Here is a 57671-nt window from a genome sequence, read left to right on the forward strand (position 1 = left end):
CCTCCGTTGACGAAGCCCGTCTTGCCGCCCCTGCGCTCCGGGTACCACTTGCCGACCATGTTGACGCAGGTCGCGTACACCATGCCGGCGCCCATACCGCTGAAGACGCTGAAGCCGATGTAGGCGACGATGACGTGCGGTGCGAAGGCCAGCGACAGATAGCCGAGGAAGGTGCCCACGGCGCCGAGCATCATGGCCCAGCGGGCCGGCAGTTTGCCGCTCTCCCTCAGCCTGCCCGCAGGCATGGCCACCGCCGCCTGGAAGAACACCCAGACGGTCATCATCCAGAAGATGTGTCCGCTGTTCCAATGGTGTGCGGTGTGCAGGGTGTCCTCTGCGGACGCGAACGCGTACTCCGCGGACGAGATGCCCATCATGCCCACCCAGGGCAGGATGACCATCCACTTGCGTCCGCGACCCATGATGTCGATGTCGCTCTCGCCAACCCGGTACATCCGGCCGTTGGCGTCCGTCACCTCCCTGTAGGGGACGGAACTCGGCAGATCGGTTGTTGTCATGTCGATCGTTTCCCTTGCGTCGAAAGATCTGGGCAGCGCCCCCTGTCCAAATTTCTTTCGTGTGCGCACGGGGCCCGGGCCCGGCCGGCGCGCACCGCCGGCCGGACCCGCCGGTCGGCTACGTCATCGACCGCCCCCCAACTTCCCCGCCGCGCGGGCCCACTTGTACTTCGCGCCGAGCACCGCGACGGGCTTCTCGGTCGTGTACGGGTACGCGACCACACCCCGGTCGAAGAGGTACTGGCACGCCTCCTCGACCTCGACGTCGCCGGCCAGCGAGGCCACCACGGGCTTCTCGATGCCGCGCTCCCGGAACTCCTGGACGACGCGCGCCGTCACCTCCGCGAACACCATGGGCGGGGTGACGATGGTGTGCCAGTAGCCGAGCACCAGCGAATGGATCCGCGGGTCCTCCAGGCCGAGCCGGATCGTCGCCTCGTACGTCGACGGGGGCTCGCCGCCCGTGATGTCGACGGGGTTGCCCGCGGCGCCGAACGGCGGGATGAACTTCCGGAAGGCCGCGTCCAAGTCGGCCGGAATCTCCATGAGTTCGAGCCCGTTGTCCATCACGGCATCGGACAGCAGCACACCAGAACCGCCGGCCCCCGTGATGATCACGACGTTGTCGCCCTGGGGAGTCGGAAGCACCGGCAGCGCCCGCGCGTACTCCAGCATGTCGTTCAGGCCCGGCGCCCGGATGACACCGGCCTGCTTGAGGATGTCGTCGTACACCGCGTCGTCGCCCGCGAGCGCGCCGGTGTGCGAACCGGCCGCCTTGGCGCCCGCCGCCGTGCGGCCCGCCTTCAGGACGACGACCGGCTTCTTCGGCACGGTCTCGCGCGCGGCCTGCACGAAGGCGCGCCCGTCCTTGAGGTCCTCCAGGTGCATCGCGATGCAGTCGGTGTTGGGGTCCTCGCCGAACCACGTGAGCAGGTCGTCCTCGTCGAGGTCCGACTTGTTGCCGAGCCCGACGATGGCCGAGACACCCGTCTTGGTGGTGCGCGCGAAGCCCAGGATGGCCATGCCGATGCCACCGGACTGACTCGTGAGGGCGACGCCGCCCTTCACGTCGTACGGCGTGCAGAACGTGGCGCACAGGTCCTGCCACGTCGAGTAGTAGCCGTAGATGTTCGGGCCGAGCAGCCGCACCCCGTACTGTTCGGCGATCCGCACGATCTCGTCCTGGAGCTCGTGCTCGCCGGTCTCGGCGAACCCGGAGGGGATGAGCACCGCGTTCGGGATGCCCTTGCGGCCCACCTCCTCCAGGGCCGAGGCCACGAACTTGGCGGGGATCGCGAAGATCGCGACATCCACGTCGCCCGGGACGTCCGTGACACTCTTGTACGCCTTGCGGCCGAGGATGTCGTCGGCCTTCGGGTTCACCGGATGGATCTCGCCGGAGAAGCCGCCGTCGATGAGGTTGCGCATCACCGAGTTGCCGATCTTGCCCTGCTCGTTCGAGGCGCCGATCACGGTGATGGAGGACGGCTGCATCAGCCGCCGCATGGAGGTCAGGATCTCCTCGCGGCTGTAGGTGCGCCGCTGCTTCTGCTCGCCCTCGGCGAGGATCACGCGGATGTCGGCGGCGAGCGCGCCCTTCGGGCTCGCGATCACCGGGTTGAGGTCGACCTCGGCTATCTCCGGGAAATCCGAGACCAGTTGGGACACGCGGCGGATCTGCTCGGCGAGCGCCTCGCGGTCGACGCCCTTGGCGCCGCGCACGCCGCGCAGCACCTCCGCCGCCTTGATCGAGTCGAGCATGTCGAGGGACTCGTCCGCCGACACCGGCGCGAGCCGGAAGGTGACGTCCTTCAGTACCTCGACGAGGACACCGCCGAGTCCGAAGGCGACGACCTTGCCGAAGGTCGGGTCGGTGACGGACCCGACGATGACCTCCTGGGTGTCGGGCCCGGTGGGCAGCAGCTCCTGGACCTGGATACCGGTGATGCGGGCGGCGGCGTCGTAGGCATGCGCGTTGTCGACGATCCGCTGGTACGCGTCCCGTACGGCGGCCTCGCCCTCGACCCCCACGACGACGCCGCCGGCGTCGGTCTTGTGCAGGATGTCGGGCGAGACGATCTTGAGCACCACGGGTCCGCCGAAGCGGGCCGCGGCCGCCACCGCCTGGTCGGCATCGGCCGCGAGCTCCTCGCCGGGGACGGCGATGCCGTACGCGTCGGCGATCACCTTTCCCTCGGGCGCGGTGAGCGCCGTACGTCCCTCGGCCCGTACGGTGTCGAGCAGCGCCCGTACCTTGAGCTCACGTTCCTCGGCCATCAATCAGATCACTCCGTTCGACTTGAGCAGACGCAACTCTTCGTCCCCGAGGCCGAGTTCACCGATGAAGACCTCCGCGTTGTGCTCGCCGAGCAGCGGGGAGGAGGTGACGTCGACGGGGGAGTCGGAGAGCTTGAGAGGGGAACCGACGGTCTTGAAGGAGCCGCGTCCGGAGTGCGGCACCTCGACGACCATGTCGTTGGCGACCAGCGACTCGTCCTCGATGATCTCCTTGGTGGAGAGGATCGGGCCGCAGGGGATGTTGTGGGCGTTGAGCTTGTCGAGGACCTCCCACTTGGGGAGCGTCGAGGACCACTCCTCGATGAGCTGGAACATCTTGTTGAGCTTCGGAAGCCGCGCCTCGGGCGTGGCCCAGTCGGCGTCCTCGGCGAGTTCGGGCCGCCCGATCAGCTCGGTGAGCGGCTTCCAGCCGACCGGTTGGACGATGACGTAGACGTAGTCGTTGGGTCCGCCGGGCGCGCACTTGACGGCCCAGCCGGGCTGCCCGCCGCCCGAGGCATTGCCCGAGCGGGGCACCTCGTCGCCGAAGTCCTCGTTCGGGTACTCGGCCAACGGGCCGTGGGTCAGGCGCTGTTGGTCGCGCAGCTTCACGCGGCACAGGTTCAGCACCGCGTGCTGCATCGCGACGTTGACGCGCTGGCCGCGCCCGGTGTTCTCGCGCTGGAACAGGGCGGCGAGGATGCCGGCGACGGTGTGGATGCCGGTGCCCGAGTCACCGATCTGCGCGCCCGTCGCGAGGGGTGGCCCGTCCTCGAAGCCTGTGGTCGACATGGAGCCGCCCATGGCCTGGGCGACCACTTCGTAGGCCTTGAAGTTGGTGTACGGGCCCTCGCCGAAGCCCTTGATGGAGGCGTAGATGATGCGGGGGTTGATCTCCTGGATGCGGTCCCAGGTGAAGCCCATCCGGTCGACGGCACCGGGGCCGAAGTTCTCCACCAGTACGTCGGAGCGGCGGATCAGTTCGGTCAGCAGCTCCTTGCCGCGCTCCGTCTTGGTGTTCAGGGTGATGCTCCGCTTGTTGCAGTTGAGCATCGTGAAGTACAGGGAGTCGACGTCCGGGATGTCACGCAGCTGCTTGCGTGTGATGTCACCGGTCGGCGCCTCCAGTTTGACGACGTCCGCACCCAGCCACGCCAGCATCTGCGTGGCGGATGGGCCTGACTGGACATGGGTCATGTCCAGGACGCGCACACCCTCGAGTGCCTTGGTCACGAACGACTCACCTCGCTACTGGTCCACGGTCGGTTCCACGGTCGGTCCACCGTCGGCTCGTACATTGCATACAGTCGCCGAATACTGTATGAAAACTGGTATCCCGCATTGAGTGGGTGGTGTCCAGGGGGCGTGCAGCACTTTTCCTTTCCGTAGCCGAAACAGGGGCTGAAGCAGGAACTGAGACAGGAGCCGCAAATGGACCTGTACGAACACCAAGCGAGGGACCTGTTCGCGGAGCACGGCATCCCCGTCCCGCGGGCCGAGGTCACCGAATCCGCCAAGGAGGCCCGCGAGTTCGCGCGCCGCCTCGGTGGCCGCGTCGTCGTCAAGGCGCAGGTCAAGACCGGAGGGCGCGGCAAGGTCGGCGGCGTCAAACTGGCCGCCGACCCGGCCGCCGCCGAACTGACGGCGCGCCAGATCCTCGGCATGGACATCAAGGGCCACACCGTGCGCAAGGTGATGCTGGCCCAACCGGTCGACATCGACAGCGAGTTCTACGTCTCCTACATCCTCGACCGCGCGGCCGGCACCTTCCTCGCCATCGCCTCCGCCGAGGGCGGCATGGAGATCGAGGAGGTCGCCGCCACCCGGCCCGAGGCGGTGGCCCGCATTCCCATCGACCCGGTCGTCGGTGTCACCTCCGCGGTCGCGGCGCGGATCGCCGAGGCGGCGGGCCTTCCGCCGCAGACCGTCGACGTCCTCGTACGGCTGTGGGACGTCCTGACCCGCGAGGACGCGCTGCTCGTGGAGGTGAACCCGCTCGTGCGCACGGCGCAGGGGCAGATCCTCGCGCTCGACGGCAAGGTGACCCTCGACGACAACGCCCGCTTCCGCAACGCCCGTTGGGGAGAACAGGAGGCCACGCACGAGGAGCCACTGGAGGCCAGGGCGGCGGCCAAGGGGCTCAACTATGTGAAGCTCGACGGCGAGGTCGGCATCATCGGCAACGGCGCCGGGCTCGTCATGTCCACCCTGGACGTGGTCGCGGGCTGCGGAGCGAAGCCCGCCAACTTCCTCGACATCGGCGGCGGGGCCTCTGCCCAGATCATGGCGGACGGTCTCGACGTCATCCTCTCCGACCCGGCGGTGAAGTCCGTCTTCGTCAACGTCTTCGGCGGCATCACCGCCTGTGACGCGGTCGCCGACGGCATCGTCCAGGCCCTGGAGCACGTCCAGTTGACGAAGCCGCTCGTCGTCCGGCTCGACGGCAACAACGCCGCGCGCGGCCGGGCCATCCTCGACGAGCGCGCCCACCCGCTGGTCGAACAGGCCACCACCATGGACGGCGCGGCACACCAGGCCGCCGAACTCGCCCTCGCCCCCAACCCCCTTTAAGGAGCCGGGACATGGCCATCTACCTGACCCAGGAGAGCAAGGTCCTCGTCCAGGGCATGACCGGTGCCGAGGGCATGAAGCACACCCGCCGCATGCTCCAGGCGGGCACGAACGTCGTCGGCGGCGTCAACCCCCGCAAGGCGGGGAGCAGCGTCGACCTCGACGGCCGCGAGATCCCCGTCTTCGGCGGCGTCGCCGAGGGCATGGCCGCCACCGGGGCCGACGTCACCGTCGTCTTCGTGCCGCCGGCCTTCGCCAAGGGCGCCGTCATCGAGGCGGCCGACGCGGGCATCCCGCTCGCCGTCGTCATCACGGAGGGCATCCCGGTGCACGACGCCGTCGCCTTCCAGACGTACGCCAAGCAGCAGGGCACCCGCGTCATCGGCCCCAACTGCCCGGGCCTCATCTCGCCCGGCGCCTCGAACGCGGGCATCATCCCCGCCGACATCACCAAGCCGGGCCGGATCGGGCTCGTCTCCAAGTCCGGCACCCTCACCTACCAACTCATGTACGAGCTGCGCGACATCGGCTTCTCGACGTGCGTGGGCATCGGCGGCGACCCCGTCATCGGCACCACGCACATCGACTGCCTCGAAGCGTTCGAGGCCGACCCCGAGACCGAACTCATCGTGCTCATCGGGGAGATCGGCGGAGACGCCGAGGAACGCGCCGCGGCGCACATCCGAGAGCACGTCACCAAGCCGGTCGTCGGCTACATCGCCGGATTCACCGCGCCCGAGGGCAAGACGATGGGCCACGCAGGCGCCATCGTCTCCGGCTCCTCGGGAACGGCCGCGGCCAAGAAGGAGGCGCTCGAAGCGGTCGGCGTCCGCGTCGGCGCCACGCCGACGGAGACGGCCCGGCTCGTCCTGGACCGCCTCGCCGACGGGCAGTGACGCTTCTCATAGGCGGCAACTAGCCATCTCTGTACGTCACTTGGCATACGGGAGGTGCCCGCTGGGCACCTCCCGTCCACAGCACCACCAGTCGTACAGCACCACCAGCCATCAAGTACCCCGCCCCGACTGTGCACCGTGAGCGGAGACCACACACCATGGCAATCACCCTCAAGTCCGGTACGTCCTGGGCCGACGCCTGGCAGCGTTGCCTCACCGTCGCCCCCGAGGCCTTCCGTGACGACCATGTCCTGAACCTGTGGAACGGCGCCTGGCAGGCCGACGGCCGCGCCCTGCCCGCCACCAGCCCCGTCGACGGCAGCCCCATCGCGGGCCCGCCGCGCCTCGACGCCGACACCGCGCACCAGGCCGTGCGCGCCTCCCTCGACCAGCACCGCGCCTGGCGGCACATCCCGCTGCCCGAGCGGCGCGCCCGCGTCGCGGCGACCCTCGACGCGCTCGCCCAGCACCGCGAACTCCTCGCCCTGCTCCTGGTCTGGGAGATCGGCAAGCCGTGGCGGCTCGCGCAGGCCGACGTGGACCGCGCCATCGACGGCGTGCGCTGGTACGTCGAGGGCATCGACGACATCCTCGGCGAGCGCACGCCGCTGCCCGGGCCCGTGTCGAACATCGCGAGCTGGAACTACCCGATGAGCGTCCTCGTGCACGCCATGCTGGTGCAGGCGCTCGCCGGCAACGCGGTCATCGCCAAGACACCCACCGACGGCGGTGTCTCGTGTCTCACCCTGGCCTGCGCGCTCGCCGCCCGCGAGGGCATCCCGGTCACGCTCGTCAGCGGCAGCGGCGGGCAGCTCTCCGAGGCGCTGGTGCGGGCACCGGAGATCGGCTGCGTGTCCTTCGTCGGCGGCCGGGACACCGGCGCGGCGGTCGCCACGGACGTCGCCGACCTCGGCAAGCGGCACATCCTGGAGCAGGAGGGCCTCAACACCTGGGGCATCTGGAACTTCACCGACTGGGACAAGCTGACGGCCTCGATCCCCAAGCTCTTCGACTACGGGAAGCAGCGCTGCACCGCCTACCCGCGGTTCGTCGTGCAGCGCGAGGCCTTCGACGACTTCCTCGCCGCCTACCTGCCCGCCGTACGCACTCTGCGTGTCGGCCACCCGCTGGCGGTCGAGCACCCCGACGACCCGTACCCGGCGCTCGACTTCGGCCCGCTGATCAACGCGGCGAAGGCCAAGGAGCTGCACGACCAGGTCGCGGAGGCCATCGACCGCGGGGCCGTCCCGCTGCACCGCTCCACGGCGGACCCGACGCTGTTCCTGCCCGGCCAGGACACGGGCGCGTACGTCCATCCGGTCACGCTGCTCGGCCCGCCGCCGTCCTCGCCGCTGCACCACGCCGAGCCGTTCGGCCCGGTCGACACCATCGTGCTCGTCGACACCGAGGCGGAGCTCCTCGCGGCGATGAACGCGTCCAACGGTGCCCTCGTCGCCACCCTGTCCACCGACGACGAGGCGACGTACGAGCGTCTCGCGCCGCAGATCCGCGCGTTCAAGGTCGGCCACGGCAAGCCGCGTTCGCGCGGGGACCGGGACGAGCTGTTCGGCGGGTTCGGGGCGTCGTGGCGCGGCGCCTTCGTGGGCGGCGAACTCCTGGTCCGCGCGGTGACCGAAGGCCCGTCGGGGGAGCGGCTCCCGGGCAACTTCCCCGAGTACCAGCTGATGCCCTGACCCGGACGCAGCTGCGGCGGGGTCCCGCGCGGCGCAGGGGGCGCTCCCCGCCGCACGTGAACCCCGCCGCCGTGCCGCGGGGCGAGTTCTCGCCCGCCCCGCGCACACGATGTGTCGACGGGATATTGTGTACAGGCTGGGATTGCCCTCGGCAAGAACTACGACAATCCCCATGCGAGAAGCGTGGGTTGAGACGCCGTGGACGCAGGACGCAGGACGGAAGGGGCCCCGATGTTGCCGACCGCAGGACTGCCGCTGGGTGCCGTGCCCAAACTGGACCGCCCGGGACCGCTGCGGGAGCGGCTCTACGGCGCGCTCCTCGAACTCATCATCACGCGCACGCTGCCGCCTGGCGCCCACCTCGTCGAGACCGATCTCGCGGAGCAGCTCGGGGTGTCGCGGCAGCCCGTACGGGAGGCGTTGCAGCGGCTCAGCACCGAGGGGTGGGTCGATCTGCGGCCGGCCCAGGGCGCGTTCGTGCACGAGCCGACCGAGGACGAGGCGGACCAGCTCCTGACGGTGCGCCAGCTGCTGGAGACCGAGGCGGTCCGGCTCGCCGCCGGGAAGGCCGACGCCGTCGCGGTCGCCGCGCTGGAGGAGCTGTGCGAGGCGGGGGAGCGGGCGGTCGCGGCGGACGACGTGGAGGCGGCGGTCGCACTGAACGCGCAACTGCACGGCGCCGTCATGGAGTTGGCGGCCAATGAGGTGCTCGCGGAGCTGGCCGCGCAGGTCGACCGCCGGGTGCGCTGGTACTACACGCCGGTGGCGCGGCAGCGCGGTCACCAGTCCTGGGCGGAGCACCGTGAGCTGATCGCGGCGCTCGCGGACGGGGACGAGGTCCGGGCGGCGGACGTCATGCGCGCGCACACCGAGCACACCCGCACCTCGTACCACCAGCGGGCGCGGTAGCGGCCCAACTGACTTGAGCCACCCGTCGGTTCACGCTGCCCTCGATGATTGCATACAGTCGACGAATACTGTATGAAGAGTGCTACCTGTGCGACTTCTAACTCCCAACGCGCAAGCGAGAGGTGGGGTGTCGATCATGACCAAGGCTCTTGAGGGCGTGCGTGTCCTCGACATGACGCACGTTCAGTCGGGCCCGTCGGCGACGCAGTTGCTGGCGTGGCTGGGTGCGGACGTCGTCAAACTGGAGGCGCCGACCGGTGACATCACACGCAAGCAGCTGCGTGACGTCCCGGACGTCGACTCCCTGTACTTCACGATGCTCAACTCCAACAAGCGGAGCATCACCCTCAACACCAAGAGCGAGCGCGGCAAGGAGATCCTCACGGAGCTGATCCGCCGCTCGGACGTCATGGTGGAGAACTTCGGCCCGGGCGCGGTGGACCGGATGGGCTTCACGTGGGACCGCATCCAGGAGATCAACCCCCGCATCATCTACGCCTCCATCAAGGGCTTCGGCGAGGGTCCGTACACCAACTTCAAGGCCTACGAGGTCGTCGCCCAGGCCATGGGCGGCTCGATGGCCACGACGGGATTCGAGGACGGTCCTCCGACGGCCACGGGCGCGCAGATCGGTGACTCCGGGACCGGCATCCACACCGTCGCCGGCATCCTCGCCGCCCTGTTCCAGCGCGAGAACACCGGGCGCGGCCAGCGCGTCAACGTCGCGATGCAGCACGCGGTGCTGAACCTGTGCCGCGTGAAGCTGCGCGACCAACAGCGCCTGACCCACGGCCCGTTGGCCGAGTACCCGAACGAGGACTTCGGCGACGAGGTGCCCCGCTCGGGCAATGCCTCGGGCGGCGGGCAGCCCGGCTGGGCCGTCAAGTGCGCGCCCGGCGGACCCAACGACTACGTGTACGTCATCGTCCAGCCGGTCGGCTGGAAGCCGATGGCCGAGCTGATCGGCAGGCCGGAGATGGCGGACGACCCGGAGTGGTCGACGCCGGAGGCGCGGCTTCCGAAGCTCAACAAGATGTTCCAGCTCATCGAGGAGTGGTCCTCGACGCTCCCCAAGTGGGAGGTCCTCGACAAGCTCAACGCCCACAACATCCCCTGCGGCCCGATCCTCTCCACCAAGGAGATCATCGAGGACGAGTCGCTGGTCGCCAACGACATGGTCGTCGAGGTCGAGCACCCCGGGCGCGGCTCGTACACGACGGTCGGTAACCCGCTCAAGCTCTCCGACTCGCCGACCACCATCTCCGGCTCCCCGCTCCTGGGCGAGCACAACACCGCCATCTACGCCGATGAACTCGGCCTGGATCCGGCAGAGTTGGCGCAGCTCGCCGAGCAGGGTGTCATCTGAGATGGACGACACTGTGGTCGATCGCCTCGTCGAGGCGAACGGGCGGTACGCCGCCGCGTTCAGTGATCCCGGCATGGATGCCCGCCCCGTCCTGGAGGTGGCCGTCGTCGCCTGCATGGACGCCAGGATCGATCTGCACGCGGCGCTCGGCCTGGGGCTCGGCGACTGCCACACCGTCCGCAACGCGGGCGGTGTGGTCACCGACGACACCATCCGCTCGCTGGCCATCAGTCAGCGGGCGCTGGGCACCCGCAGTGTGGTGCTGATCCACCACACCGGCTGCGGGCTCGAGTCGCTGACCGAGGAGTTCCGGCAGGATCTGGAGCGCGAGGTCGGTCAGCGGCCGACGTGGGCGGTGGAGGGCTTCACCGACGTCGACCAGGACGTGCGGCAGTCCCTGCGCAAGGTGCGCACGTCGCCGTTCCTGCCGCACACCGACGACGTGCGCGGCTTTGTCTTCGACGTGCGGACGGGGCTGTTGCGGGAGATCACCGCGTAACCCCGCCCCGCCTGTTCGGCCCGGACTGCCGTGGCCGGCCCGGTGCCTCAGCCGCCCGGACCGGCCGCGGCCTCGATCTGCGCGCAGTAGAAATCCGTGGTGTTCTGCGTGTGCCGGCGCATCAGTGCCTCGGCGCGGTCGGGGTCGCCCGCGGCGATCGCCTTGATGATCAGCGCGTGCTCGTTCCAGGCGTCGTTGCCGCGGGGCTTGGCGATGGGTGTGTAGTACCAGCGCACCCGCTGGTCGACCTGGGGGATCAGTTCGCCGAGCACCGCGTTGCGCGACAGCGTGGTGATGTGTGAGTGCAGTGCCGCGTTCGCCTCGACGATGCCCCGCGCGTCCTGGGCCGCGAGCGCTTCGAGCCCCACCTGCTGCAACTGCCACAGCCGGGCGACATCGTCCTCCGTCGCGTGCTGGGCCGCCCCGTGCGCCGAGTACGTCTCCAACACCGCCCGTACGCCGAGGAGTTGAGCGCATTCCTCAGTCGTGGGGGAGTGCACGAACGCGCCCTGGGCGGGGCGCAGATCGACCCAACCGGAGGTCTGGAGCCGCTGGAGAGCCTCGCGCACCGGCTGTCGACTGACCCCCAGGTGCTCGGCGAGGTCGGCCTCGACGAGGTGCTGGCCGGGCCGCAGCGTGCCATTGATGATCATTTCGACCAGGGTGTCGTGGACGGCCTGCCGCAGCGGGACGGGTCGGCTGATCGGGCCGCGGGTGGCCACGGCTGGTAGCTCGGGCATGACTGAGCCCTCCCTTGTTCGTCCGCTGACGCGACGCCAGAGGCGCTGGGATACTGACTTTAGTATGCAATAGACAGTTTGTAGCTCGCCTTGCTCGTGCGGGAGTTGAAGTTCCGTCACAACTTTGCCGCGCACACCTCTGGCCCTCCGGGAGCGTGGCGGAATACTGTATGCAATTACGCGCCGCATCGCGGCCGCTCACATATCGCTGACGAGGGGGTCGCCCCGTGTCGTACCGCACCGCACTCACCCACGTCCTGACCGGCGCCGTCGCATCCGGTGGCGAACCGGCCCGCACGCAAGGCAGATTCCCCCGCTCCGGTGTCACCGCGCTCGGTCGCGCCGGCCTCCTCGGCCTCACCAGCGACCCCGAACTCGGCGGCGGCGGACGGGGGTTGGCCGAGGCCGTCGATGTCGTGGCGCGCGTCGCGCTGGTCTGCCCGGCCGCCGCGGCCGTGCTGCGCTCGCACTACGCGGCGGTCGCCGTCGTCGAGGCGCACGGCAGCGCCTGGGTGCGCGCCGAGATCGCCGCCGGGCGCCAGCTGTGCTCGCTCGCCCTGGAGGAGGACGGGCCGGAGTCCCCGGCGCGCCGCACCGGCGACGTCGTCACCCTGCGCGGCCGCAAGCGCCATGTGGTCGCCGCGGGTGAGGCCGACAGCTACCTCTGGTCGAGCGGGGCGGCCGAGGGCGGACCGGGAGGGCGCAGTCTGTGGCTGGTCCCGGCCCACGCCCCCGATCTGTACGTGCCGGCCCGCGCGACGGGCCCCGGGCCGAGCGGCAGCGCGACCTCGACGGTCTGCGCCGACCCCGTGCGCGTACCGGCCTCGGCTCTTCTCGGGCAGGACGGGGACGGCGAGCGGCTGGTGCGGGACATCGCACTGCCGTGGCTGACCGAACTGGGCGCCGTGACGGACCAGGAGCCCGTGCTCGTGGCCTCGTGAACACCCGTCCGGTGTACGGAAGTCGGCCGATCGACTCCGCTTGATTTCGTCCCGCTTCTTTACACCGGGCTTCTGTATACAGAAGTCTGTATGGGGTAGTGCTGGGGTCTCCCGCACCCGCGCCGGAGACCCGCATGACGGAAGGCGGAGTGATCATGACGACCAGCGGGACGGACGTGTCGGTCGAGAGCGTGGTCAGGAGGGCGGCAGCCGCGCACCGCGGTGAACGCGGCGCACTGTTGCCCGTACTCCACGCCGTGCAGGCCGAGTTGGGGTGCGTACCGCAGGAGGCGATCCCCGTCCTCGCCGACGAGTTCAACCTCTCCCGGGCCGATGTGCACGGAGTGGTGACCTTCTACCACGACTTCCGCCGCGAGCCCGCGGGCCGCTCCACCGTCCGCATCTGTCGCGCCGAGGCCTGCCAGGCCCTGGGCGCCGAGAAGCTGTTGACCCATGTGAAGGAGTCGGGCCTGACGCTCGGTGACACGAGCGCCGACGGCCGGGTCACCGTCGAGCAGGTCTTCTGCCTCGGCAACTGCGCGCTCGGCCCCTCCGTGGAGGCCGACGGGCGACTGTACGGGCGCGTGACCCCGGCTCGGCTCGGCGCGATCCTCAACGGGGTGGTGTGAGAGGTGACGTCCGACAACATGAGCTGCGACAACATGACCACCATGTACGTTCCCGGTGACGCGGCGGCCCGCTCCGTCGGCGCCGACGAGGTGGCGCGGGGATTCCAACTCGCGTCGATCGAGGGCGGGTTCGGCATCGACGTGGTCCGCAATGGCTCGCGCGGCCTGCTCTGGCTCGAACCCCTCGTCGAGGTCGTGACGCCCGATGGCCGCATCGGCTACGGTCCGGTCACCCCCGACGACGTACCGGAACTGCTCGCCGCCGGAATCCTCGACGGCGGCGACCACCCCCTGCGCCTCGGCCCGGTCGACCAACTCCCGTGGCTGCAACGGCAGACGCGCGTCACCTTCGCCCGCGTCGGCGTCACCGACCCGCTCTCGCCCGAGGACTACGAGGCCCACGGCGGCCTGCAAGGACTCCGTGCGGCCCTGGAGATGACACCCGCCGACGTCGTCACCGAGGTCACCGACTCGGGGCTGCGCGGCCGCGGCGGCGCCGGATTCCCGGCAGGCATCAAGTGGAAGACGGTCCTCGACTGCGAGACCGGCCCCGGCGACACCAAGTTCATCTGCTGCAACGCCGACGAGGGCGACAGCGGCACCTTCGCCGACCGCATGGTCATGGAGGGCGACCCGTTCCTCCTCATCGAGGGCATGACGATCGCCGCCCACGCCGTCGGCGCGAGCGAGGGCTACATATACATCCGCTCCGAGTACCCCGACGCCATCGCCACGATGAGCGCCGCCATCGACATCGCCCGCGGGCGCGGCTGGCTCGGCGCCGGCATCCTCGGCTCGCCGCTCGACTTCGACCTGCACATCCGCGTCGGCGCCGGCGCGTACATCTGCGGCGAGGAGACCTCCATGCTGGAGAGCCTGGAGGGCAAGCGCGGCATGGTCCGCGCGAAACCGCCGATCCCCGCGATCGAGGGCCTGTTCGGCAAGCCGACCGTGGTGAACAACGTCCTCACGCTCACCACCGTCCCCGTCGTCCTCGCCCACGGCGCCAAGGCCTACCAGGACCTCGGCGTCGGCCGCTCCCGCGGCACCCAGGTCTTCCAGCTCGGCGGCAACATCAAGCGCGGCGGCATCGTCGAGACCGCCTTCGGCATCACCCTGCGCGAGCTGATCGAGGAGTACGGCGGCGGCACCCTCAGCGGCCGCCCCGCGCGCGCCGTGCAGGTGGGCGGGCCGCTCGGCGCGTATCTGCCCGAGGCGCAGTTCGACCTGCCGATGGACTACGAGGCGCTCGCCGAGGCCGGGGCGATGCTCGGGCACGGCGGCGTCGTCGTCTTCGACGACACCGTCGACATGGCGGCGCAGGCCCGCTTCGCGATGGAGTTCTGCGCCGAGGAGTCCTGCGGCAAGTGCACACCGTGCAGGGTCGGTTCGGTGCGCGGCGTCGAGGTCATCGACCGCATCGTCGCCGGTGAGGAGCGCGACGAGAATCTCGCGCTGCTCGAGGACCTGTGCGAGCTGATGACCGATGGTTCACTGTGTGCCATGGGCGGGCTCACGCCGATGCCCGTACGCAGCGCGCTCGCGCACTTCGCCGACGACTTCGTCGACCGCGGCGACCGTCGGCTCCTGAACATCCACCCCGTACAGCCGGGAAGCACTCGAACGGAGGGCCAGGCATGACACTCATGAAGGAACCCGACTTCGGCACTCCACAGCGCCCCGGAGCGGCCACGGTCTCGGTGGAGATCGACGGCCAACAGGTGACGGTCCCGGAGGGCACGTCCGTGATGCGGGCGGCCGCCGAGGCCGGCATCGACGTACCGAAGCTCTGCGCCACGGACAGCCTGGAGGCGTTCGGATCGTGCCGGCTGTGCGTCGTCGAGATCGACGGCCGGCGCGGCACCCCCGCCTCCTGCACGACACCGTGCACGGACGGCATGTCGGTGAAGACGCAGACACCGAAGGTCGAGAAGCTCCGCCAGGGCGTCATGGAGCTCTACATCTCCGACCACCCCCTCGACTGCCTCACCTGCCCCGCCAACGGCGACTGCGAACTCCAGGACATGGCGGGCGTCGTGGGCCTGCGCCAGGTCCGCTACGGCTACGAGGGCGCCAACCACCTCGACGCCGAGAAGGACACCTCCAACCCGTACTTCGACTTCGACCCGTCCAAGTGCATCGCCTGCTCGCGCTGCGTGCGCGCCTGCGACGAGGTGCAGGGCACGTTCGCGCTCACCATCGAGGGGCGCGGCTTCGAGTCCAAGGTGTCGGCGGGCGCGGGGGAGTCGTTCCTGGACTCCGAGTGCGTGTCCTGCGGCTCCTGCGTCCAGGCCTGCCCGACCTCCACGCTCCAGGAGAAGTCGGTGGTCGACCTCGGCATGCCGACCCGCTCCGTGATCACCACGTGCGCGTACTGCGGCGTCGGCTGCTCCTTCAAGGCGGAACTGCGCGGCGACGAACTCGTCCGCATGGTCCCCTACAAGGACGGCGGCGCCAACGAGGGCCACTCCTGCGTCAAGGGCCGCTTCGCCTTCGGCTACGCCACCCACCCCGACCGCAAGCTCAAGCCCATGGTCCGCGACCGCATCACCGACCCGTGGCGCGAGGTCGAGTGGGACGAGGCGATCGGCACCGTCGCCCGCCGCTTCCAGGAGATCCAGGGCCGCTACGGGGCGGGCTCCATCGGCGCCATCTCCTCCTCGCGCTGCACCAACGAAGAGGTGTACGTCGTCCAGAAGATGGTCCGCGCCGCCTTCCACAACAACAACGTCGACACCTGCGCCCGCGTCTGCCACTCGCCCACCGGCTACGGCCTCAAGCAGACCTTCGGCGAATCCGCCGGCACCCAGGACTTCCGCTCGGTCGCCGAGGCCGACGTCATCATGGTCATCGGCGCCAACCCCACCGACGCCCACCCGGTGTTCGGCTCCCGCATGAAGCAGCGGCTGCGCGAGGGCGCCAAGCTGATCGTCGTCGACCCGCGCCGCATCGACCTGGTGCGCTCCCCGCACATCGAGGCCCAGCACCACCTGAGCCTGCGGCCCAGCACCAACGTCGCCGTCGTCAACGCCATGGCGCACGTCGTCGTCACCGAGGACCTCGTCGACAAGGGCTTCATCGAGCTGCGCTGCGAGGGCTTCGAGGAGTGGGCCGAGTTCGTGGCCCGCCCCGAGAACAGCCCCGAGGCCACCGAGGAGATCACCGGCGTACCGGCGTCCGAACTGCGCGCGGCGGCCCGCCTGTACGCGACCGCGGGCAACGGAGCGATCTACTACGGCCTCGGTGTCACCGAGCACAGCCAGGGCTCGACGATGGTGATGGGCATGGCCAACCTGGCGATGGCCTGCGGGAACATCGGCCGCGACGGCGTCGGTGTCAACCCGCTGCGCGGGCAGAACAACGTCCAGGGCTCCTGCGACATGGGCTCCTTCCCGCACGAGCTGCCCGGCTACCGGCACATCTCCGACGACGCCGTGCGGGGTGTCTTCGAGAACCTGTGGGGCTCCGCGCTGCTGCCCGAGCCGGGCCTGCGCATCCCGAACATGTTCGACGCGGCCATCGAAGGTGACTTCCGGGGCCTGTTCGTGCACGGCGAGGACATCGCCCAGTCGGACCCGAACCTCCAGCACGTCACCGCCGCCCTCGAAGCGATGGAACTGGTCGTGGTCCAGGACCTGTTCCTCAACGAGACGGCGAAGTTCGCCCATGTCTTCCTGCCCGGCGCCTCCTTCCTGGAGAAGGACGGCACGTTCACCAATGCCGAGCGGCGCGTCAACCGAGTGCGGTCGGTGATGCCGCCCAAGGCGGGCAAGCACGAGTGGCAGATCGTGTGCGAGATCGCCACCGCCATGGGCTACACCATGGAGTACGAGAACCCGTCGCAGATCATGGACGAGATCGCCTCGGTCACCCCGACCTTCGCCGGTGTCTCCTTCGACCTCATCGACAAGCTCGGCTCCATCCAGTGGCCGTGCAACGAGGAGGCCCCCGAGGGCACCCCGACCATGCACGTCGACGAGTTCGTGCGGGGCAAGGGCCGGTTCGTGGTCACCTCGTACGTCCCGACCAACGAACGCAGCACCCGCCGCTTCCCGCTGGTCCTCACCACGGGCCGGATCCTCAGCCAGTACAACGTCGGCGCGCAGACCCGCCGCACCGGCAACGTCGCCTGGCACTCCGAGGACATCCTGGAGGTCCACCCGCACGACGCGGAGGAGCGCGGCATCAGCGAGGGCGACCTCGTCACACTCTCCAGCCGCGTCGGTGCGACGACGCTGCACGCGCAGATCTCCGACCGGATGCCACCGGGCGTCGTCTACACCACCTTCCACCACCCGGTCACGGGCGCGAACGTGGTGACGACCGAGAATTCCGACTGGGCGACCAACTGCCCGGAGTACAAGGTCACGGCCGTCCAGGTCGGCCTCGCGCCGAAGGCCGCCGCGCAGCGGGAGCGCACCGAGGACCTCGTCACGGTGGTGGACTGACATGGCGCACACCGTCCCGGCCGAGCGCCGGATGGCGAACGACATCGCCGCGAACCAGGGCCATCTGCCGGGTGCGGCGGCGGCCGAGGCGATCGCCGGACACCTCACGAAGTTCTGGGACCCGAGGATGCGGGAGCGGCTCTACGCGCTCGTGGACGACGGAGCGGACGGCCTCGACCCGCTCGTGGTGGCGGCCGTGAAACTCATGCGCTGACCCCGGGCCCCTCGGCCACCTTCCCAGCGGCCGCCGCGCGACAGGGCACGCGCGGCGGCCGCGCCCGCTTCCACCCCCAGTGAATCCTCATGTCGTCCGTTCCGTGTGCTGTGCGGCGCGCGGGCGGCGACATGTGCGTACCTCCACACCCTCGACTCCAGGAGGCACCACATGAAGATCGCAGTTGTCGGCGCCGGAGCCATCGGCGCGTATGTGGGCGCGGCCCTGCACCGCGGCGGCGCGGACGTGCACCTCGTCGCCCGCAGGGACCATCTGCGCGCCATCCAGGCCGAAGGCGTCCGCGTGCTCAGCCCGCGCGGCGACTTCACCGCCCACCCGCACGCCACCGACGACCCGAACGAGATCGGCCCCGTGGACTATGTGTTCCTCGGCCTCAAGGCCCACTCGTACCCGTCCTGCGGCTCGCTCGTCGCCCCGCTGCTCGGCGAGCACACGGCTCTCGTCGCCGGCCAGAACGGCATCCCCTGGTGGTACTTCCACCGCCTCACGGGCCCCTACGAGGGCCGGCGCATCGAGGCCGTCGACCCGGGCGGCGCGACGAGCAAGGTGCTGCCGCCGGAGCGCGCGATCGGCTGCGTGGTCTACCCGGCCACGGTCATCGAATCCCCGGGCGTGATCCGCCACTTGGAAGGCACCCGCTTCTCCATCGGCGAACCGGACGGCAGTGTCTCGCGCCGCTGCACGGAGCTGAGCGAGGCCATGGTCGCGGGCGGCCTCAAGTGCCCCGTCGAGCAGAACCTGCGCGACGACATCTGGATCAAGCTCATGGGCAACGCGGCCTTCAACCCGATCAGCGCGCTGACCCGGGCCACCATGACCGACATGTGCAGGCACCCGCTGACGCGGGCGATGGTGGGCCGTGTCATGGAGGAGATCCTCGACATCGCAGCCCGCGTCGGCTCGACGCCCGAGATCTCCATCGAGAAGCGGCTGCGCGGCGCCGAGGGCGTCGGGGCCCACAAGACGTCCATGCTCCAGGACCTGGAGGCGGGCAAACAACTGGAGCTGGACGCCATCGTCACGGCCGTCGTCGAGATGGCCGACATCACCGGCGCCGAGGCCCCCACCCTGCGGGCGATCCACGCGGCGACCGACCTATTGGCACGCACCGTGCTGCCGTAGCACGCTACGGATGAAGATCACGTGGCAGAGGAGACGTACATGCTGTTCCGGCAGTTGGAGTACTTCGTGGCGGTGGCGCGCGAGCGGCACTTCGCGCGGGCCGCCGAGTCCTGCTACGTCTCCCAGCCCGCGCTCTCGGCGGCGATAGCCAAGCTGGAGCGGGAGCTCAACGTCACGCTGATCAACCGCGGCCACAACTACCAGGGCCTCACCCCGGAGGGCGAGCGCCTGGTGGTGTGGGCGAAACGGATCCTCGCGGAACAGGACGCCTTCAAGGCCGAGGTCGCGGCGGTCCAGTCGGGCATCACGGGAACGCTCCGCCTGGGCACGGATCCCACGGCATCCACGACACTGGCCCTCCCGGTGGGCGCCTTCTGCTCGGCGCATCCCCTGGCGAAGGTCCAGGTCCGCTCCCGCCTGTCCACGAAAGAGCTCCACCGCCAGCTCCGCGACTTCGAACTCGACGTGGCCATCGCCCACTTCGACCCGGACGACCAGGAGGGCCTGCAAGTCGTCCCGCTCTACCAGGAGCGCTACATGCTCCTGGTCTCGGACGACCAGTTCAAGTCCCGCACGGGCAGCCTCACTTGGTCGGACGCGGCACAACTCCCGCTCGCCCTCCTCACCCCCGACATGCGCATCCGCCAGATCATCGACAAGGTCTTCGTCAACAAGGGCCTGGAGGTCACGCCCCAGGTCGAGACCGACTCCATCGCCTCCTTGTACGCACATGTGGGCGACGGCGAATGGGCCAGCGTCGTGCCCCACACCTGGCTGCGCGCGATGCCGGTGGACGGCCGGACGCGAGCGCTGCCGCTGGTCGACCCGGAGGCCGGCGCCCAGGTCTCGGTGGCGATCCACGCGGGCACACCGGGTTCGGTGGCTGCGAGAGCGTTCGTGAGCGCGGCGACGGCGTTGAACCTGGACGCGGTGTTCGACCAGAGGGTTCCGGTGGGCATGTCAAACCCCGCCGGTGGGTGAGCCAATCAAGCCCCTGCGGCGCTTGAGCAGCGGGGCCCGGGGCAGAGCCCCGATCTTTTCAAGCCCCGCCGGCGCTTGCGGCGCGGGGCCCGGGGCAGCGCCCCGCGACGTCAACCCACCTCACCCGGCACCTCACCCGTACCGTTCACGCACGGCCACCCGATCCAACCCACCCTGTGCGGTCCGCGGCAACGCGGACACGAACACGACCCGATCCGGCACCGCGACCGCGGCCAACCGCCCCCGGCAGTACCGCAAAATCTCCGAGGGCTCCACGCACTCGTCCCCCCGCACCACCACCGCCGCGCCGACCTCCTCCCCGCCCACCGCGAACACCGCCGCCTCCGCGACGGCCGGACACCCGGCGAGCACGTCCTCCACGTACTCCGGCGAGATCGAAAGCCCCCGCCGCACGATGAGGCTCTCGGTCCGCCCGGCGAGCGACAGATACCCGTCCTCGTCCAGCGACCCCAGGTCCCCCGTCCGCAACCACCCCTCGCCCGCCACGGTCGGCCCCGCCACCCACACCTCACCCCGCACCCCGGCCGGACACACCCGCCCACCCCGGTCGACGACCCGCAGCCGCACCCCCGTCGCCCGCCCCACCGTCCCGTGCTTGAGCGGCCCGCGCTCCGGCAGCGGCTCGCTGGCGATCTGGTGCGCCGCCTCGGTCATCCCGTACGCGGACAGCAGCGGCGCCCCGAACATCCGCTCAAGTGCCCGCTGCGTCGCGGCATTGAGCGGCGCACCACAACTACGGACGAAGCGCAGCGGCGGCGGCACGGGGATGTCGGCCGCCTCGGACCGGTCGAGCAACTCCTCGTGGACCCTCGGCACCGCCGTGAACCAACTGGCCCCCGCCGCCCGCAGATCCGTCCAGAACGTCTCCGCCGCGAACCGCCCGCCCGCGGGCAGCAGCACCCGGCCCCCGCTGGCGAGCGTGGACAGCAGCGAGGCGAAAAGACCGTGCCCGTGGAAGAACGGCATGACCGCGACGGTCGCGTCCTCGGGTCCCAACGCGTAGGTGGAGCAGACGGTGTGGACGGCCGCCGCCACGTTCGCGTGCGTGAGTGGCACCGTCCGGGCCCGCCCCGTCGCGCCCGCGGTGAACAGCACGAGCGCGCCGTCCCGCCGCACGGCCCGGCCGTCCGTGACGGTGATCCGGTCGCCTGTGCAGACGGCCCGCGCGCCCAAGTCGTCGATACGAGAACGGAGTTCGGCCTCCGGCAGCGCCGGATCCAGGGGAGCGACGACGACCCCCGCGCGGGCCGCGCCGAGCAACGCCCCCACGAATTCAACGGAGTTGCCCTCGACGAGCGCGAGTACGTCACCGTCCCGCAGTCCCGCCGCCACGCACCGCTGCGCCGCCCGGTCCACGAGCGCGTCCAACTCCTCGTACGACAGGGGTACCCGCCCGTCGCCGACGAGCAGCGCGGGAGCACGGGGTCGCGCACGCACCTGCCGATCCAGGAGATCGACGAGGCCCGTGACGGTCGGCGCCGACGTGGCCATGCCTTCCACCTCCCTCCTCAGCGAGCGTGCGGTGAGCCGCCCCGCACGTCCAATACGCACTCCCGAACAGCCGATAGCAGCCGCTTATGAAGCTCGAAGAGCCAGCTCACAGCCGCGATTTGGGGCGCGCTTGACTCTCGATAGACGCCGTTTATCGCCTGGAAGCCGATGGGTCTTGGACGGGGCGCCGCCCCCTGTCGAAGGTGAGAACAGGAGCCGCACCGGCCGTACGTGCACGAGCCGCACCGGCAGGACCGTCCAAGGAGGAACTCGGATCATGACCGCTGACTCGACCGCTGACCAAACCGCCGAGACCGCGGCAGGAGCCGACGCGCCGGCCGAGCTCACCGACGGCTACCACCTCGTCGTCGACGCCCTGAAGAAGAACGACGTCGACACGATCTACGGCCTCGTGGGCATCCCCGTGACGGACCTCGCCCGCCTCGCGCAGGCCGAGGGCATCCGCTACATCGGCTTCCGCCACGAGTCGAACGCCGGCCACGCCGCCGCCATCGCCGGATACCTCACCAAGAAGCCCGGCATCTGTCTGACGGTCTCGGCCCCCGGCTTCCTCAACGGCCTGGTCGCCCTCGCCAACGCCACCACCAACTGCTTCCCGATGGTGCAGATCTCCGGCTCCAGCGAGCGCCACCTCGTCGACCTCAAGCAGGGCGACTACGAGGAGATGGACCAGCTCGCCGCCGCCCAGCCCTTCGTGAAGGCCGCCTACCGCGTCAGCCGCGTCGAGGACATCGGCCGCGGCATCGCCCGCGCCCTGCGCACCGCGATCTCCGGCCGCCCCGGCGGCGTCTACCTCGACATCCCGGCCGCCGTCCTCGGCTCGGTCATGGACAAGGAGGAGGGCGACCGCACGCTCTCCCGCCTCGTCGACGCGGCGCCGCGCCAGCTGCCCGCCCCCGAGGCGGTGGACCGCGCGGTCGACCTCCTGGAGAACGCCGAGCGCCCGCTGATCGTCCTCGGCAAGGGCGCCGCGTACGCACAGGCGGACGACAAGATCCGCGACCTCGTCGAGTCGACGGGCATCCCCTACGTACCGATGTCGATGGCGAAGGGCCTGCTGCGCGACGACCACCCGCAGTCCGCCGCGACCGCCCGCTCCCTCGCCCTCAAGAAGGCCGACGTCGTCATGCTGGTCGGCGCTCGCCTGAACTGGCTGCTCAACCACGGCGAGCGCGGCTGGAACCCGGACGCGAAGTTCATCCAGGTCGACATCGAGGCCAAGGAGATGGACTCCAACCAGCCGATCGCGGCCCCGCTCGTCGGCGACATCGAGTCGGTCCTCGACCAGCTCGCCGACCGCACCAAGCCCGGCCAGATCGCCGCGCCGACCGCCTGGCGCGACGAGCTCGCGGCCCGCTCGGAGCAGAACGTCGCCAAGATGGCCAAGCGCCTGGAGGCCGACCCGCACCCCATGCAGTTCATGGGGGCCCTCAAGGCCGTCCGCGACGTCGTCCACCAGCACCCGCAGACGTACATCGTCAACGAGGGCGCCAACACCCTCGACATCGCCCGCAACGTCATCGACATGCACCACCCGCGCCGCCGCCTCGACTCCGGGACCTGGGGCGTCATGGGCATCGGGATGGGCTACGCGATCGCGGCCGCGGTCGAGAGCGGCGGCGAGCCCGTCGTCGCCATCGAGGGCGACAGCGCGTTCGGCTTCAGCGGCATGGAACTGGAGACGATCTGCCGCTACAACCTCCCGGTGATCACCGTGATCATGAATAACGGCGGCGTCTACAAGGGCGACGAGACCATCACCGACGCCCCCGCCCCCACCACGCTCATGAGCGCGGCCCGCCACGACCAGATGATCGAGTCCTTCGGCGGCAAGGGCTACCGCGCCACGACCCCCGCCGAGGTCACGGCCGCACTGAGCGAGGCCATCGCCGCCGGCGGCCCGGCGCTCATCGACTGCGTCATCGACCCGTCGGCCGGCACGGAGAGCGGCCACATCGCCCACCTGAACCCCAAGGGCATCGGCATCAAGAAGTAACCCTCCGTGTCCGGGAGCGCACCGATACGCAGGTGAAAGGCACTCCGAAACCTTGGTATTGTTGAGGTGTCGCCGCGGGGAACGCCCCGCGTTCAGCGGCGCACACCTTGTCCGGGTGGCGGAATGGCAGACGCGCTAGCTTGAGGTGCTAGTGCCCTTTATCGGGCGTGGGGGTTCAAGTCCCCCCTCGGACACTCACAGAGTGCCGGTCGAGATTCTTCTCGACCGGCACTTTTTTGTGTTTGCGCTGGTCGGGCGCGGGCAGGTGCGACCTCGAGTCATATGCGTGGCCCCTTCAACCTTTCACAGGTCAAAGAGAATAGAGGTCGGTGTGTCCTCCAGACTGGTGGCCGAACACCTGTACATGGTGTTCGGCGGGCGACAACAAGAGGCTGTGGACAGGCTCCGCGGCGGCGCGGACCGCGAGGAACTGCGCGCCGAGGGGACCACGGCCGCCGTGATCGACGCGTCGTTCACCGTCGAGCCCGGTCAGATCTTCGTCGTCATGGGTCTGTCGGGATCCGGTAAGTCCACGCTCCTGCGCATGCTGAACGGGCTGCTCGAGCCGACGTCGGGACATGTGGAGTTCGAGGGCGAGGACCTGACGGCGCTCGCTCCGCGTGAGCTGCGCGAGGTCCGGGCCCGCAAGATCAGCATGGTGTTCCAGCACTTCGCGCTGTTCCCGCACCGCTCGGTGATGGAGAACGCGGGCTACGGCCTGGAGGTGCAGGGCGTGCCGCGCGCCGAGCGCGAGGAGCGGGCGGTCGAGGCGCTGCGCCTGGCCGGTCTGGAGGGGTGGGAGAAGTCCTTCCCCGACGAGCTGTCCGGCGGTATGCAGCAGCGTGTGGGCCTGGCCCGGGCGCTGGCCACCGACGCCGACCTGCTGCTGATGGACGAGTCCTTCAGCGCGCTCGACCCGCTGATCCGGCGCGACATGCAGGACCAGCTCCTGGAACTCCAGAAGACGCTGAAGAAGACGATCGTCTTCATCACGCACGACCTCAACGAGGCCATGCGTCTGGGCGACAACATCGCCGTCATGCGTGACGGCCGGATCGTCCAGATCGGTTCGGCCGAGGACATTCTCGTCACGCCGGCCAACGACTACGTGGCCTCCTTCACGCAGGACGTCGACCGCTCCCGCGTGCTGAGCGCGAGCGCGATCATGGCCGACGCGGAAGACGGCTACGACATGGCCGATGCCCCGGCGAAGGTCCACCAGGACACACCGATCGCCGAGCTGTTCCTGCCGTGTTCGACCAGTGAGATACCCGTCGCCGTCGTGGACGACGAGGGCGGGCTCGTCGGCGTGGTGCCGCGCGAGCGGCTGCTCGCCGTGCTCGGCGAGCCGACGAAGACCGTGGAGGGCGACGGAGCCGCCTCCGGCCGCACCGAGGACGACACGGCGAAGAAGGTGAAGGCCGGTGCCTAGGATTCCCTTCGGTGACTGGGTCAATGACGTCGTCCAGTGGATGCTCGTCCACCTGGACTGGCTGTTCGGCTTCTTCGAGAGCATCTTCAACGGCGTCTACAACGGGCTGACCGACCTCCTCCAGGCGCCCGAGCCGCTCGTGCTGGCGGGCATCTTCGCCGTGATCGCCTTCTGGCTGCGCGGCACGTTCGGGGCCGTCCTCGCCTTCGTCGGGCTCTGGTTCATCCAGAACCTGGAGCTGTGGGACAAGGCGATGGAGACCCTGTCGCTCGTCCTCGTGTCGACACTCATCGCGCTCATCATCGGCGTGCCGCTGGGCATCTGGGCGGCCCGCTCCGACCGGGTCAGCAATCTGTTCCGTCCGGTCCTGGACCTGATGCAGACGCTGCCGGCGATGGTCTACCTGATCCCCGCGATCCTCTTCTTCGGCTCGGGCGCCCCGGCCGGTATCGTCGCGACGCTGATCTTCGCGGTGCCGCCGGGCGTGCGCATGACCGAACTGGGCATCCGGCAGGTCGACAAGGAGCTGGTCGAGGCCGCCGACGCGTTCGGCACGACACCGCGCAGCACCCTGTTCCGTGTGCAGTTTCCGCTCGCCCTCCCGACGATCATGGCCGGTGTCAACCAGGTCATCATGCTGGGCCTGTCGATGGCCGCCATCGCGGGCATGGTCGGCACCGGCGGACTCGGTGGCGCCGTCAACGAAGCCATCGGCCAGCTCAACGTCGGTCTCGGTGCCGAGTCCGGCATTTCGATTGTGATCCTCGCGATCTACCTGGACCGCATGACCAGCTCGCTCGGCCAGCAGGTCTCCCCGCTCGGCCGCCGCGCGCTGGCCAAGCTGCGGGCCACGCACGGTCTGAAGATCTGGTCGTACCGCCCCCGCCCGGCCGTCGCCGTGGTCGGAGTCGTCGTCCTCGCGCTCGTCGCCGGCGGCATGGGCATGTTCGGCCAGAACAACGCCGCGACCTCGCCGGCCGCCGCGTCCACCGACGTCGGCCAGGGCAAGAAGATCACCCTCGGCTACGTGCCGTGGGACGACGCCGTCGCCTCCGGATTCCTGTGGAAGGAGGTCCTGGAGCAGCGTGGCTTCCAGGTGGAGATGAAGCAGCTCGACGCCGGGCCGCTCTACACCTCGCTGGCCGAGGGCTCGGTCGACTTCCAGACCGACTCGTGGCTGCCGGTGACGCACGCCCCGTACTGGAAGAAGTACGGCAAGAACCTGGAGGACCTGGGCTCCTGGTACGGCCCGACCTCCCTCGAACTCGCTGTCCCGTCCTACATGAAGGACCTCAAGTCCATGGAGGACTTGAAGGGCAAGGGCGAAACGTTCGGCGGCAAGATCACCGGCATCGAGGCCAGCGCCGGCGAGATGCAGATGCTGAAGAGCAAGGTCCTCAAGGAGTACGGCCTCGACAAGGAGTACAAGGTCGTCGACAGCTCGACGCCGGCGATGCTGGCCGAGCTCAAGCGCGCGTACGCCAAGAAGAAGCCGATCCTCGTCCCGCTCTGGTCGCCGCACTGGGCGTACAACGACTACAAGCTCACCAAGCTCAAGGACCCGAAGGGCACCTGGGGCAAGGGCGACGGCATCCACTCCATCGGGCGCAAGGGCTTCGGCAAGGACTTCCCCGAGGTCGACAAGTGGCTCAAGTCGTTCAAGCTGACCGACAAGCAGCTCACCAGCCTCGAGGCCGAGATCAACAAGTCGGGCAAGGGCAAGCAGCAGGACGCGGTCAAGGCGTGGCTGAAGCACCAGGACCCCGGCTTCGTCGACAAGCTGGCCCCGGTCAAGAAGCAGTCGACCCCGGCCGAGGCCAAGCGCCCGGTGAACGTCGCCTGGTTCCCCTGGGACGAGGACATCGCGGTCACCTTCCTGTGGAAGCACGTCCTGGAGAACCGCGGCTACAAGTTCAACCTGAAGCAGATGGACGTCGGCCCGGTCTACACCGGCCTGTCCACGGGTGACCTCGACGTCAACTTCGACGCCTGGCTGCCGTATACGCAGAAGAGCTACTGGGACAAGTACAAGAACAAGGTCTCGACGCTGGGCTCCTGGTACGGGCCCACGTCGCTGGAGATCGCCGTCCCGTCGTACGTGAAGGGCATCAAGTCGGTCGAGGACCTCAAGGGCCGGGCCAAGGAGTTCAACGGCAAGATCGTCGGCATCGAGGGCGGCACCGGCACGATGGACATCCTCACGAAGGATGTCGTGCCGGGCTACGGCCTCGACAAGGAGTACAAGGTCGTCAACGGTTCGACGCCGGCGATGCTGGCCGAGCTGAAGCGCGCGTACGCCAAGAAGGAGCCGATCGCGGTGCTCCTGTGGACCCCGCACTGGGCCTACAGCAAGTACGACCTGACGAAGCTGAAGGACCCCAAGGGCCTCTTCGGCAAGGGCGACACGATCCGCACGGTCACCAGCAAGGCGTTCACCAAGCAGTACCCGCAGCTCACGAAGTGGTTCAAGAAGTTCAAGATGACCGAGGACGAACTCGGCACTCTGGAGATCGAGATCAACAAGCACGGCCAGGACCACCAGGAGGAGGCCGTCGCGGCGTGGCTGAAGAAGCACCCGGAGGTGGAGCGGCGGATGACGGCGCCGTAGGGATGCGCTTCGTATAGGTGCTGGTGAAAGCCACTCCGAACCCTTGATAAGGTTCTGTTCGTCGCCACGGGGCAAGGCCCCGGAAGCGGCGAACACCTTGTCCGGGTGGCGGAATGGCAGACGCGCTAGCTTGAGGTGCTAGTGCCCTTTATCGGGCGTGGGGGTTCAAGTCCCCCCTCGGACACTCATTCACCTCATGGAGTGCCGGTCGAGATCCTTCTCGGCCGGCACTTTTTGCTGTTCCGGGCTGCCCCCGGCCTGTTTGTGGCGTGCACAGATGTGTGTGCTTGCATGATCATTGCGCCACGCACGGGGGAGGGGACACCGCATGATGCACCCGGAACAGGGGGGGCCAGTGGGCCCCAGATGGCCGCGGGAGACGCCGGCCGGGCCGAACTGGCGGCGGAGACAAGGGACTTCTACGCGGAGCGCGGGGACCGGGACGCGCTGCTCGCCGCTTTCCGTGAGGCGGCGGTCATCGTCCCGGTGGCCGGGCCGCGCTCGTTGTGGAACGGCTCGGCGCGCGGCACGCGGTGGCTGTACGCCTTCACTTCGCAGGGCGAGCTGCAACGGTTCGTGCACGCCAAGGGCGCGCGGGACGACGCGGATCTCGCCGCGCAGCACGGCCGGATCAGCTTCGTGACCGTGCTCGGCTTCCGGCTCCTGGACGACGTCCTGCCCGAGCTCGTACGCGAGGTGAGGGTGCCGGCGGGCGTCGCGGTGGACGTCGCCGGCGCGTATCCGATGCTGCTGCTGCCGCCCACGTCCGGCATCGTCCCGGATGCCATCGCCGTCGACATCGTGGCGCAGGGGGCGATGGCGTGAGCGGCAACGGCTGCGGGGGCGACCCGGAGCTGCGTCTCGGCCACAGGAAGAACCTCCATGTCTCTTCGGTCGTGGAAAAGAACGGGCAGCACCACATCTACGGGGAGATTTTGAAGTGAACGGGAACCCGGACCGAGAAGAGGAACACAGGGTGGCCGGCGGCCCACTGCCCGAGGACCTGCATCCCACCATCGTGTACAGCCCGCCGGACTTCGAGACGTTGTGCTCCGGCCCCGTGAAGTACGTACTCCTGGACAACCCATTGGGTGCCATCGGCTGTCTGTGGGCCTCGGACGCGGAAGGGACGCCTACTCCCGCGGCCTCTCTCCCACCGAATTCCTCGCGCACGCCCAAGAAGCCGGTCTCGGCGCCTGGCCGTACCCGGGACGCGTCATTCCCGGCAGCGAAGGAGGGGCCGAGAGCAAGGACGTTCTGCGGCGGCAGCTCGCCACGCCGGGCGGCGTGCCCGTGAACCGACGCACTCTCTTCTCGGGGCCAGTGGCTCGGCGACCTCGCACCCCAGGGCGCGGCCTACGTCGACGGGGGCTGGCAGGAGTGCATCAGCGTACTCGAACGCCTGGCCGCAGCCGCCGCGCCCGGTGGCGTCGACCCGGAGACCGATCCGTGCCTGGCCACGGGCGCGGCGCGGATCGCCGAAGAGGCCCTGGTCACCGGCCTGTTGTGCTTCCTGCTCTTCCCCGACGACCCGGTCGCGGCGGTGCGCCGCGCCGCGTGCACCTCCGGCGATTCCGACTCCATCGCCGCGCTCACCGGCGCGTTCGCGGGCGCCCACCACGGGATCGCGGGCTGGCCCCCGGAGTGGATCTCCCAGGTGGAGCACAGCAAGGAGCTGCTCGCGCTGGGCGGGGTGTGGGACGAAGGGGCCTGAATCTGACCGGGTTCCCCGGACGGACTCAGGCCTTGTCGTCCAGGTCGACCGGGACCTCCAAGCCCGCCGCCTCGTCCCAGAACTCCGGGTCCGCCTTCTGGAGGCGGGTCGCCGCGTGTTTCATGTGGCGGCGGGCCGCCGTACGCGCCGCCTTCGGGTCGCCGGACTCGATCGCGGTCAGGATCGCCTGGTGCTCGTGGCGGACCGCTTCGAAGAAGTCGTCGCGGCGGGCCTCGTTGGCGCGGGTGACGCGGATGCCGCCGCGGGAGACCTCGCCGAGGTAGCGGACCGTGGAGACCAGGACCGGGTTGCCCGTCGACTCGGCGATGGAGCGGTGGAAGGCGAGGTCCTCGTCCGTGCCGTCGCCGCCCGCCGCGACCGCCGTGTCGATCGCGGCAAGCGCCGCGCGCATCCGCACGATGTCGGCGGGCTGCGCGCGGCTCGCCGCGAGATGGGCGGCCTCGGACTCCATCGCGCGGCGGACCTCGACGATCTGGAGCACCTTCGCCAGCGTGCCCGGCGACTCGGCGTCGCCCTCCAGGTCAAGGGGACGGGTGCGGCGGGGCAGCACGAAGACGCCCCTGCCCTGGCGGGGTTCCACCAGGCCCGCGTTGCGCAGCCGCGAGACCGCCTCGCGGATCACCGTGCGGCTCACGCCGAGCTGCTTGACGAGCTCCACCTCGGTCGGCAGTTTGTCGCCCTCGGTCAGCCGCCCCGACTCGATCTCCTCGGTGAGCATCGCCGCGACGCGATCGGCGAGCCGCACGGGCCCGTCCACCTTGTTGAACATGACGTCAGTCTATCGACGTGGCCGCGGGGACCTCGGCGGTGACCGCGGCCGGGTGGTCGGCGACGTACTGGCGGATCACCGAGGCGAAGTCCGGGTCGGCGGACAGGCCGAGCGCCGCCGCGCGGGCGTTGTCGAAGGACGCAGGCCACGAGCCGACGATCGCCTCCACCGACGCGTCAGGGGCGACCGTCACCAGGTCGGCCACCGCGTCGCCCGCCACCTCGCGCAGGGTGGCCAGCATGTCGGCGACCGTGACCGTCAGGGCCGGGAGATTCACCGGGATGTTGCCCGTCAACTGGCCCTCGGCCGTGCCGCGTTCGGCCTGTGCCACCCGCAGGATGCCCTCCACCGTGCGGCGCGGCGAGGCCAGCGCCACCCGCGTGTCCGGGCTCACCGGGCACGTCGCCGGGAGGCCGGAGAGGGGTTCGCGGACCACGCCGGACAGGAAGCCCGAGGCGGCGGCGTTCGGCTTGCCGGGGCGCACCGACACGGTCATCAGGCGCGTGACGCGGCCGTCCAGGTACCCGCGGCGCGTGTACTCGGCGACCAGCTGCTCGCAGATCCGCTTCTGCACGCCGTAGCTGGACTGCGGGGCGGGGAGTGTCGATTCGTCCACCACGGGCGGCAGCGGGAGTGCCGCGTCCGAGCCGTAGACCGCCACGCTGCTGGCGAGGACGAGGCGTACGGTCGGGCCGCGCGACTCCGACTGGGCGCGGGCCGCCTCCAGGAGGGCGCGGGTCGTGTCCAGGTTCGCCGTCATACCGAGGTCGAAGTCCGCCTCGCACTCCGCCGACACCGCGGCCGCGAGGTGGATGACGACGTCCACCGGCTCGGCGAACAGGTCCCCGAGGTGGTCCGTGAGGTCGCCCCGGACCACGTCCACCAGGGCGTCCGCCGTGAGCGGCGACTCGTCGGGGACGAACTTGTCCGCCAGTGTGAGGCGGTCGATGGGCGCGCCGTCGAACGTGCGCCGCTCCAGCAGGGCCTCGGCGACCTGACGGCCCAGGAAGCCGAAGCCGCCCGTGATGACGATCCTCATGCGTACTGCTCTCCTTGCATGTTCTTCAGCCAGCCGAGACCCTCGCTCGTGCCGGCCCTGGGGTGGTACTCGCAGCCGATCCAGCCGTCGAAGCCCAACTCGTCCACCACCGAAAGAAGGTGACAGAGGTTCAGCTCGCCCGCGTCGGGCTCGTGGCGGTCGGGGACGCCCGCGATCTGCAGATGGCCCACGCGGCCCGTCGGCAGATCGCGGCGGAGGGTGGCGGTGAGGTCGCCCTCGACGATCTGGCAGTGGTACAGGTCGAGTTGGACCTTCAGGTTGGGCGCGCCCACCTCGCGTACGACGGCGTGGGCGTCCGCCTGGTGGTTCAGGAAGTAGCCCGGCATGTCGCGGGTGTTGATGGGCTCGATCAGGATGTCGATCCCCGCGGGCGCCGCCTGTTCGGCCGCGTACGCCAGATTGCTCAGGTACGTGTCCCGGCACGCGGACCGCGACACGCCCTCGGGCACCAGGCCCGCCATCATGTGCACGCGCGGGCTGCCGAGCGCGGCCGCGTACTCCAGGGCCCGGTCGACGCCCTCGCGGACCTCGGCCTCGCGGCCCGGCAGCGCCGCGATGCCGCGCTCGCCGCCGTCCCAGTCGCCGGGCGGGGCGTTGAACAGGACCTGGCGCAGGCCGTGTTCGTCGAGGCGGTCGCTGAGCTCCCCGGTCCCGTACGCGTACGGGAAGAGGTACTCCACGGCCTCGAAGCCGTCCGCCGAGGCCGCGGCGAAGCGGTCCAGGAAGTCGTGCTCGGGATACAGCATGGACAGGTTCGCCGCGAACCTCGGCATGGTGACTCCAATCGGGAGAGATCGAGAGTGATCGAGAGAGGCGGGTACGTCAGCGGTTGACGACGTCCTTCTTCGTCGTCAGGACCGCCGCCGCGCCGATGACGAGCGCGAGGGCCAGAACGTACATCGGGATCGCCGTCGAACCGGTCGCGTCCTTCAGCGCGCCGATCATGTACGGGCTGACGAAGCCGGCGAGGTTGCCGACCGAGTTGATCGCCGCGAGGCCCGCCGCGGCCGCCGTGCCGCCGAGGAAGGCGGTCGGCAGCGACCAGAACAGCGGTGCGCAGGTCAACACGCCGGCCGCCGCGATCGACAGGGCGACCAGGGCCAGCGCGGTCGAGTCGGTGAAGCTCGCCGCCATCGAGAAGCCGACGGCGCCCATCAGCGACGGGATCACCAGGTGCCAGCGGCGCTCGCGGCGCTTGTCGGCGGAGAAGCCGAAGAGGTTCATGGCGATCAGCGCGGCCAGGTACGGGACGGCGCTCAGGACACCGATCGCGAGGCCCCCCTTGACGCCGGTGGACTCGACGAACGTCGGCATCCAGAACGTCAGCGCGTACTGGCCCATCACGAAGCAGAAGTAGATGAGGCACATCAGCCACACCTTGCCGTTGCGGAACGCGTCGAGGGCACGGCCGTGCACGGTGTGGTGGGTGGCGTCGGCGGCGAGGGCGCTCTCGATGACGGTCTTCTCGTCGTCGCTCAGCCACTTGGCGTCGCGCACGCTGTTGTCGAGCCAGAACAGGCAGACGACACCGATGACGAGGGCGGGGATCGCCTCCACGACGAACAGCCACTGCCAGCCGCTCCAGCCTGCGGCGTCGTCGAAGACGTCCATGATCCAGCCGGAGAGCGGGTTGCCGAAGATGCCCGCGACGGGGATCGCCGACATGAACATCGCGATGACACGGGCGCGGCGCTGGGAGGGGAACCAGTACGTGCAGTAGAGGATCACGCCGGGGTAGAAGCCGGCCTCGGCGGCGCCGAGCAGGAAGCGGAGCACGTAGAACGTGGCCTCGCTGTTGACGAAGGCGAACGCCGCGGACACCAGGCCCCAGCTGATCATGATGCGGGCGATCCAGGTGCGGGCGCCCACCTTCTGCATCAGCAGGTTCGAGGGGACCTCGAAGAAGAAGTAGCCGATGAAGAAGAGGCCGGCGCCGAGCCCGTAGGCCGCCTCGCTGAAGCCGAGGTCCGAGGACATCTGCAGCTTGGCGAAGCCCACGTTCACGCGGTCCAGGTAGGAGACCACGTAGCAGAGGATCAGGAAGGGGACGATGCGACGGATCACCTTGCGGAACACGGCGTTCTCACGTGCGAGTTCGGGGGTGTCGGCCGTGGGGACGGTCGTGGACATGAGGGGCACTTCCTTGTGCGGCTCAGGTGGGGGAACGAGCGGGAGGGGGGAACTACCAGGCCGCGCCGAACGTGGCTCTCAGTTCGGCGATGGCGTCTTCGGGGAGGGGGGTGGGTTCGCGGTCGGTCGTCAGCCACAGACGGGCCGTCTCCTCGAGCTCCTCGAGGACGGCGAGCGCGGAGGCGGCGTTCGGGCCCCAGACCACGGGGCCGAGGCGGTCGAGCAGCACCGCGCGGATCGAAGCCCCTTGTGCAGCACGGGAGTTGATGCGCTCGGTCACCAGATCGGCGACGCGCGGGTCGCCGGGCCGGTGGTACGGGATGTGCGGGACGTGTCCCACCTTCATCACGTAGTACGGGGTGATGGGCGGCAGCACGTCGTCCTGGTGCCACACACCGGCGAGGGTGAGTGCGACCAGGTGGGTGGAGTGGGTGTGGATCACGAAGCGGGCCGTGGGGTCGGCCTCGTAGATCCGGCGGTGGAGGGTGAGTGTCTTGCTGGCGCGGTCGCCCGCGACCTGCACACCACCGGCGTCGACGAGCGCGAGCCGCTCGGGCTCCAGGAAGCCGAGGGCCGCGTCCGTCGGGGTGATGAGGTGGCCGAGGCCGTCGTCGAGCTTCGCGCTGATGTTGCCGGCGCCGGCGTGGACGTAACCGCGGTCGAAGAGGCTGGTGCCGACGCGGACGATCTCCGAACGCGCCGCGTCCACGGGGGACTTGAGGTCGAGTGTCACTGGTGCTCCCCGTGGCCGAGCTTGTCGAACGACGTGGTGAAGAAGTCGGGGCCACCGAAGTTGCCCGACTTGAGGGTGATGTGCAGGGTGTCACCGTCGGCGAGCGGCGCCGCGCACCACGGCACGCCCGGATCGATCTGCGGACCGATCCGCAGTCCGGTCAGTCCGAGGGCCTGCACGACGGCGCCGGAGGTCTCGCCGCCGGCGACTACGAGTCGCCGCACTCCGCGCTCGACGAGGCCCTGGGCGACCCGCGCGAGCGTCCGCTCGACCAGCTCCCCGGCCTCGGCGGCCCCGAGCTGCCCCTGCACGTCGCGTACGGCGTCGGGGGACTCCGTCGAGTAGATGAGCACCGGTCCTTCGGACGACAGATGGGCGTCGGCGAAGGCGAGCGCCTCGGCGGCCACGTCCTCGCCCGCCGCGATCCGCATCGGGTCCACGCTGAAGCCGGGGCGGCCGGTGGCGAGGAACTCCCGCACCTGGCCGTTGGTGGCGGCGGACACCGAACCGGCGACGACCGCCGAGTGGCCGGTGGCGGCGGGGAGTTCGGCGGCCTCGGGGGACGGGGTGATGCCCCAGTTCGCGGGCAGCCCGATGGCGAGGCCCGAACCGGCGGTGACCAGCGGCAGGCCGGCGACCGCGGCGCCCAGGCGCACGAGGTCGTCGTTGGATACGGCGTCGACGACCGCGGCGCCGACGCCGTCCTTGCGCAGCTCCTCGATCCGCGCCGCGATGGCCTCGGCTCCGGCCGCGACGGCCTTGTGGTCGATGAGCCCGACGGGCCGCCCGGTCTGCGCGCCGAGCACCGACACCAGGTTGGAGTCCGTCATCGGGGTCAGCGGGTGGTGCCGCATGCCGCTCTCGCCGAGCAGCACGTCACCGACGAAGAGGTGTCCCTTGAAGACAGTGCGGCCGTTGTCGGGGAACGCGGGGGTCGCCACGGTGAAGTCGGTGCCGAGCGCGTCCATCAGGGCCTCGGTGACCGGGCCGATGTTGCCGGCCGGCGTCGAGTCGAACGTCGAGCAGTACTTGAAGTAGATCTGCTCGGCGCCCGCGGCACGCAGCCACTCCAGGGCGCGCAGCGAGGAGTCGACGGCCTCGGCGGCCGGGACGGTCCGCGACTTGAGCGCGATGACGACCGCGTCGGCGTCCTGTGGTGTCTCGGTGTCCGGAGCCGGTACGTCGATCAGCTGGACCACGCGCATGCCCGCGCGCACCAGGTTGTTGGCCAGGTCGGTGGCGCCGGTGAAGTCGTCGGCGATGCATCCGAGGCGGACGGGCATGTCAGTTCTCCTTCTGGGGCGCGGGCGCCGGCGCGGGCTGCGGTGCGGGCCGGGGCGCGGGCTTCGGTTCGGGCAGTTCAATGCCCGGGAAGATCTTGATGACCGCGCTGTCGTCCTCGCCGCCGAGACCGGACGCGGAGGCCTGGAGGAACATCTGGTGGGCGGTCGCGGACAGCGGCAGCGGGAACTTCTCGGGCCGGGCCGAGTCCAGCACGAGCCCGAGGTCCTTGACGAAGATGTCGACGGCGGAGAGCGGTGTGTAGTCCCCCTCCAGCACATGGGCCATGCGGTTCTCGAACATCCACGAGTTGCCCGCGCTGTGGGTGATCACCTCGTACAGCGACTCGGCCGGCACACCCGCCTTGATGCCGAGGGCCATGGCCTCCGCGGCGGCCGCGATGTGCACGCCCGCGAGCAACTGGTTCACGATCTTGACCTTGGAGCCGAGCCCCGCGGTGTCGCCGAGCCGGTAGACCGTGGCGCTCATCGCGTCGAGCACGGGCTCGGCGAGCGCGTACGCCTCCGGGGCGCCGGAGGTCATCATCGTCAGCTCGCCGGTGGCGGCGCGGGCGGCGCCGCCGGAGATCGGCGCGTCCAGGCAGCGCACGCCCAACTCATTGAGCCTGCCCTCCAGTTGGGCGGCGAAGGTGGGGTCGACGGTGGAGCACATGACGTAGACGGAGCCGGGGCGCAGCCGGTGGGCCGCGCCGCCGTCCCCGAAGAGGACCGACTCGACCTGCGCCGAGTTGACCACGACGCCGACGAGGACGTCGACGTCGGCCGCCAGGTCGCCGGCCGTGTCGTGCGCGGCGCCGCCCTCGCGGGCGAAGTCGGCGGCCACGTCGGCGCGCAGATCGTGGACCGCCACGTGGAACCCGGCCGCGCGCAGGCTGCGCGCCATGCCGAGCCCCATGGCCCCGAGGCCGACGACACCCACGCGGGGCCGGTCCTGTCGATCCTGGTCGTGCATGTGTGTCCGTCCCTGTCTCTCGCCGTGGGCCGTGGGGCCGCGGGTCGAGGCCCGTGGGGCCGTCGAGCGCAGGTCATATGATGACCTGACGTCGCCGGTGAGTACAGGGTGATGCCGGTCACACGTGGGTGGCGGCGTCCCGCCGGGAGTAATGGCTGCGGCTTCGCCGGAAGTTGAGTCACAAGCGATGCGCGGGACCTTGTTACCCAGACCCGTCGCGCTCCGCCTCACCGCCGGGATCGGCGCGCTCGTCCTCGCGGGGGCGGCCGCGATGACGCTGTCGACGTCCGAGGCGTCGGCCGCCGTGACCGGCACCGCCACCGGCTACGCCACGCAGAACGGCGGAACCACCGGAGGCGCGGGCGGAGCGACCGTACGGGCCACCACCGAGACGCAGATCCACGCGGCCCTGTGCAACCGCGCGAGCGACAGCGCCCCGATCACCATCGAGGTCGAGGGCACGATCAACCACGGCAACACCGCCAAGGTGTCCGGCGACAGCTGCAGCACGGCCGCCGGTGTCATCGAGCTCAAGCAGATCAGCAACGTCACGATCGTCGGCGTCGGAAACGGCGCGGTCTTCGACCAACTCGGCATCCACATCCGCGAGTCCAGCAACATCGTCATCCAGAACGTGACGGTCCAGAACGTCAAGAAGTCCGGCTCGCCCACCTCCAACGGCGGCGACGCCATCGGCATGGAGAGCGACGTCCGCAACGTCTGGGTGGACCATGTGAACCTGCTCGCCTCGGGCGGCGAGTCGGAGGGCTACGACGGCCTCTTCGACATGAAGGACAACACCCAGTACGTCACCCTCTCGTACAGCACGCTGCGCAACTCGGGGCGTGGCGGCCTGATCGGCTCCAGCGAGACGGAGCTGTCCAACGGCTACATCACGTTCCACCACAACCTGTACGAGAACATCGACTCCCGCGCACCCCTGCTGCGCGGCGGCACGGCGCACATGTACAACAACTACTACGTGAGCCTGAACGAGTCGGGCATCAACTCCCGCGCCGGGGCGAAGGCCAAGGTCGACAACAACTACTTCAAGGACTCGAAGGACGTCCTCGGCACCTTCTACACGACCGCCGCCGGATCCTGGCAGGTCAGCGGCAACACCTTCGACAACGTGAGTGACGTGGTCCGGCGCCGCGAGCGACTACAAGCCGGCCGGGCCGAACCCGACGTCGAACACCACGGTCTCGATCCCGTACTCCTACAAGCTCGACGCGTCGTCCTGCGTGCCGGGTGTCGTGGGCGAGACGGCGGGACCCACCGACCCCACGCTCACGCAGCCCTCCGGCACGAACCTGAGCATCGGCGCGGGCGCCGACGGCTCCAGCAGGGCGGACGGCACCAGCTACGGCAACGTACGCGACGGCAGCATGACCACCTACTGGTCGCCGAGCGGCACGACCGGCTCGGTCTCGGTCAAGTGGGGTATGGCCACCGCGGTCTCCAAGGCGAACATCCGGGAGACGGCGGGAGCCGCCGGCCGCATCAAGGCCTGGCGGCTCCTCAACGGTGACACGGGCGCGGTGCTGGCCTCCGGCACTGGCGCGGGTGTCACCTCGTTCCCCAGGACCTCGCTGAAGAAGCTCACGCTGGAGATCGCCAGCGCGAGCGCGACGCCGCAGGTCGCGGAATTCGAGACGTACGCCCAGTGGACGGAAGACCCGCGCCCGCCGGTTTCCGGACCGGCGGGCGCGGGTCCGGCCGCACATGCCCCGGTCAGCCGTGGAACGTGATGTACCCGTTGCGGTCCCGGTCGTTCGTCGACGCCTTGTAGGAGTGGACGTCCGAGCGGGGGCCTGAGGGCTTGTACAGGTAGATGGTGTCCTTGTCGTTGTTCCACATGAAGTTGCAGTTGTCGCGGTAGACGACGTTGTTCGCGTCGGAGTCCGTGCCGTTGCCGCCGCGCAGCTTCACGTAGTCACCGGGCTGCAGGGAGTGGCTCGCGGTGAACTTGAAGCGGTTCCCCGCGGCGTCCTTGACGAGGTACCCCTTGAGGTTGACCGTCGCGGTGCGCGAGTAGTTCTTGATGGTCAGGTACTCGTTCTTGGTGTTGCCGCCCGAGCAGCGGTTGTCGTCCGTGCCGGGGGCGTTGTACTGGACGCCCCTGATCTTCAGGGCCGAGGAGTACTCGGCGGCCTGCGCGGGCGACACGGTCGCGGCGAGCGCGGCGACGGCGGCGGCTGCGGGCAGGGCGTAGCGGTAGCGCATGAGGTTCCCCCCTCATTCGTTCCAGTGGAGCCCCGCGACCATATGCCATGTGCGTGGGCGGTGGCGGCAATGTGAAGGAAACGTGTACAGGATGGCTCAGGGTGTGCTGATCGAGGCCCCCGGCCCCAGCGGTATGTCGAAGCCGTAGAAGATGCCCAGCACCGCGAGCCAGGCCACGAGGAACGGGACCACGAACACCGACAACCGCGAGAGCAGGGAGCCGAGTTGGGCCTCCGGGCGAGGACCACGAGGCCCGCGCGGAGCATGCCCCGGCGTTGGAGGGCGGTGACCTCCGTGGTGACCTCCCCGTCCGACTCGGTACCGTCCCCGGTCGGCTGCGGCAGCCGCGGCTCCAGGACCCGCGAGATGAGGAAGCCGCCGATGAGGGCGAGGACGACGCTCGCCGACGCCGTGTAGAAGTAGTTGATCAAGATGTGCGTCGGGGCGTCCCCGCCCTGCGGGAGGACCTGCGCGGCCTGATGGGTGATGCCCGTGTAGAGGGCGTCGAGCGCGCCGATCGTGAAGCCCGCCGCGTACCCCGCGCACACGCAGGCGAAGCCGCCGATCAGGCCCGCGACCGGGTTGCGGCCCGCGTTCTTGAACACCAGCGCGGCCAGCGGCGGGATCACCAGGATCGCCACGTCGCTCATCAGGTGGGCCTGCGCCGCCACGAAGGCCACCAGGTACGGGAGCAGCCAGACCGGCGCGCGGGAGATCGAGGCGCGGACCATCGTCTCCAGCAGGCCGGTGCGTTCGGCCACGCCGACCGCTGCCATCATCAGGAGCACCGTGCCGAGCGACGGGAAGCCCGTGAAGTTGGGGATGAAGTTCTCCAGGAGCCAGACCACGCCGTCCCCGGTGAACACCCCCTTGACCGCCACCGTCTTGTCCTCGCCGGGAATCGTCACCGTCGCGCCGGCCGCCGCGAGCGCGGTGGACGCGGCGCCGACGAGGACGAACAGACCGAGGAAGAGCAGGACCGGGTGGGGGAGCTTGTTGCCCACCCGCTCGATGCCGGACATGGCCCTGTCGATGAACCCCGCTCTGGTGGGCCCCTTCTCGGGGGCCGGGGCCTGTGTCGTCATGTCCCGAGTCCGTTCTTGCGGAGTGTGCCGCCCTGCGCGACGAGGACGACGTTCGCCGGGTCGGCGAGCAGTTCGATGTCGGCGAGCGGGTCGCCCTCGCACAGCACCAGGTCGGCCCGCTTGCCCGGCTCCAGCGTGCCGATCTCGGCGTCCAGGCCGAGGAGTTCGGCGGCGGAGCGGGTGCCCGTGGTGATTGCCCGCAGTGGTGTCATGCCGAGGGCCACGAGGTGGGTGAGCTCGCGCAGGTTGCGTCCGTGCGGGACCATCGCCGCGTCCGTGCCCATGGCGATCCGCACGCCCTCGGAGATCGCCGCGGAGATGTTCTCCTTGGTGATCGACGACCAGCGGACCTTCTTCTCGTAGTGGTACGGCTCCATGGTGGCCTTGTCGATGCCGTCGAAGACCGTGGAGAGTGTCGGGACGACGAACGTGCCGCGCTCGCCCGCGAGTTCACGGGCCTGCGCCGACATGCCGTAGCCGTGCTCGACGCTGGTGACACCGCCGCGGATGGCGTTGAGGATGCCCGCGGTGCCCTGCGCGTGCGCGGCGACCGGGCGGCCGCCGTGCCGGGCCAGCTCCTCGACGACCGTACGGATCTCGTCCTCGGTGAGGCCCTCGTCGTCGGGGTGGTCGTACGGGCTCGACATGCCGCCCGTGGCGCACACCTTGATGACATCGGCGCCCGCGCGCAGCAGCTTGCGCACGGCGAGCCGCACCTCGTCCGGGGTGTCGGCGATCTCGCCCATCCCGGCGCTCGGATCGAAGCCGCACTCGGTCGCGAAGTCGGCGTGGCCGCCGGTGTGGCTGAGGATGCGCACGGCGGTGTGGATGCGCGGTCCCGTGGTCAGGCCCTGTGCGACCGCCGTGCGGTAGCCGGCCGGCAGCCCGCCGAGGTCGCGCACGGTCGTGACACCGGCATCGAGGGTGGCACGCAGCCGCTCGGCGGTGCGGAAGGTCTCGACGGTGGTGTCCTGCTCGTAGCGGCGCACCATCTGGCGCGCGGACTCGACACCGAGGTGGACGTGGGTGTCGATGAAGCCGGGCAGGAGCGTGCGGCCGCCCGCGTCGATGGTGCGGACGCCGGGCAGGGCGTCCGGCGCCGTCGCCGCAGGGCCCGCGTACGTGATGAGGCCCTCGGTGTCGACGACGAGCGTGGCGCTCTCGACGGGGGCCGCGCCGGTGCCGTCGATGAGGCGGGCGTTGGTGATGCGAAGCGAGGAAGGCTGTTGGGAACTCATGAGCGAACACTGTCGGATTCGGCGATGACGAACACGTAAAATCGCAGGAACCCGACCCGCCCCGACGATCTGTGCAGGATTTGGGCCACTGTGAGAACGCAGCTTTCGGAACCGTCTGCGGAGAAACCGTCTGCGGAGGAATCCACCGCAGAGGAACCCGCCGTTGCGGAGCGCACCGTGGTGGAGCGCACCAGGATCGACGAGCTCGATCTCGCCCTCGTGCACGCCCTTCAGATCAACACCCGCGCCCCGTGGACACTCATCGGCGAGGCCCTCGGCATCGACCCCGTCACCGCCGCCAGGCGCTGGGAGCGGCTCGCGCGCAGCGGCGCCGCCTGGGTCGACGGCTATCTCGCGCTCGACCGCGACGAGGGCTCGGTGTACGCGCAGGTCGAGATCGACACCGGCGGGCATCTGCCGGAGGACGTGCTGACCTCGCTCGCCGCGGACTCCCGGATGCTCAGCCTCAAGCAGACGTCCGGCGGGCGCGATCTGCTGGCCATCGTGGGTGCCTCGTCGTTCGACGACCTCGCCCGGTACACCGGGGAGCGGATCTCCCGGCTGCCCGGTGTGCGCGGCACCAGGATCCATGTCATCACGGCCGTGCCCTTCGAGGGCGCGCAGTGGCGGCTGCGGAGCCTCACACCGAGCCAGCGCGCCCTGCTCCGCCCCGACGACGCGGCCGCCGAGAGCCCCGCACCCGACGAGCCGATACGGCCCATAGACCGGCGCATCGCGCACGCGCTCGGCACCGACGGGCGGATGCCGCTGTCGGGCCTCGCCCGCGCCACCGGTGCGAGTACCGCCACGGTCCGCCGCAGGCTGCGCGTGCTGGCCGCGGGCGGACGGCTCTCGCTGCGGTGCACCCTGGCCCGGCCGCTGACGGAATTCCCCGTCTCCGCCGTCTACTTCGGGTCCGTGCCCGCCGAGAACCTGGACCCTGCCGTACAGGCCCTGCGCACCCTGCCGGGCCTGCGCATGTGCAGCATCACGGCGGGCACCCACAACCTCATCCTGGACATCTGGCTGCGCACGCTGGCCGAGGTGCACACCACGGAGGCCCTCCTCAACCGGCGCCTCGCCGACCTCGGCCTGCGCATCACGGAGCGCGCGGTGGTGCTGCGCACGCTGAAGCACGCCGGCCGACTGCTCGACCGGCGCGGCCACAGCGTGGGCGCCGTCCCTCTCAGGTCGACCGGAGACTGAGTTCCCGCTCCTCCGCGTCGGCGTCGAAGCCCACCGGCTCCCACCGCTTCACGAGGAGCGCGATCAGGCCGAGGACCGGCGCGCCGAGAATCACCCAGTACACGCCGGTGCCGAGGCCGGTGCTGAGGATCGGGAAGAAGAACAGCGTGAGCGTCGAACCGAGGCGCAGCACCGCCTGGTTGAAGCCGATGGAGACACCGCGCATCGAGGTCGGGAAGCCCAGCGAGGCGTAGCTCATGATGTGCGCGCCGGGGCCGAAGCCCTGCGCGAACATGAACGCCCCGAGCATCAGGATGCCCGCCGTCACGAGGGCCGTGCCCGAGGGCTGTCCGATGAGCGCGAGCACCGTGATCGCCACGAGCTGGATCGCGAAGCCGAGCGACATCATCGGCCAGGCGCCCTTCGTCGACGCCCAGTGGATGCCGAGCAGTCCACCGGTCAGCGCGAAGACGAGGTTCAGGGTGAAGGACGACGCGATGGTGGTCAGCGGGCCCTGCGTCATGAGCGTGGCGATGATGATCGGCAGACCGAACGCGACCGCGTTGTAGCCGAAGGTCTCCGCGAGGCCGACCGCCACCGACTGGATGGTGCGCGTGCGGTACGGGCCCTTGAACAGGCGGGCGTAGGAGGCGAGCCCGGGGCGCTGCGGGCGCTCCGTCTTCCCCTCGACGTCATCGGGGACGTACGCATCGACACCGTAGGACTGCCGCAGGATGCCCGCCGCGCCCTCCAGGTCGCCCTGGTCGGCTGCCCAGGTCGGGGACTCGTTCATGTAGCGGCGGCGCAGCAGCAGGACCACGAGTGCGGGGATTGCGCCGAAGCCGACGGTGAAGCGCCACAGCCAGCCCAGGTGTGCGTCGGGCAGTAGGAAGTACAGCGCCATGATGACGAGGTAGCAGCCGCTGGTGGCCGCGTACCAGGCGGGCGACCAGGCGGCCGTGCGCGAGCCCTTGCTGCCCTTGCCGCGCAGCCGGGAGAACTCGGCGAGGAACGCGATGGCGACCGGGATGTCCATGCCGACGCCGATGCCCATCACGAAACGGGCGCCGATCAGCGTCCAGGCGTCCTGCGCGACCGCGCACACCAGCGCCGTCACCACGAAGAACAGCATGTTGGCCATGAAGACCCGGTAGCGGCCTATTCGGTCCACGAGCCAGCCGCCGAGGAGCGCGCCGATCAGCGAGCCGACGCTGATCGACGCGGTGACGACACCGGCCATCGTGGAGCTGAGACCGAACTGCTTCGTGATGTCGGGGAGCCCGTACGCGAGCGAGCTGAGGTCGTACGCGTCGAGGAAGATGCCGCCGAGCGCGATGATCACGATCATCCGGGCGTGCTTGCCGCGCGCCGTGCCGGAGTTGACCAGATCGGAGACGTCGGCCGCGGACCGGATCGCGACGGGTCCCGTCCCGGCGGTCGGGGGTGTGGTGGTGCTCACGGGGGCCTTCCGGTGTGCTTCCGATGGTGCGGGTGGTACGGGTGGAGCGTTGCGCGGAATCGTATGCAACCACCGGAAGGCCCTCGTCCACTTGTCCGGATGCTGGTCAGTGCTCGTGTTCCCCGGTGTCCGGCTTGGCCCCCGGCGTCCACTTCTGGGTGGACTTCCCATTGAGGTCCCACACCACCTTGCCGGCGCGGACGGTCAGCTGGGTGGTGAGCTTGCGGCTGCCGTCGATCCGGTAGCCGAAGCTGTCGACGTAGCCGAACCTGCCCTTGTCGAGGGAGAACATCGCCAGGTCGGCCGGGGCGCCGACCGAGAGGTTGCCCAGGTCGGCGCGGCCGACGGCCTTCGCGGGCTTCCAGGTGGAGGCCTCGACCACGTCCTTGAGCGGCATGCCGAGCGTGAGGAACTTGCCCATGATGTTCGGCATGTCCTTCATGCCGGCGTTCATGCTGGTGATGTGCAGATCGGTGGAGATGGTGTCGGGTGCGAAGCCCTCCTTCATCGCCTCGACGGCCACGTTCCAGCTGAAGCTGCCGCCGCCGTGCCCGACGTCGAACAGCACACCCCGCTCCCGGCCCTTGTGCAGGCCGGAGTTGAGCTTGCCGCTGTCGAGCAGTTCGTTGCGCAGGCCCGAGTACACATGGGAGTAGATGTCACCGGGGCGCAGTTTCTCGCCGAGGAGTTGCTCGATCGGCCGCTCGGGGTGGTTGGCGCCGAAGTCGACCATCACCGGGAGGTCGGCCTTGGTGCCCGCCTCGACCGCGTTGTCGACGGCGGCCCAGTCCTTGCCCTCGTAGTGTGCGGTCTTGATGCCGACGACGGTGTCCGGGTGCTGGGCCGCCTTCTCCGCCGCGGGCCCCGGCTTCATGTCACTGACGTCCTGCTCGACCTTGGCGCCGCCCATGCCCTTGCCGACGATGTTGAGGAAGGCGAGGACGCGGGTCTGGGAGCGGTCGATGATGTTCTTCTTGAACAGGTCGAAGTTGGCCGCGCCCGAGGAGCCCGCGTCGACGGCGGTGGTGACACCGGTGCGGAAGGTGAAGCCGTCGGGTGCCACCCCGTTCTTGCCGTTCGCGTAGTCGTCCTCGGGTCCCGGGAACAGATGGGCGTGCAGATCGACCAGGCCGGGGGTGAGGTACGTACCCGCCGCGTCGACCTTCTGTTTCGCGGCGGAGGCGTCGATGTCCTTCGCCACCTTCGCGATCTTCCCGTCCTTGACCGCGACGTCGCGGACCGCGTCCACATGGTTCTTCGGGTCGATGACATGGCCGCGCTCGATGACCAGGTCGTAGGCCTCGGCCTGCGCCTTCGCGGCCGCCGTCGACGGTGCCAGGGCGCCTGCCGTCGCCGCGCCGAGCGTCAGCGTCAGGGCGGCCGGAAGCACCAGCCAGTGGGCCCGCTGTCTTATGTGCATGAGGACTCCCTCGTCGTTCGGACCGGTGGGACGACTCAGATGACGGCGATGCAGTCGATCTCGACCAGCGAGTCGCCCGGGATGCCGGCCGCCGCCGCGATCGTGGTGCGCACACCGGGTTCGGGGCCCCAGCGGCCGAGGAAGACCTCGTTCATCCCGTCGTAGTCGTCGAGGGTGTTCAGATAGACGTTGATCTTGAGGACCTTCGCCATCGAGGAGCCCACGGACTCCAGATGGCGCTCCACCTCGTTCAGCACATGGTCGGTGTGCGCGCGGATGTCACCCTCGAAGTGGGCGCCGATCCCGGAGATGAAGACCATCGAGCCGTACGTGACGATGGGGCTGAACAGCGGGTTCTCCGGCGGCTTCCCGCCGTCGGGGTAGTGCACCTCCTTGCGCGGCTTGTCGGGCTTGCCGTGCCGGGCGTCGGCGGCCGAGGCCGGGCCCGCGCCCGCCACGGCCGGTACGGCGGCGATGGCCGCCACGGCGGGGGCCTTGCGGATGAAGTCCCGTCGGTTCGAGGTCACGCGTCCTCCGATGAAGGTGATGGTGGGAGTGCTGGAGAAGGGGGGGGGGCTCAGGACGTGCGGGTCGCGTTCCAGGTGCCCTTGAGGTACTCGCCCAGATCGACGCGGCCGCTCATCTCGTCGCCGGAGAGCTTGCCGGTGAAGGCGTACGAGAGGGAGTCGCCGTGCTCCTCCCCGTACGAGCTGCGCACGGTCACCTCGTCGGCGCTCACCGAGCCCGTGGCGGCGCGTGAGACGAAGTCGCCGCGGTGGGTGCCCGTGAGCTTCGCGCCGTCCTGCTTCAGCGTCAGCTTGTGCGCGCTGGAGGCGCCGGCCGCGTAGGTGATCTCCAGGGACCAGGTGCCGCTCGCGTCGACGGAGGGCGGCTTCGGCTTCGCGGGGGCCGGCGGCGGGTCCTTCAGCTGCTTGACGATGTGGTCGGCGATGGTCTTCTCGTCGCCGGCCTCCAGCATGTACGGGGTGACGGCGAGGCCCGAGAGCGCTGGGTCCTTGCCGCTCGCCGGGTTGATGGCGATGCGCGGCTCGCCCGCCCACAGGGCGTCCACGATCGTCTGGCCGACGACACCGCGCTTCTCCGCGTCCCAGAACAGGTTCAGCGTCGGCGTGCGGTTGGACAGGCCCTCCGGCTGGACGAGTTCGGAGGTGACACCCGGGACCGCGGCGGAGACCCGCTTGGCGATGGTGCGCAGCCACGAGGTCCACTTCGCGTACTCGGCCTTGTGGTCGCGGCGCACCCACATCTCGACGGCCGCGAGCATGCCCATGGCCTCCTCCTTGCCGACCTTGAAGCCGCGGGCGTAGCCGTGGTGCGGCGCGCTGTGCACCCACGCCGCGCGCACCAGGTCCTCGCGGCCGAGCAGGATGCCCGCCGACTGCGGCCCGCGCAGCGCCTTGCCGCCGCTGTACGCGACGAGGTCGGCGCCGCGCTTCAGGTGCACGTTGGGGATGGTGAGGACCTCGGCGGCGGCGTCGACCAGGACGGGCACGTCCTTGGCGTGGGCGAGGTCGGCGATGGTCCTCAGGTCCAGTTCGCTCTCGTCGACGCGGGGCATCGCGAACACGTAGACGAGCGCGGTCTGCGGGCCGAGCGCCGCCTTCATCTCCTCGCGCGTCGCCACCTCGACGACCTTCAGGCCCACGGCGCTGATGGCGGCCTCGTACACGTTCCGGGAGTGCTTGGGGATGATCGCCTCGGTCTTCTTGAAGCCGCTCAGGTCGGGGATCTGGATGTGCAGGTCGGGGTTGCCGCCCGCCGTGCAGGCCGCCGACGCGTGGGTCAGGGCCGCCGAGCAGCCGGAGCTGACCATGCCGAACCCGGCGCCGGTCAGCTCGCCGAGCCGTCTGCCGACGCCGTCGGCCAACTCGTCCAGCTGCACGTACTGTCGCGACGCCGCGTCGATGGCCTCGCGCACCTCCGGCAGGATCAGCGAACCGCTCAGGACGGTGTAGGTGCCGCGGCCGTTGATGAGGGGCCGGACGCCGATCCGCTCGTAGCCGCCCTTCTTCGCGGCGGCGTTGGTCGTGCCGGTGGACCTGTCGGCCGCCGACGCCTCTCCCGCGAGCAGCGGGCCGAGCGTGAGCGCCCCGCCGACCGCTGCGCTGCGCCCGAGCATCGTGCGACGTGTGACTGGGTCAGTACGCATCCGAACCCTCGACTTCCGCCTCGTTGACCGGTGTTGGACACACGCTAGGAACGCCGTCGACCGGCGTTAAGCGCGCCGTGCTGATGCGGGTATTCGCAAGTTGGATGAACCGTTCCGGGTGTCCTCGGTGAGGTCCCGGGTGCCCGGTGGCACCTGTGACGCCTCGATCTCGCGCAGCAGCGTGCGCGCGGGCGGTGTCAGGGTCCGGGTGGTGGACCAGTGCACCGCGACCCGGCGCCCGCACGGCACGTCGAGCCTGCGCGCCACGACACCCGAGGTGTCCGCGGTGGCGACGGCGAGGAGGTTGGTGACACCGATGCCGAGGCCGCTGCGGACCAGCGAGATGAGGGTCTGCGGCTGGTTGGTGGCCTGGACGGCGTTGGGCTCCAGGCCGCGCTCGCTGAACGCGCGGTACGTCTCGAAGCCCATCGCCTCGGGGGAGCCGAGCCGGCCGATGGTGATCAGGGGGTGCGCGGCCACCGCCGCCAGCGGCAGCGGCTCCGGCAGTTCGGCCAGCAAGTGGTCGGGCGGGTGGACCGCGATCAGGCCCTCCCACCACAGCGGCCGCGACTCCACCGAGGGGCCCGGCGGAGGTGCCATCGGGCGCAGGCAGACGTCCACCTCGCCGCTCGCGAGCGCCGCGTCGAGCTCCAGGGTGGAGCGCTCGACCAGGACCACCTTGATGGCGGGCCGGGTGCGCGCCATGCGTTCCAGGAGCTGCGGCACGAACGCCACGCTCGCGCTCGGGTAGCTGCCGAGCGTCACCACGCCCCGCGCGGCGCCGCGGTACCCGGCCATCGCGGCCTCGGCCCCGGCGAGCCGGCGCAGGATGGCGCGCGCGTGCTCGGCGAGGACCGCGCCCGCGTCGGTGGGTGTCACCGGGCGCCGGTCGCGGTCGAACAGCGGCACCCCCGCCTCCCGTTCGAGGGCGGCGACATGCATGCTCACGCGCGGCTGGGAGCGGTGGGTCAGTTCGGCCGCCGCGCTGAAGCTGCCGGTGTCCACGACGCCGAGGAAGGAGACGAGCCATTCGAGACGCAGATCGGAACGGAGCATGCCTCTCGTCTACCGTCGCCAGAGCGCCGCGGACCAGAAGGGACCGGCTTTCAGAGGAGGGCCGATACGGTTTCCGAATAGCGTGCGAAACCGTGAACCCGCTTGCGCGGCACGCCGGTTCAGCGCGGCGCCCCCGACGGTGCCTCGATGTGCTCGATCCAGTACTCGCGGGTCAGCGCGTCGACCCCGGCCGGGGCCACCCCGCGCAGATGCACCATGTCGCCGTCGGTGCCGGCGATCCGCCCGTGCTTCTGCAGTTGCAGGATGTGGTACCGCTCCGGCTTGAACCCGAGTTCGACGTCGACGGCGAACCGCCCCCGGGGATCGCGGAGTTCCCCCACCCCGGGCCCGACCTTCCCGGTGGCCTGCACGCTCAGCCACACCTGGTAGACGATCACGAGGAGCACCACCACCGCGATCTTCCGCAGCGTGGGACTCTTCGCGGTCCTACGAAGCAGCGACGACGTCGGCGGCACCGTCCTCATCCCCTTCCCCTGACAGCAGCGCGTTGACCCGGTCCACGGCGGCCCGGAACTCCGGCAGCGTCACGGCGGTGTCCCAGCGCCGGGGCCGGGGCAGTGCCACGTCGACGATCTCCCGCACCCGGCTGGGGCGGCGGGTGAGCACCACGACGCGGTCGGAGAGGAACACCGCCTCGTCGACGTCGTGGGTGACGAAGAAGACGGTCGGGCGGCGGCTCTCGAAGATGCCGGTGAGGTCCTCTTGCAGCTTGCGCCGGGTCTGCGCGTCGATGGAGGCGAACGGCTCGTCCATGAGCATCACCGCCGGTTCGTTGGCGAGCACGCGGGCCACGCCGAGCCGCTGCTGCATGCCGCCGGACAGCTCGTGCGGATAGCGGTGCTCGAAGCCCGCGAGGCCGACCAGGTCGAGGAACTCCCGTGCCCGGTCGGCGCGTTCGGCCTTCGGCACCCCGCGCATGCGTGGGCCGAAGGCGACGTTGCCGAGCACCGTCTTCCACGGGAAGAGGGCATGGCTCTGGAACACCACACCCCGGTCGGGTCCTGGGCCGTGCACGGGCGCGCCGTCCACGGAGACCGTGCCGCCGCTCGCCTCGACGAACCCGGCGACGATGTTCAGGACGGTGGTCTTGCCGCAGCCGCTCGGCCCGAGGACCGACACGAACTCGCCCTCCTGGACACCGAAGGAGACCTCGTCGATGGCTGTGACCTCCTCGCCGCCGTAGTCGTCGGCGTAGGCCTTGCGCAGTTTGCTGATCTCCAGAGCGGTCATCCGTCGTTCTCCCACCAGCTCGTTCGTCGGTCGCCGGTCACCCGTCGGCCTCCAACCTGCGGACCATTCCCCAGCGTTCGACGGTCGCCCGCTCGAACGGGGCCAGGATCAGCGCGTCCAGCGCGTGCCAGAGCGCGCCGAGGACGACCATGCCGAGGAAGACCTGGCTGATGTCGCCGACCGGGCGCGCGTCGAACATCATGTAGCCGATCCCGCTCGTGCCGACGATGATCTCGGCGGCCACCAGGGCCCGCCAGCCGTAGCCGAGCCCGGTGCGGATGCCGCCCGCCACCGACGGCAGCGACCCCGGCACGACCACCTCGACGAACACCCGCCACCGCCCGGCTCCGAGGCTGCGCGCCGCCCGCACCAGTTCGCGCGGCACCTGCTCGACGCCCGCGACGACGCTGAGCATCAGCGGGAAGACGATGGTGTAGACGATCACGAAGGTGACGGCGGTCAGGCTGAAGCCGAACCAGACGATGACGATCGGCAGCCACGCGATGTCCGCGATGGCCTGGAAGAACAGCAGGATCGGCCAGAAGAACCGGCGCAGTCGGCCGATCATCGCCACCGCGAAGCCCAGCGGCAGCCCGATGAGCAGACCGAACCCGACGCCGTACGCGAGGCGGGTCAGGGAGTCGGAGAGATAGCCCGGCAGGATGCCCTTCTCCAGGAGACCGCCGAGCGTAGCGAGGACGGTTCCGGGGCCCGCGAAGAACGAGCGGGGGAACACCTCGAACTCGGCCAGCAGCCACCACAGGGCGACGACCGGCACGAACGGGCCGAGCGTGCGGACGGTGCCGCTGCGCAGCAGGCGCCGCCACACGGGCGCGGGCGCCGTGGACAGTGCGGCCATCAGCGGTTCACCCCCGTCATGCCCCAGCGCTCCACCGTGCGCCGCTCCAGGGGTGCGAGCAGGAGCCGGTCCATCAGCAGCCACAGCACCCCGATGATCACCATCGAGGCGATGATGACGTCCGTGCGGAAATACTTCTGCGCCTGGAACAGCGCGTAGCCGAGGCCCGCGCTGCCCGCGATGATCTCGGCGGCCACGAGCCCGCGCCAGCCGTAACCCAGGCCCACGCGAAGCCCGGTGACGATGCTCGGCAGGGCGCCCGGCAGCAGGATCTCCCAGAGCATCCGGACCCGCCCCGTGCCCAACGAGCGTGCCGCTCGCAGCAGTTGGACCGGGATCTGGCGCACGCCCAGCATCGCGTTGTACGTCAGCGCGAAGAACATCGCGTTCCACACGATGAAGACGACCGCGCGGTCCCCGTAGCCGAACCACAGCGTCGCCACCGGGATCCACGCGATGCCCGCGAGGGCCACCGAGAACCGCAGCAGCGGTGCGAAGAACGCGGACAGTGCCCGGCTGGAGCCGAGCGCGATGCCGAAGGGCAGCGCGGTCACCAGCGCGAGCACGATCCCGATCCCCATCCGCCGCAGGCTCGCGCCCAGATGGCGGGCCAGGTCACCGCTCGCCGCCATGTCACCGAGCGCCCTGAGCACATCGGTCACCTGCGGGAACACCCGCAGCGGCGTCCCCGTGACGGCCACGGTCACCGCCCAGGCGACCACGAGTACGGCGAGCGGCCCGACGAACCACAGCGCGGCGACGGCGCGCGAACGGCGGCGCCGCGCGCGGGGCTTCGCCGGGCGGCCCGGGGCCGCGGTCGCCGGGCCCCGGAGCGCCTCCTTCGTCGTCGGCGGGGTCACGACGGGCAGGCCTTCGAGGCGCTCGCCCGGTCGAAGCGGTAACCGCCGCCGACGGCCGCCGCCTTCGGCACGGCGGGCAGATCCCGGAACAGCTTCGGGTTGGCCGCCATCACCTTCAGGATCGGCTTGGGGTCGAAGTACCGGTCGACGTCGAAGCCCGCCTTGACGGCGCCCTGCTTGGCGAGCAGCCGGGCCTGGGTGTCGAGGGCGAGGTAGTTGCAGGCGGAGAAGCGCGGGTCGAGCTGCTTCACGTTGTGCCGCATCGCCTCCACGGCCACCGCCTTCTTCGTGCCGGGCAGCCACCGCGTCGCGGAGTCGGCCGCGTCCTTCGGGTTTTCGCGCATCCACTGGTCGGTGCGCGCCCGCGCCGTCAGGAACCGCTCGACGACCTCCGGGTGCTTCTTCGCGTACGAGGGGGTGGTGACGATGTAGCCGATGAACGGGATGTGGCCGCCGCCGCGCAGCACCTCCTTGGCGCCGTCGACCTGGTCGACGATGGTGATGGGGAACGGGTCCCAGACGATCGCGGCGTCGATGCCGCCAGTCTTGAGGGCGACCGCCATGTCCGGCGGCTCCGTGTTCACGATCTTGATGTCACCGGTCTTCAGACCGGCCTCGCGCAACAGGCCGAGCAGATAGAGGTGGTTGATGGAGCCCTCGGAGACGCCGATCTTCTTGCCGCGCAGGGACGTCAGGTCCTTGCCGTCCACGCCGGAGCCGGCGGCCGCGACCACGGCCATCGTCTCGTCGATGCTCTTCCGGCTCGACGAGCCGGTGTAGTTGCCGACGAGCGACAGGTCGATGCCCTTCTGTGCGGCGGCGATGGCGGGCGTGCCGACCTGGACGAAGTCGACCTCGCCCGCTTGCAGGGCGTTGAGCGCGTCGACGCCGGTCGGGTACGGCTGGGCCAGCTTCACGTTGAGGTTCTGCTCGTCGAAGTACCCGGCCTCCACTCCGGACGGCAGCCCTATCTGGTCGACGGCGGACACATATCCGGCTCTGACGCGGGTCGGCGCCGCCGCGCCCGCGCCGGACGCACCCTCTACGGCGTCGTCCACGGTGGAACCGTCGGAACACCCCGCGAGCAGCAGGATTCCCGAGCATGCCGCCACGGCGACGTGGCGTTTGGCGCGAACCATTGGCTTCTCAACTCCTCATCGGACCGGTGTACTTGCTGACGGTGGCGGCCGGTCGGCGCCGAGGTGCCGCAGCGCGGCGTCGACGTCCTCGCGGCGCGGGATCGGGGTGACGGCGCCGGGCCCCGTCGTGGTGAGGGCCGCAGCGACCGCCGCGTACCGGGCGGCCTCCTCGGGAGCGGCCCCGGCCAGGAGACGCGCCGCGAAGGCGCCGTCGAAGGCGTCACCGGCGCCGGTGGTGTCGACCGGGTCGACCCGGTGCGGCGGGATGCGGGTGACCGTCCCGTCGTGCGCGAGAAGAGCCCCGCGGTCGCCCATCTTCAGGACCACGATCGAGGGGCCGCGCCGCACGAACGCCGCGAGGACGTCGTCCGGCGTGTGCAGCCCGGTGAGCAGCCGCCCCTCGGCGAGGTTCGGCAGCGCGATGTCGCACAGCTCGATGCTGCGCCAGGCCACCGCGCGGGCCCGTTCGGCGGGCCACAGCGCGGGCCGGATGTTGGGGTCGTAGCTCACCAACGTCTCGTTGTCCCGCGCCAGTCGCATCGCGTGGAAGGCCGCGTCGCAGGCGGAGGTCGAGATCGCCTGGGTGATGCCGCTCAGGTGGAGCAGGCGGGCCCGCGCGATCGCCTCGGCCGGCAGGTCGGCGGGGGCGAGGCGGCTGGCGGGGGACCGTGCCCGGTAGTACGTGAAGGAACTCTCGGCCGGGGTGCGGGCGACGAAGTAGATCCCGGTCCGCCCGTCCGGCTCGCGGATCACGTGCTCGGTCGCGATGCCCTCCCGCTCCCACAGGCGCAGGAAGGCGGCGCCGAAGTCGTCCTCGCCGATGCGGGTCACGTACCCGGTGCGCGCCCCCGAACGAGCGGCGGCCACCAGGAAGTTGGAGGTGTCGCCGCCGTGCCCGACGGTGAAGGAGGAGCCCGCGCCGACTGGGCCGGGCGCGTCCGTGGACGTGTTGAACTCGAGGAGCGGCTCACCGGCCGCGAGGATGTCCACGCCGCCCTCAGATCCGGTGGTACTTCTCGAGCCCGCCCCGCAGCGAGCCCGATTCCAGGATCAGGACGGTCTGCTCGCGCTCCCGTCGCTCGATCTCCTGTGCGGCGTCGAGGACTTGGGGCACGAGGCCGGCGGGCACGCACACCACGCCGTCGCTGTCCGCCACGATCAGGTCGCCGGGGCACACCCGCGTACCGCCCATCTCCACCGGCTCGTTGAGGCTGACCGTGCGATAGCGGCCGACGGTGGTGGCCGGAACGCCACCGTGGGCGTAGACGGGGAAGCGCGGGTAGTCGCGGCGGATCTCCTCGATGTCGCGCACACCCGCGTCGAGGACCGCGCCCGCGACACCGTTGGCGACGGCGCCCGCGCTCATCAGGCCGCCCCACACCGCGACGTCGGCGCCGCCCGCCGCGATGCAGACGACGCTGCCGGGCGCCGACTCGTCGATGGCCCGCAGCGCGTGCTCCGGCGGGGCCGGCTCGGGCGAAGGCACCTCCAGGACGGTGACGGCCGGGCCGACGAGTTTGCCGGGCAGGACCTGGCGGATGGTGCCGGAGAGATAGCCGCGCGCTCCGCACTGCTCGACCGCGTCGGCGACGGACGCCGTGGCGATCGGGCGGAACGCCTCGATGGTCTCGGGGGAGAAGGAGTTGGCCATGCGGGATGTGCTCCTGTCCAGGTCGGCGATTCGACTGGGGCAACCGTAGGAGCGCACTGATGGGCCGTCAGTGGTCGGTCGCGAATGCGGCTATTCGACTAGCGGATGGCGCGGAGGCGGCCGGGGTGATCCTCCACGGCCAGGTGGGCCCCGGCAGCCGGTCGAGGCACTCCCGTACGGCCGCGACCGCGGGCGACTCCTCGCCGGTGCGCCACCAGGTGGCCACCGCCCGCTCGCACCCGGCGTCGCGGATCGGCACGAGGGCCACGCCCTCGGTGTCCGCGGTGGTCATGGCGAGCGCGTTGGTGACACCGACTCCGAGCCCGTGCCGGACCAGGGAGATCAACGTCTGCGGCTGGTTGGTGCGTTCGCGGATCACCGGCTGGAGGCCGAGGTTGGCGAAGGCGAGACCGGTCTCGTACTGGCGGCTGTGCCCGTCGTCGCTCTCCCCGATGCTGATCACCGGCTGGGCCACCGTCTGTGCGAGCGCCACCTCGGGCACGCCGGCCAGCGGGTGGTCGGCGCGGAACACCGCGACGAGCGGTTCGCGCCACAGCACCCGGCTGGCCACCTTGTCGGAGCTGACGAGCGGGTGCAGCGGTCTGACGGCCAGATCGACGTCCCCGTGGACGAGTTGTTCGCCAAGCTCCAGGCTCGGCCCCTCGTGCAGGACGAGCCGCACCCGCGGATGCGCCGCGCGCAGGGCGCGCACCGCCCGCGGGTACAGATGGGCGGCGGCGCTGGGATAGCAGCCGAGCCGGACCGTCCCGCACACCGTCCCCTCGGTGCTCTGCGCCATCAGGTTGAGCCGCCGCAGGATCTCCTCGGCGTGCGGGAGCAGCCCCCGCCCCTCCGGGGTGAGCGTCGCGGGCTGTACGGATCGGTCCACGAGCCGCCGCCCCACGAGCCGTTCCAGCGCGGCGATGTGGCTGCTCACCCGCGGCTGGGAGCGGTAGAGGGTCTTCGCGGCGGCGGAGAAGCTGCCGTGCCGGGCGACCGCCACGAAGCTGACGATCCAGTCGATGCGGTAGTGGTGCACGCTTGCGAGGTCCATGACGCCTCCAGTCGCCGAGATCGACCGGAACGCTACCCTCGGTGAGCCGCCAGCAGAATGGTGCGTGATCACCCCATCCGCCACCCTTCTCGGGCATCAGCGGATGAACTGGTCCACGTACTCCGCTCCGAGTCCCACCTTGGCGTAGTGCTCCCGGCACATCTCGATCTTCGTGAAGGTGTCCTCGTAGCCGATCTGGACGCCGTCCTCGTCGACGTAGGCCATCGCGCCCGTGATGTTGAAGAACGTGATCATCTCGGCGCAGTCCCCGGGCACGGCCAGCGTGTGGATCTCGCCGGGCGGCTCGTACACGAAGTGGCCCGCCTCGGCGACCCATTCGTGCTCGTAGTAGTGCCACTTGCCCTTGATGACGTAGCCGAAGACGACGCCCGGATGCCGGTGCCGGGACACGATGCCGGCGGCGGTCACCTTCAGCAGGTTGCACCATTGTCCGGTCACCGTGTTGAACATCAGCGGCCGGAACCACACGTTCGGCGCCTGCGGCACCCACGCCCGCTCGTCCTCGGGCAGCGCCGCCACGGCGATCTCCGGGGGTACGACGGAGGAGGCGGGGATGACCGGGCCTCGACTCTGTGACATGGCGTCATGTTCCTTTCTGTACGTGGTGGTTCGAGTTCCTACGTGGCGAGGTAGCCGCCGTCCACCGCGAGCACGGCGCCCGTGATGAATCCGGCGTCCGGGCCCGCGAGGAACGCGACGGCGCCCGCGATCTCCGCGGGCGTGCCCCAGCGCCCCATCGGGGTGCGGTCGATGATGCGGCGGGAGTTCTCCGGGTCCTCCTGAAGCGCCCGGGTGAGCGGGGTGCGGATCCAGCCGGGCGCCACCGCGTTGACCCGGATGCCCTGGTCCGCCCAGGCGACGGCGAGGGACTTCGTCAGCTGCATCACCCCGCCCTTGCTGGAGCTGTACGCGGGCACCTTGGGGCCGCCGAAGTAGCTCAGCATGGAGGCGACGTTGACGATGCAGCCGCCGGTGTCGGCGAGCGCCTTGCGGGCCGCGACGCAACTGCGCATCGTCCCGGTGAGGTTGACGCCGACGACATCGGCGAAGACCTCCGGTTCGTACTCCCGGCCGCGGGCGATCACCCCGGCCGCGTTGACCAGCACGTCGAGCCCGCCGAGCCCGTCGAGGAACGCGGCCAGCGCGTCCGGCCGTGTGACATCTAGCTCCACGGCCCGTACGCACGGCGGCAGTTCGCCCGCGCACCGGTCCGCGTCGAGGCCCGCGACGACGACCCCGTCCCCGTCGGCGGCGAAGCGCCGCGCGATCGCGGCGCCGATGCCGCTGGTCCCACCGGTGACCACCACGGTCCGCCCACCGGGCCCCGCCACCTCGTCCTGGTGCACATCCGCCCCCTTCTGTGTCCGGCTCGGAAGCGACCGCGAGCGCGATCGGCTCCGAGTCGACCACGAGGGCTGTTCAGGCGTCAGTTCTCATACGTGGGGGGAATGGGGGCCATTCGGATGCGGGCCTCCTCCCGGTTCGGGGGTGTCACCACTCCCCGGTACGGGGGTGTCACCACTCCGCGAACGATCCGTCCCCGTGCCGCCACACCGGGTTGTGCCAGCTCGCCGCCGAGCCGTCCGCCGCGCGGACCGCCTTCTCGTCGATGCGGACGCCGAGGCCCGGCAGCGTGGGGCGGGTGAAGTGGCCCTCGTGGAAGCGGAAGACCTCGGGGTCCGCGACGTAGTCGAGGAGTTCGGAGCCGTTGTTGTAGTGGATGCCGATGGACTGCTCCTGGATGAGGAAGTTCGGTGTGCAGAAGGCCAGCTGGAGGCCGGCCGCCAGGGCGACCGGGCCGAGCGGGCAGTGCGGGGCGACCAGCGCGTCGAAGGTCTCGGCGAGCGAGGCGATGCGCCGCGACTCCGAGATGCCGCCCGCGTGCGAGAGGTCCGGTTGCACGACCGCCACCCCGGACTGGAGGGCGGGCAGCATCTCCGTACGGGAGTACAGCCGCTCGCCCGTCGCGACCGGCGTCGTCGTGGACTCCACCACCCGGCCGATGCGGTGCGTGTACTCGGGCAGCACCGGCTCCTCGACGAACATCGGGCCGTACGGCGTGATGGCCTCCGCGGCGCGGACCGCGCCCGCCACCGTGCAGCGGCCGTGGAGGTCGACCGCGAAGTCCCCCTCGGGGCCCAGGACTTCGCGGGCCACCGCGGCGCGGGCCGCCATGGCGTCGAGTTCGGCGACTGTTGGGAGGCGGTTCGCGCGGCCCGAACCGTTCATCTTGACCGCCGTGAAGCCGGCCGCCGCCTGCTCGGCGATCTGGTCGCGCAGCTCGGCCGGCTCGTAGCCGCCCACCCAGCAGTAGGCGCGCACCCGCTCGCGTACCGGACCGCCCAGGAGCTGATGCACCGGTGCGTCGTACGCCTGGCCCGCGATGTCCCACAGCGCCTGGTCGAGGCCCGCGACGGCGCTGGAGAGGACCGGGCCGCCCCGGTAGAACGAGCCCTTGGTCATCAGCTGCCAGTGGTCCTCGACCCGCAGCGGGTCCGCGCCGACGAGGAACTGCTCGGCGAGTTCGTGGACGGCCGTGCGGACGGTGTCGGCGCGGCCCTCCACCACGGGCTCGCCCCAGCCGACGAGACCGTCGTCCGTCTCGATCCGGCACAGCAGCCAGCGCGGCGGGACGGCGAAGGTCTCGACTCGGGTGATCTTCAAGCCAGTTGCTCCCTTGCTCTGTGGCGCCGGACTACTCCTTGACGCTTCCCTCGGTCAGACCCGTGCGCCAGAAGCGCTGGAGGACGAGCATCGCGACGGCCAGCGGGATGACGGAGACGAAGGCGCCGCCGATGGTGTACTGCGTCAGCTCCGGCACCCGGTCGGCGGCCTGCTGCCAGGTGACCAGGCCGAGCGTGATGGGGTACTTCCGGTCGTCGGAGAGCATCACCAACGGCAGGAAGTAGTTGTTCCAGATGT

Annotated in this window: 50 protein-coding genes, 2 tRNA genes and 2 pseudogenes (2 of these 54 cut by a window edge); 22 read left to right on the forward strand and 32 right to left on the reverse strand. The window is 70.3% G+C overall.

Going from position 1 to position 57671, the window contains the following annotated elements; translation table 11 throughout:
- From ACIA8D_RS16615 to frc (ACIA8D_RS16625), 3 genes are all read right to left on the reverse strand, one after another.
- Positions 1-518, reverse strand: the 5' end (the start) of a protein-coding gene (locus ACIA8D_RS16615; RefSeq protein WP_399232674.1) for an OFA family MFS transporter. The gene continues 868 nt to the left of window position 1, outside the view; only the first 518 of its 1386 coding nucleotides appear in the window; it begins with the start codon at positions 516-518; its stop codon lies beyond the left edge, outside the window.
- Between the two features lie 123 nt (positions 519-641).
- Positions 642-2795 (reverse strand): acetate--CoA ligase family protein, encoded by a 2154-nt coding sequence (locus tag ACIA8D_RS16620; RefSeq protein ID WP_399232676.1) that lies wholly within the window; start codon positions 2793-2795, stop codon positions 642-644.
- Between the two features lie 3 nt (positions 2796-2798).
- Positions 2799-4028, reverse strand: coding sequence for a formyl-CoA transferase (gene frc / locus ACIA8D_RS16625; protein WP_399232678.1), 1230 nt, complete (start codon positions 4026-4028; stop codon positions 2799-2801).
- A gap of 180 nt (positions 4029-4208) precedes the next feature.
- Between frc (ACIA8D_RS16625) and sucC the strand changes: the two genes are divergently transcribed.
- The 6 genes from sucC to ACIA8D_RS16655 all read left to right on the forward strand — a co-directional run bounded on the left by sucC (position 4209) and on the right by ACIA8D_RS16655 (position 10730).
- The gene (gene sucC, locus ACIA8D_RS16630; RefSeq protein WP_399232902.1) at positions 4209-5366 is read left to right on the forward strand and encodes an ADP-forming succinate--CoA ligase subunit beta; all 1158 of its coding nucleotides are present in this window, start codon (positions 4209-4211) and stop codon (positions 5364-5366) included.
- An 11-nt stretch (positions 5367-5377) separates the two neighbouring features.
- A complete protein-coding gene (gene sucD, locus ACIA8D_RS16635; RefSeq protein ID WP_399232680.1) occupies positions 5378-6262 on the forward strand; it encodes a succinate--CoA ligase subunit alpha in 885 nt (294 codons plus the stop codon).
- 158 nt (positions 6263-6420) lie between these two features.
- The gene (locus tag ACIA8D_RS16640) at positions 6421-7956 is read left to right on the forward strand and encodes an aldehyde dehydrogenase family protein (RefSeq protein ID WP_399232682.1); all 1536 of its coding nucleotides are present in this window, start codon (positions 6421-6423) and stop codon (positions 7954-7956) included.
- Positions 7957-8187: 231 nt separating this feature from the next.
- The gene (locus ACIA8D_RS16645; protein WP_399232684.1) at positions 8188-8865 is read left to right on the forward strand and encodes a GntR family transcriptional regulator; all 678 of its coding nucleotides are present in this window, start codon (positions 8188-8190) and stop codon (positions 8863-8865) included.
- 136 nt (positions 8866-9001) lie between these two features.
- Positions 9002-10231 carry a formyl-CoA transferase gene (frc, locus tag ACIA8D_RS16650; protein WP_399232687.1) on the forward strand — a complete coding sequence of 410 codons (1230 nt, stop codon included), beginning with the start codon at positions 9002-9004 and terminating at the stop codon, positions 10229-10231.
- Position 10232: 1 nt separating this feature from the next.
- The gene (locus tag ACIA8D_RS16655) at positions 10233-10730 is read left to right on the forward strand and encodes a beta-class carbonic anhydrase (RefSeq protein WP_399232688.1); all 498 of its coding nucleotides are present in this window, start codon (positions 10233-10235) and stop codon (positions 10728-10730) included.
- Between the two features lie 47 nt (positions 10731-10777).
- On the opposite strand, the gene ACIA8D_RS16660 is transcribed toward ACIA8D_RS16655, so the two are convergent.
- A complete protein-coding gene (locus ACIA8D_RS16660; RefSeq protein ID WP_399232690.1) occupies positions 10778-11470 on the reverse strand; it encodes a GntR family transcriptional regulator in 693 nt (230 codons plus the stop codon).
- A 227-nt stretch (positions 11471-11697) separates the two neighbouring features.
- On the opposite strand from ACIA8D_RS16660, the gene ACIA8D_RS16665 reads away from it, so the two are divergent.
- The 7 genes from ACIA8D_RS16665 (at position 11698) to ACIA8D_RS16695 (ending at position 19826) form a co-directional block, all read left to right on the forward strand.
- Positions 11698-12411, forward strand: coding sequence for an acyl-CoA dehydrogenase family protein (locus tag ACIA8D_RS16665; protein ID WP_399232692.1), 714 nt, complete (start codon positions 11698-11700; stop codon positions 12409-12411).
- A 134-nt stretch (positions 12412-12545) separates the two neighbouring features.
- Positions 12546-13040, forward strand: coding sequence for an NAD(P)H-dependent oxidoreductase subunit E (locus ACIA8D_RS16670; RefSeq protein WP_399232694.1), 495 nt, complete (start codon positions 12546-12548; stop codon positions 13038-13040).
- A gap of 18 nt (positions 13041-13058) precedes the next feature.
- A complete protein-coding gene (locus tag ACIA8D_RS16675; protein ID WP_399232904.1) occupies positions 13059-14681 on the forward strand; it encodes a formate dehydrogenase beta subunit in 1623 nt (540 codons plus the stop codon).
- Positions 14678-17488, forward strand: coding sequence for a formate dehydrogenase subunit alpha (fdhF, locus tag ACIA8D_RS16680; RefSeq protein ID WP_399232696.1), 2811 nt, complete (start codon positions 14678-14680; stop codon positions 17486-17488). Before ACIA8D_RS16675 ends, fdhF begins: the two co-directional genes overlap by 4 nt.
- Position 17489: 1 nt before the next feature.
- Positions 17490-17702, forward strand: coding sequence for a formate dehydrogenase subunit delta (locus ACIA8D_RS16685; RefSeq protein ID WP_399232698.1), 213 nt, complete (start codon positions 17490-17492; stop codon positions 17700-17702).
- 171 nt (positions 17703-17873) lie between these two features.
- Positions 17874-18845 (forward strand): 2-dehydropantoate 2-reductase, encoded by a 972-nt coding sequence (locus tag ACIA8D_RS16690; RefSeq protein WP_399232699.1) that lies wholly within the window; start codon positions 17874-17876, stop codon positions 18843-18845.
- Between the two features lie 39 nt (positions 18846-18884).
- Complete coding sequence (locus ACIA8D_RS16695; RefSeq protein WP_399232906.1) at positions 18885-19826, forward strand: LysR family transcriptional regulator; 942 nt, start codon at positions 18885-18887, stop codon at positions 19824-19826.
- Positions 19827-19958: 132 nt separating this feature from the next.
- Here the strand turns inward: ACIA8D_RS16695 and ACIA8D_RS16700 are convergent, their stop codons facing one another.
- Positions 19959-21338 (reverse strand): AMP-binding protein, encoded by a 1380-nt coding sequence (locus ACIA8D_RS16700; protein ID WP_399232701.1) that lies wholly within the window; start codon positions 21336-21338, stop codon positions 19959-19961.
- Between the two features lie 277 nt (positions 21339-21615).
- On the opposite strand from ACIA8D_RS16700, the gene oxc reads away from it, so the two are divergent.
- The 7 genes and pseudogenes from oxc to ACIA8D_RS16735 all read left to right on the forward strand — a co-directional run.
- On the forward strand, positions 21616-23355 hold the full coding sequence (gene oxc, locus ACIA8D_RS16705; protein ID WP_399232703.1) for an oxalyl-CoA decarboxylase: 1740 nt from the start codon (positions 21616-21618) through the stop codon (positions 23353-23355).
- A gap of 109 nt (positions 23356-23464) precedes the next feature.
- Positions 23465-23549: transfer RNA gene (locus ACIA8D_RS16710), tRNA-Leu, on the forward strand.
- 170 nt (positions 23550-23719) lie between these two features.
- A complete protein-coding gene (locus ACIA8D_RS16715; RefSeq protein ID WP_399232908.1) occupies positions 23720-24787 on the forward strand; it encodes a glycine betaine/L-proline ABC transporter ATP-binding protein in 1068 nt (355 codons plus the stop codon).
- Positions 24780-27395, forward strand: a complete 2616-nt coding sequence (locus tag ACIA8D_RS16720; RefSeq protein WP_399232705.1) for an ABC transporter permease/substrate binding protein — start codon at positions 24780-24782, stop codon at positions 27393-27395. Before ACIA8D_RS16715 ends, ACIA8D_RS16720 begins: the two co-directional genes overlap by 8 nt.
- 99 nt (positions 27396-27494) lie before the next feature.
- Positions 27495-27579: transfer RNA gene (locus tag ACIA8D_RS16725), tRNA-Leu, on the forward strand.
- A 182-nt stretch (positions 27580-27761) separates the two neighbouring features.
- Complete coding sequence (locus tag ACIA8D_RS16730; RefSeq protein ID WP_399232707.1) at positions 27762-28220, forward strand: hypothetical protein; 459 nt, start codon at positions 27762-27764, stop codon at positions 28218-28220.
- Positions 28221-28716: 496 nt separating this feature from the next.
- A pseudogene (locus tag ACIA8D_RS16735) lies at positions 28717-29109 on the forward strand (ADP-ribosylglycohydrolase family protein); the annotation flags it as partial.
- 25 nt (positions 29110-29134) lie between these two features.
- On the opposite strand, the gene ACIA8D_RS16740 reads toward ACIA8D_RS16735, so the two are convergent.
- From ACIA8D_RS16740 to ltnD, 7 genes are read right to left on the reverse strand one after another with little or no spacing between them, the layout of a single operon-like run.
- Positions 29135-29899: a FadR/GntR family transcriptional regulator gene (locus ACIA8D_RS16740; protein WP_399232709.1), complete on the reverse strand. Its 765-nt coding sequence runs from the start codon at positions 29897-29899 to the stop codon at positions 29135-29137.
- A 4-nt stretch (positions 29900-29903) separates the two neighbouring features.
- Positions 29904-30938: a D-erythronate dehydrogenase gene (gene denD / locus ACIA8D_RS16745; protein WP_399232711.1), complete on the reverse strand. Its 1035-nt coding sequence runs from the start codon at positions 30936-30938 to the stop codon at positions 29904-29906.
- Positions 30935-31732, reverse strand: coding sequence for a 2-oxo-tetronate isomerase (gene otnI / locus ACIA8D_RS16750; RefSeq protein ID WP_399232712.1), 798 nt, complete (start codon positions 31730-31732; stop codon positions 30935-30937). The genes denD and otnI overlap by 4 nt, the downstream gene beginning before the upstream one ends.
- A gap of 49 nt (positions 31733-31781) precedes the next feature.
- Positions 31782-33089: an MFS transporter gene (locus ACIA8D_RS16755; RefSeq protein ID WP_399232714.1), complete on the reverse strand. Its 1308-nt coding sequence runs from the start codon at positions 33087-33089 to the stop codon at positions 31782-31784.
- 52 nt (positions 33090-33141) lie between these two features.
- The gene (locus ACIA8D_RS16760) at positions 33142-33822 is read right to left on the reverse strand and encodes an aldolase (RefSeq protein ID WP_399232716.1); all 681 of its coding nucleotides are present in this window, start codon (positions 33820-33822) and stop codon (positions 33142-33144) included.
- Entirely contained in the window at positions 33819-35105 is a 1287-nt protein-coding gene (gene otnK, locus ACIA8D_RS16765; protein WP_399232718.1) for a 3-oxo-tetronate kinase, read from the reverse strand. The genes ACIA8D_RS16760 and otnK overlap by 4 nt, the downstream gene beginning before the upstream one ends.
- Position 35106: 1 nt before the next feature.
- On the reverse strand, positions 35107-36075 hold the full coding sequence (ltnD, locus tag ACIA8D_RS16770; RefSeq protein WP_399232721.1) for an L-threonate dehydrogenase: 969 nt from the start codon (positions 36073-36075) through the stop codon (positions 35107-35109).
- A 187-nt stretch (positions 36076-36262) separates the two neighbouring features.
- Between ltnD and ACIA8D_RS16775 the strand changes: the two are divergent.
- Positions 36263-37739: pseudogene (locus ACIA8D_RS16775) on the forward strand (polysaccharide lyase family 1 protein); the annotation flags it as partial.
- Positions 37740-37809: 70 nt separating this feature from the next.
- Here the strand turns inward: ACIA8D_RS16775 and ACIA8D_RS16780 are convergent.
- The 3 genes from ACIA8D_RS16780 to ACIA8D_RS16790 are packed head-to-tail and all read right to left on the reverse strand — an operon-like array spanning position 37810 to position 40624.
- A complete protein-coding gene (locus ACIA8D_RS16780) occupies positions 37810-38301 on the reverse strand; it encodes a lamin tail domain-containing protein (RefSeq protein WP_399232722.1) in 492 nt (163 codons plus the stop codon).
- The gene (locus ACIA8D_RS16785) at positions 38205-39386 is read right to left on the reverse strand and encodes an AbgT family transporter (RefSeq protein WP_399232724.1); all 1182 of its coding nucleotides are present in this window, start codon (positions 39384-39386) and stop codon (positions 38205-38207) included. Before ACIA8D_RS16785 ends, ACIA8D_RS16780 begins: the two co-directional genes overlap by 97 nt.
- The gene (locus ACIA8D_RS16790) at positions 39383-40624 is read right to left on the reverse strand and encodes an amidohydrolase family protein (protein WP_399232727.1); all 1242 of its coding nucleotides are present in this window, start codon (positions 40622-40624) and stop codon (positions 39383-39385) included. Before ACIA8D_RS16790 ends, ACIA8D_RS16785 begins: the two co-directional genes overlap by 4 nt.
- A gap of 177 nt (positions 40625-40801) precedes the next feature.
- On the opposite strand from ACIA8D_RS16790, the gene ACIA8D_RS16795 reads away from it, so the two are divergent.
- Positions 40802-41830: an Lrp/AsnC family transcriptional regulator gene (locus ACIA8D_RS16795; protein WP_399232729.1), complete on the forward strand. Its 1029-nt coding sequence runs from the start codon at positions 40802-40804 to the stop codon at positions 41828-41830.
- Here the strand turns inward: ACIA8D_RS16795 and ACIA8D_RS16800 are convergent.
- The 17 genes from ACIA8D_RS16800 to ACIA8D_RS16880 form a co-directional block, all read right to left on the reverse strand.
- The gene (locus ACIA8D_RS16800) at positions 41811-43268 is read right to left on the reverse strand and encodes an MFS transporter (RefSeq protein WP_399232732.1); all 1458 of its coding nucleotides are present in this window, start codon (positions 43266-43268) and stop codon (positions 41811-41813) included. The two genes, ACIA8D_RS16795 and ACIA8D_RS16800, sit on opposite strands and share 20 nt — an antisense overlap.
- Positions 43269-43374: 106 nt before the next feature.
- Positions 43375-44688 (reverse strand): amidohydrolase/deacetylase family metallohydrolase, encoded by a 1314-nt coding sequence (locus tag ACIA8D_RS16805; RefSeq protein ID WP_399232733.1) that lies wholly within the window; start codon positions 44686-44688, stop codon positions 43375-43377.
- Between the two features lie 35 nt (positions 44689-44723).
- The gene (locus tag ACIA8D_RS16810; protein WP_399232734.1) at positions 44724-45215 is read right to left on the reverse strand and encodes a RidA family protein; all 492 of its coding nucleotides are present in this window, start codon (positions 45213-45215) and stop codon (positions 44724-44726) included.
- 50 nt (positions 45216-45265) lie between these two features.
- Positions 45266-46828: an aminotransferase class V-fold PLP-dependent enzyme gene (locus ACIA8D_RS16815; RefSeq protein WP_399232735.1), complete on the reverse strand. Its 1563-nt coding sequence runs from the start codon at positions 46826-46828 to the stop codon at positions 45266-45268.
- 96 nt (positions 46829-46924) lie between these two features.
- A complete protein-coding gene (locus ACIA8D_RS16820; RefSeq protein ID WP_399232737.1) occupies positions 46925-47914 on the reverse strand; it encodes a LysR family transcriptional regulator in 990 nt (329 codons plus the stop codon).
- A gap of 119 nt (positions 47915-48033) precedes the next feature.
- Positions 48034-48390: a hypothetical protein gene (locus tag ACIA8D_RS16825; protein WP_399232739.1), complete on the reverse strand. Its 357-nt coding sequence runs from the start codon at positions 48388-48390 to the stop codon at positions 48034-48036.
- Positions 48362-49165 (reverse strand): ABC transporter ATP-binding protein, encoded by an 804-nt coding sequence (locus ACIA8D_RS16830; protein ID WP_399232741.1) that lies wholly within the window; start codon positions 49163-49165, stop codon positions 48362-48364. The genes ACIA8D_RS16825 and ACIA8D_RS16830 overlap by 29 nt, the downstream gene beginning before the upstream one ends.
- A gap of 37 nt (positions 49166-49202) precedes the next feature.
- On the reverse strand, positions 49203-50024 hold the full coding sequence (locus ACIA8D_RS16835) for an ABC transporter permease (RefSeq protein WP_399232743.1): 822 nt from the start codon (positions 50022-50024) through the stop codon (positions 49203-49205).
- Positions 50024-50884 carry an ABC transporter permease gene (locus ACIA8D_RS16840; protein WP_399232745.1) on the reverse strand — a complete coding sequence of 287 codons (861 nt, stop codon included), beginning with the start codon at positions 50882-50884 and terminating at the stop codon, positions 50024-50026. The genes ACIA8D_RS16835 and ACIA8D_RS16840 overlap by 1 nt, the downstream gene beginning before the upstream one ends.
- Positions 50881-51942, reverse strand: coding sequence for an ABC transporter substrate-binding protein (locus tag ACIA8D_RS16845; protein WP_399232747.1), 1062 nt, complete (start codon positions 51940-51942; stop codon positions 50881-50883). Before ACIA8D_RS16845 ends, ACIA8D_RS16840 begins: the two co-directional genes overlap by 4 nt.
- Before the next feature lie 96 nt (positions 51943-52038).
- Positions 52039-53013 carry a sugar kinase gene (locus ACIA8D_RS16850; protein WP_399232750.1) on the reverse strand — a complete coding sequence of 325 codons (975 nt, stop codon included), beginning with the start codon at positions 53011-53013 and terminating at the stop codon, positions 52039-52041.
- Between the two features lie 7 nt (positions 53014-53020).
- Entirely contained in the window at positions 53021-53674 is a 654-nt protein-coding gene (locus ACIA8D_RS16855; protein WP_399232752.1) for an RraA family protein, read from the reverse strand.
- Positions 53675-53741: 67 nt separating this feature from the next.
- Positions 53742-54728, reverse strand: a complete 987-nt coding sequence (locus ACIA8D_RS16860) for a LysR family transcriptional regulator (RefSeq protein ID WP_399232753.1) — start codon at positions 54726-54728, stop codon at positions 53742-53744.
- A gap of 96 nt (positions 54729-54824) precedes the next feature.
- A complete protein-coding gene (locus ACIA8D_RS16865; protein ID WP_399232755.1) occupies positions 54825-55328 on the reverse strand; it encodes a 2,4'-dihydroxyacetophenone dioxygenase family protein in 504 nt (167 codons plus the stop codon).
- A gap of 38 nt (positions 55329-55366) precedes the next feature.
- Complete coding sequence (locus ACIA8D_RS16870) at positions 55367-56095, reverse strand: SDR family NAD(P)-dependent oxidoreductase (protein WP_399232757.1); 729 nt, start codon at positions 56093-56095, stop codon at positions 55367-55369.
- 169 nt (positions 56096-56264) lie between these two features.
- Entirely contained in the window at positions 56265-57413 is a 1149-nt protein-coding gene (dgoD, locus tag ACIA8D_RS16875; RefSeq protein ID WP_399232760.1) for a galactonate dehydratase, read from the reverse strand.
- Between the two features lie 31 nt (positions 57414-57444).
- On the reverse strand, positions 57445-57671 hold the final stretch of the coding sequence (locus tag ACIA8D_RS16880) for a carbohydrate ABC transporter permease (RefSeq protein ID WP_399232761.1). 664 nt of this gene lie beyond the right edge of the window; the window shows 227 of its 891 coding nt (coding positions 665-891); its start codon lies beyond the right edge, outside the window; it ends in the stop codon at positions 57445-57447.

This window comes from Streptomyces sp. NPDC051684, from assembly GCF_044453445.1.
GTDB lineage: Bacteria > Actinomycetota > Actinomycetes > Streptomycetales > Streptomycetaceae > Streptomyces.

Coding starts and splice junctions, on each gene's coding strand:
- ACIA8D_RS16690 (WP_399232699.1), top strand. CDS start 17,874: ATGAAGATCGCAGTTGTCGGCGCCGGAGCCATCGGCGCGTATGTGGGC.
- ACIA8D_RS16695 (WP_399232906.1), top strand. CDS start 18,885: ATGCTGTTCCGGCAGTTGGAGTACTTCGTGGCGGTGGCGCGCGAGCGG.
- ACIA8D_RS16755 (WP_399232714.1), bottom strand. CDS start 33,089: ATGTCCACGACCGTCCCCACGGCCGACACCCCCGAACTCGCACGTGAG.
- ACIA8D_RS16805 (WP_399232733.1), bottom strand. CDS start 44,688: ATGCACATAAGACAGCGGGCCCACTGGCTGGTGCTTCCGGCCGCCCTG.
- ACIA8D_RS16645 (WP_399232684.1), top strand. CDS start 8,188: ATGTTGCCGACCGCAGGACTGCCGCTGGGTGCCGTGCCCAAACTGGAC.
- ACIA8D_RS16780 (WP_399232722.1), bottom strand. CDS start 38,301: ATGCGCTACCGCTACGCCCTGCCCGCAGCCGCCGCCGTCGCCGCGCTC.
- ACIA8D_RS16865 (WP_399232755.1), bottom strand. CDS start 55,328: ATGTCACAGAGTCGAGGCCCGGTCATCCCCGCCTCCTCCGTCGTACCC.
- denD (WP_399232711.1), bottom strand. CDS start 30,938: ATGAGGATCGTCATCACGGGCGGCTTCGGCTTCCTGGGCCGTCAGGTC.
- ACIA8D_RS16740 (WP_399232709.1), bottom strand. CDS start 29,899: ATGTTCAACAAGGTGGACGGGCCCGTGCGGCTCGCCGATCGCGTCGCG.
- ACIA8D_RS16815 (WP_399232735.1), bottom strand. CDS start 46,828: ATGCTCGGGCGCAGCGCAGCGGTCGGCGGGGCGCTCACGCTCGGCCCG.
- ACIA8D_RS16715 (WP_399232908.1), top strand. CDS start 23,720: ATGGTGTTCGGCGGGCGACAACAAGAGGCTGTGGACAGGCTCCGCGGC.
- ACIA8D_RS16655 (WP_399232688.1), top strand. CDS start 10,233: ATGGACGACACTGTGGTCGATCGCCTCGTCGAGGCGAACGGGCGGTAC.
- ACIA8D_RS16830 (WP_399232741.1), bottom strand. CDS start 49,165: ATGACCGCTCTGGAGATCAGCAAACTGCGCAAGGCCTACGCCGACGAC.
- oxc (WP_399232703.1), top strand. CDS start 21,616: ATGACCGCTGACTCGACCGCTGACCAAACCGCCGAGACCGCGGCAGGA.
- otnK (WP_399232718.1), bottom strand. CDS start 35,105: ATGCCCGTCCGCCTCGGATGCATCGCCGACGACTTCACCGGCGCCACC.
- ACIA8D_RS16660 (WP_399232690.1), bottom strand. CDS start 11,470: ATGCCCGAGCTACCAGCCGTGGCCACCCGCGGCCCGATCAGCCGACCC.
- fdhF (WP_399232696.1), top strand. CDS start 14,678: ATGACACTCATGAAGGAACCCGACTTCGGCACTCCACAGCGCCCCGGA.
- ACIA8D_RS16675 (WP_399232904.1), top strand. CDS start 13,059: ATGAGCTGCGACAACATGACCACCATGTACGTTCCCGGTGACGCGGCG.
- ACIA8D_RS16790 (WP_399232727.1), bottom strand. CDS start 40,624: ATGAGTTCCCAACAGCCTTCCTCGCTTCGCATCACCAACGCCCGCCTC.
- ACIA8D_RS16685 (WP_399232698.1), top strand. CDS start 17,490: ATGGCGCACACCGTCCCGGCCGAGCGCCGGATGGCGAACGACATCGCC.
- ACIA8D_RS16730 (WP_399232707.1), top strand. CDS start 27,762: ATGGCCGCGGGAGACGCCGGCCGGGCCGAACTGGCGGCGGAGACAAGG.
- frc (WP_399232687.1), top strand. CDS start 9,002: ATGACCAAGGCTCTTGAGGGCGTGCGTGTCCTCGACATGACGCACGTT.
- otnI (WP_399232712.1), bottom strand. CDS start 31,732: ATGCCGAGGTTCGCGGCGAACCTGTCCATGCTGTATCCCGAGCACGAC.
- ACIA8D_RS16620 (WP_399232676.1), bottom strand. CDS start 2,795: ATGGCCGAGGAACGTGAGCTCAAGGTACGGGCGCTGCTCGACACCGTA.
- ACIA8D_RS16700 (WP_399232701.1), bottom strand. CDS start 21,338: ATGGCCACGTCGGCGCCGACCGTCACGGGCCTCGTCGATCTCCTGGAT.
- ACIA8D_RS16640 (WP_399232682.1), top strand. CDS start 6,421: ATGGCAATCACCCTCAAGTCCGGTACGTCCTGGGCCGACGCCTGGCAG.
- ltnD (WP_399232721.1), bottom strand. CDS start 36,075: ATGCACGACCAGGATCGACAGGACCGGCCCCGCGTGGGTGTCGTCGGC.
- ACIA8D_RS16670 (WP_399232694.1), top strand. CDS start 12,546: ATGACGGAAGGCGGAGTGATCATGACGACCAGCGGGACGGACGTGTCG.
- ACIA8D_RS16835 (WP_399232743.1), bottom strand. CDS start 50,024: ATGGCCGCACTGTCCACGGCGCCCGCGCCCGTGTGGCGGCGCCTGCTG.
- ACIA8D_RS16785 (WP_399232724.1), bottom strand. CDS start 39,386: ATGACGACACAGGCCCCGGCCCCCGAGAAGGGGCCCACCAGAGCGGGG.
- ACIA8D_RS16820 (WP_399232737.1), bottom strand. CDS start 47,914: ATGCTCCGTTCCGATCTGCGTCTCGAATGGCTCGTCTCCTTCCTCGGC.
- ACIA8D_RS16855 (WP_399232752.1), bottom strand. CDS start 53,674: ATGGCCAACTCCTTCTCCCCCGAGACCATCGAGGCGTTCCGCCCGATC.
- ACIA8D_RS16860 (WP_399232753.1), bottom strand. CDS start 54,728: ATGGACCTCGCAAGCGTGCACCACTACCGCATCGACTGGATCGTCAGC.
- sucD (WP_399232680.1), top strand. CDS start 5,378: ATGGCCATCTACCTGACCCAGGAGAGCAAGGTCCTCGTCCAGGGCATG.